53 protein-coding genes (1 of these 53 running past the window's edge) are annotated in these 57,671 nt (G+C 55.2%); 35 read left to right on the top strand and 18 right to left on the bottom strand.

The window, feature by feature from the left end:
- The 5 genes from IM313_RS05500 to fhuB form a co-directional block, all read left to right on the top strand.
- Positions 1–616, top strand: the 3' portion of a protein-coding gene (locus IM313_RS05500; RefSeq protein ID WP_192971620.1) for a fimbrial protein. Its footprint begins 389 nt before the window's first position; 616 of the gene's 1,005 nt are visible here — the last part of the coding sequence; its start codon lies off the left edge, out of view; it ends in the stop codon at positions 614–616.
- Positions 617–817: 201 nt separating this feature from the next.
- A complete protein-coding gene (gene fhuA, locus IM313_RS05495) occupies positions 818–3,073 on the top strand; it encodes a ferrichrome porin FhuA (RefSeq protein WP_045259489.1) in 2,256 nt (751 codons plus the stop codon).
- A 50-nt stretch (positions 3,074–3,123) separates the two neighbouring features.
- Entirely contained in the window at positions 3,124–3,921 is a 798-nt protein-coding gene (gene fhuC / locus IM313_RS05490) for a Fe3+-hydroxamate ABC transporter ATP-binding protein FhuC (RefSeq protein ID WP_048961424.1), read from the top strand.
- Positions 3,921–4,811, top strand: a complete 891-nt coding sequence (gene fhuD, locus IM313_RS05485; RefSeq protein ID WP_126326324.1) for a Fe(3+)-hydroxamate ABC transporter substrate-binding protein FhuD — start codon at positions 3,921–3,923, stop codon at positions 4,809–4,811. Before fhuC ends, fhuD begins: the two co-directional genes overlap by 1 nt.
- Positions 4,808–6,790: a Fe(3+)-hydroxamate ABC transporter permease FhuB gene (fhuB, locus tag IM313_RS05480; RefSeq protein ID WP_192971621.1), complete on the top strand. Its 1,983-nt coding sequence runs from the start codon at positions 4,808–4,810 to the stop codon at positions 6,788–6,790. Before fhuD ends, fhuB begins: the two co-directional genes overlap by 4 nt.
- Positions 6,791–6,874: 84 nt before the next feature.
- On the opposite strand, the gene hemL is transcribed toward fhuB, so the two are convergent.
- Positions 6,875–8,155: a glutamate-1-semialdehyde 2,1-aminomutase gene (gene hemL, locus IM313_RS05475; RefSeq protein ID WP_041911201.1), complete on the bottom strand. Its 1,281-nt coding sequence runs from the start codon at positions 8,153–8,155 to the stop codon at positions 6,875–6,877.
- A 177-nt stretch (positions 8,156–8,332) separates the two neighbouring features.
- On the opposite strand from hemL, the gene clcA reads away from it, so the two are divergent.
- Together clcA and erpA are read left to right on the top strand one after the other, a co-directional pair.
- Entirely contained in the window at positions 8,333–9,733 is a 1,401-nt protein-coding gene (gene clcA, locus IM313_RS05470; protein ID WP_192971622.1) for a H(+)/Cl(-) exchange transporter ClcA, read from the top strand.
- Between the two features lie 79 nt (positions 9,734–9,812).
- Positions 9,813–10,157 (top strand): iron-sulfur cluster insertion protein ErpA, encoded by a 345-nt coding sequence (gene erpA / locus IM313_RS05465; RefSeq protein WP_008501923.1) that lies wholly within the window; start codon positions 9,813–9,815, stop codon positions 10,155–10,157.
- A gap of 58 nt (positions 10,158–10,215) precedes the next feature.
- On the opposite strand, the gene IM313_RS05460 is transcribed toward erpA, so the two are convergent.
- The 3 genes from IM313_RS05460 to mtnN are packed head-to-tail and all read right to left on the bottom strand — an operon-like array spanning position 10,216 to position 12,352.
- The gene (locus tag IM313_RS05460) at positions 10,216–10,839 is read right to left on the bottom strand and encodes a TRIC cation channel family protein (RefSeq protein ID WP_028015568.1); all 624 of its coding nucleotides are present in this window, start codon (positions 10,837–10,839) and stop codon (positions 10,216–10,218) included.
- 21 nt (positions 10,840–10,860) lie between these two features.
- A complete protein-coding gene (gene btuF / locus IM313_RS05455; RefSeq protein ID WP_192971623.1) occupies positions 10,861–11,661 on the bottom strand; it encodes a vitamin B12 ABC transporter substrate-binding protein BtuF in 801 nt (266 codons plus the stop codon).
- The gene (mtnN, locus tag IM313_RS05450) at positions 11,654–12,352 is read right to left on the bottom strand and encodes a 5'-methylthioadenosine/S-adenosylhomocysteine nucleosidase (RefSeq protein WP_028015570.1); all 699 of its coding nucleotides are present in this window, start codon (positions 12,350–12,352) and stop codon (positions 11,654–11,656) included. Before mtnN ends, btuF begins: the two co-directional genes overlap by 8 nt.
- A gap of 82 nt (positions 12,353–12,434) precedes the next feature.
- On the opposite strand from mtnN, the gene dgt reads away from it, so the two are divergent.
- The 3 genes from dgt to cdaR all read left to right on the top strand — a co-directional run bounded on the left by dgt (position 12,435) and on the right by cdaR (position 16,821).
- Entirely contained in the window at positions 12,435–13,949 is a 1,515-nt protein-coding gene (gene dgt / locus IM313_RS05445; RefSeq protein WP_028015571.1) for a dGTPase, read from the top strand.
- A gap of 131 nt (positions 13,950–14,080) precedes the next feature.
- A complete protein-coding gene (degP, locus tag IM313_RS05440) occupies positions 14,081–15,517 on the top strand; it encodes a serine endoprotease DegP (RefSeq protein WP_028015572.1) in 1,437 nt (478 codons plus the stop codon).
- 146 nt (positions 15,518–15,663) lie between these two features.
- On the top strand, positions 15,664–16,821 hold the full coding sequence (gene cdaR, locus IM313_RS05435; RefSeq protein WP_032644978.1) for a DNA-binding transcriptional regulator CdaR: 1,158 nt from the start codon (positions 15,664–15,666) through the stop codon (positions 16,819–16,821).
- Positions 16,822–16,913: 92 nt separating this feature from the next.
- Here the strand turns inward: cdaR and IM313_RS05430 are convergent, their stop codons facing one another.
- The 3 genes from IM313_RS05430 to IM313_RS05420 all read right to left on the bottom strand — a co-directional run bounded on the left by IM313_RS05430 (position 16,914) and on the right by IM313_RS05420 (position 19,742).
- The gene (locus IM313_RS05430; protein ID WP_014168696.1) at positions 16,914–17,300 is read right to left on the bottom strand and encodes a DUF3461 family protein; all 387 of its coding nucleotides are present in this window, start codon (positions 17,298–17,300) and stop codon (positions 16,914–16,916) included.
- Between the two features lie 213 nt (positions 17,301–17,513).
- The gene (locus IM313_RS05425) at positions 17,514–19,196 is read right to left on the bottom strand and encodes a hypothetical protein (RefSeq protein WP_192971624.1); all 1,683 of its coding nucleotides are present in this window, start codon (positions 19,194–19,196) and stop codon (positions 17,514–17,516) included.
- Positions 19,197–19,205: 9 nt separating this feature from the next.
- Positions 19,206–19,742, bottom strand: coding sequence for a hypothetical protein (locus tag IM313_RS05420; RefSeq protein ID WP_192971625.1), 537 nt, complete (start codon positions 19,740–19,742; stop codon positions 19,206–19,208).
- Positions 19,743–19,993: 251 nt separating this feature from the next.
- Here IM313_RS05420 and IM313_RS05415 point away from each other — a divergent pair, with 251 nt between their 5' ends.
- Positions 19,994–20,626, top strand: a complete 633-nt coding sequence (locus IM313_RS05415) for a DNA-binding protein (protein ID WP_041911197.1) — start codon at positions 19,994–19,996, stop codon at positions 20,624–20,626.
- On the opposite strand, the gene dapD is transcribed toward IM313_RS05415, so the two are convergent.
- The 3 genes from dapD to map all read right to left on the bottom strand — a co-directional run bounded on the left by dapD (position 20,623) and on the right by map (position 25,012).
- Entirely contained in the window at positions 20,623–21,447 is an 825-nt protein-coding gene (gene dapD / locus IM313_RS05410; RefSeq protein WP_008501915.1) for a 2,3,4,5-tetrahydropyridine-2,6-dicarboxylate N-succinyltransferase, read from the bottom strand. The genes IM313_RS05415 and dapD overlap by 4 nt on opposite strands.
- A 32-nt stretch (positions 21,448–21,479) precedes the next feature.
- A complete protein-coding gene (glnD, locus tag IM313_RS05405; RefSeq protein ID WP_008501914.1) occupies positions 21,480–24,155 on the bottom strand; it encodes a bifunctional uridylyltransferase/uridylyl-removing protein GlnD in 2,676 nt (891 codons plus the stop codon).
- A 62-nt stretch (positions 24,156–24,217) separates the two neighbouring features.
- Positions 24,218–25,012, bottom strand: a complete 795-nt coding sequence (gene map / locus IM313_RS05400; protein WP_028015578.1) for a type I methionyl aminopeptidase — start codon at positions 25,010–25,012, stop codon at positions 24,218–24,220.
- 322 nt (positions 25,013–25,334) lie between these two features.
- Here map and rpsB point away from each other — a divergent pair, with 322 nt between their 5' ends.
- The 20 genes from rpsB (at position 25,335) to tilS (ending at position 48,833) form a co-directional block, all read left to right on the top strand.
- Entirely contained in the window at positions 25,335–26,060 is a 726-nt protein-coding gene (gene rpsB / locus IM313_RS05395) for a 30S ribosomal protein S2 (RefSeq protein WP_003856207.1), read from the top strand.
- A gap of 117 nt (positions 26,061–26,177) precedes the next feature.
- A complete protein-coding gene (tsf, locus tag IM313_RS05390; protein WP_028015579.1) occupies positions 26,178–27,029 on the top strand; it encodes a translation elongation factor Ts in 852 nt (283 codons plus the stop codon).
- 150 nt (positions 27,030–27,179) lie between these two features.
- Entirely contained in the window at positions 27,180–27,905 is a 726-nt protein-coding gene (gene pyrH, locus IM313_RS05385; RefSeq protein WP_008501910.1) for a UMP kinase, read from the top strand.
- Positions 27,906–28,072: 167 nt separating this feature from the next.
- A complete protein-coding gene (frr, locus tag IM313_RS05380; RefSeq protein ID WP_003856180.1) occupies positions 28,073–28,630 on the top strand; it encodes a ribosome recycling factor in 558 nt (185 codons plus the stop codon).
- A 95-nt stretch (positions 28,631–28,725) separates the two neighbouring features.
- Positions 28,726–29,925: a 1-deoxy-D-xylulose-5-phosphate reductoisomerase gene (ispC, locus tag IM313_RS05375; protein ID WP_150144885.1), complete on the top strand. Its 1,200-nt coding sequence runs from the start codon at positions 28,726–28,728 to the stop codon at positions 29,923–29,925.
- Between the two features lie 185 nt (positions 29,926–30,110).
- Positions 30,111–30,869, top strand: coding sequence for a (2E,6E)-farnesyl-diphosphate-specific ditrans,polycis-undecaprenyl-diphosphate synthase (ispU, locus tag IM313_RS05370; RefSeq protein ID WP_028015581.1), 759 nt, complete (start codon positions 30,111–30,113; stop codon positions 30,867–30,869).
- Positions 30,870–30,881: 12 nt separating this feature from the next.
- On the top strand, positions 30,882–31,739 hold the full coding sequence (cdsA, locus tag IM313_RS05365) for a phosphatidate cytidylyltransferase (RefSeq protein ID WP_192971626.1): 858 nt from the start codon (positions 30,882–30,884) through the stop codon (positions 31,737–31,739).
- An 11-nt stretch (positions 31,740–31,750) separates the two neighbouring features.
- Entirely contained in the window at positions 31,751–33,103 is a 1,353-nt protein-coding gene (gene rseP / locus IM313_RS05360; protein ID WP_192971627.1) for a sigma E protease regulator RseP, read from the top strand.
- Positions 33,104–33,134: 31 nt separating this feature from the next.
- Positions 33,135–35,567: an outer membrane protein assembly factor BamA gene (gene bamA / locus IM313_RS05355; RefSeq protein WP_126300286.1), complete on the top strand. Its 2,433-nt coding sequence runs from the start codon at positions 33,135–33,137 to the stop codon at positions 35,565–35,567.
- Positions 35,568–35,689: 122 nt separating this feature from the next.
- A complete protein-coding gene (skp, locus tag IM313_RS05350; RefSeq protein ID WP_014882635.1) occupies positions 35,690–36,184 on the top strand; it encodes a molecular chaperone Skp in 495 nt (164 codons plus the stop codon).
- Between the two features lie 3 nt (positions 36,185–36,187).
- Positions 36,188–37,213: a UDP-3-O-(3-hydroxymyristoyl)glucosamine N-acyltransferase gene (gene lpxD, locus IM313_RS05345; protein ID WP_028015585.1), complete on the top strand. Its 1,026-nt coding sequence runs from the start codon at positions 36,188–36,190 to the stop codon at positions 37,211–37,213.
- A gap of 102 nt (positions 37,214–37,315) precedes the next feature.
- Complete coding sequence (gene fabZ, locus IM313_RS05340; RefSeq protein ID WP_010426706.1) at positions 37,316–37,771, top strand: 3-hydroxyacyl-ACP dehydratase FabZ; 456 nt, start codon at positions 37,316–37,318, stop codon at positions 37,769–37,771.
- A gap of 3 nt (positions 37,772–37,774) precedes the next feature.
- Positions 37,775–38,563: an acyl-ACP--UDP-N-acetylglucosamine O-acyltransferase gene (gene lpxA, locus IM313_RS05335; RefSeq protein ID WP_192971628.1), complete on the top strand. Its 789-nt coding sequence runs from the start codon at positions 37,775–37,777 to the stop codon at positions 38,561–38,563.
- On the top strand, positions 38,563–39,711 hold the full coding sequence (gene lpxB, locus IM313_RS05330; RefSeq protein ID WP_041911188.1) for a lipid-A-disaccharide synthase: 1,149 nt from the start codon (positions 38,563–38,565) through the stop codon (positions 39,709–39,711). The genes lpxA and lpxB overlap by 1 nt, the downstream gene beginning before the upstream one ends.
- Entirely contained in the window at positions 39,708–40,304 is a 597-nt protein-coding gene (gene rnhB, locus IM313_RS05325; protein WP_028015588.1) for a ribonuclease HII, read from the top strand. Before lpxB ends, rnhB begins: the two co-directional genes overlap by 4 nt.
- A 38-nt stretch (positions 40,305–40,342) precedes the next feature.
- Positions 40,343–43,825, top strand: coding sequence for a DNA polymerase III subunit alpha (gene dnaE, locus IM313_RS05320; RefSeq protein ID WP_041911187.1), 3,483 nt, complete (start codon positions 40,343–40,345; stop codon positions 43,823–43,825).
- Positions 43,826–43,837: 12 nt separating this feature from the next.
- Complete coding sequence (gene accA / locus IM313_RS05315) at positions 43,838–44,797, top strand: acetyl-CoA carboxylase carboxyl transferase subunit alpha (protein WP_013095666.1); 960 nt, start codon at positions 43,838–43,840, stop codon at positions 44,795–44,797.
- Positions 44,798–44,897: 100 nt separating this feature from the next.
- The gene (locus tag IM313_RS05310) at positions 44,898–47,030 is read left to right on the top strand and encodes a lysine decarboxylase LdcC (RefSeq protein WP_192971629.1); all 2,133 of its coding nucleotides are present in this window, start codon (positions 44,898–44,900) and stop codon (positions 47,028–47,030) included.
- A 65-nt stretch (positions 47,031–47,095) separates the two neighbouring features.
- The gene (locus IM313_RS05305) at positions 47,096–47,485 is read left to right on the top strand and encodes a VOC family protein (protein WP_028015591.1); all 390 of its coding nucleotides are present in this window, start codon (positions 47,096–47,098) and stop codon (positions 47,483–47,485) included.
- Positions 47,486–47,543: 58 nt separating this feature from the next.
- A complete protein-coding gene (gene tilS, locus IM313_RS05300; RefSeq protein ID WP_192971630.1) occupies positions 47,544–48,833 on the top strand; it encodes a tRNA lysidine(34) synthetase TilS in 1,290 nt (429 codons plus the stop codon).
- Between the two features lie 28 nt (positions 48,834–48,861).
- Here the strand turns inward: tilS and rof are convergent, their stop codons facing one another.
- Together rof and IM313_RS05290 are read right to left on the bottom strand one after the other, a co-directional pair.
- Positions 48,862–49,122, bottom strand: coding sequence for a Rho-binding antiterminator (gene rof / locus IM313_RS05295; RefSeq protein WP_028015593.1), 261 nt, complete (start codon positions 49,120–49,122; stop codon positions 48,862–48,864).
- Positions 49,109–49,309 carry a YaeP family protein gene (locus IM313_RS05290; RefSeq protein ID WP_008501889.1) on the bottom strand — a complete coding sequence of 67 codons (201 nt, stop codon included), beginning with the start codon at positions 49,307–49,309 and terminating at the stop codon, positions 49,109–49,111. Before IM313_RS05290 ends, rof begins: the two co-directional genes overlap by 14 nt.
- A gap of 196 nt (positions 49,310–49,505) precedes the next feature.
- Here IM313_RS05290 and IM313_RS05285 point away from each other — a divergent pair, with 196 nt between their 5' ends.
- Genes IM313_RS05285 through nlpE form a run of 3 tightly spaced genes read left to right on the top strand, consistent with a single transcriptional unit; the run spans position 49,506 to position 51,203 of the window.
- Positions 49,506–50,051, top strand: a complete 546-nt coding sequence (locus tag IM313_RS05285; protein WP_028015594.1) for a YaeQ family protein — start codon at positions 49,506–49,508, stop codon at positions 50,049–50,051.
- On the top strand, positions 50,048–50,470 hold the full coding sequence (arfB, locus tag IM313_RS05280) for an alternative ribosome rescue aminoacyl-tRNA hydrolase ArfB (protein ID WP_028015595.1): 423 nt from the start codon (positions 50,048–50,050) through the stop codon (positions 50,468–50,470). The genes IM313_RS05285 and arfB overlap by 4 nt, the downstream gene beginning before the upstream one ends.
- Positions 50,471–50,504: 34 nt before the next feature.
- Positions 50,505–51,203: an envelope stress response activation lipoprotein NlpE gene (gene nlpE / locus IM313_RS05275; protein WP_048960338.1), complete on the top strand. Its 699-nt coding sequence runs from the start codon at positions 50,505–50,507 to the stop codon at positions 51,201–51,203.
- A gap of 47 nt (positions 51,204–51,250) precedes the next feature.
- On the opposite strand, the gene proS is transcribed toward nlpE, so the two are convergent.
- From proS to metN, 6 genes are all read right to left on the bottom strand, one after another.
- Positions 51,251–52,969, bottom strand: a complete 1,719-nt coding sequence (gene proS, locus IM313_RS05270; protein WP_049000574.1) for a proline--tRNA ligase — start codon at positions 52,967–52,969, stop codon at positions 51,251–51,253.
- Between the two features lie 112 nt (positions 52,970–53,081).
- A complete protein-coding gene (tsaA, locus tag IM313_RS05265; protein WP_136343985.1) occupies positions 53,082–53,789 on the bottom strand; it encodes a tRNA (N6-threonylcarbamoyladenosine(37)-N6)-methyltransferase TrmO in 708 nt (235 codons plus the stop codon).
- Positions 53,786–54,190, bottom strand: a complete 405-nt coding sequence (gene rcsF / locus IM313_RS05260; RefSeq protein ID WP_008501883.1) for an Rcs stress response system protein RcsF — start codon at positions 54,188–54,190, stop codon at positions 53,786–53,788. The genes tsaA and rcsF overlap by 4 nt, the downstream gene beginning before the upstream one ends.
- A gap of 106 nt (positions 54,191–54,296) precedes the next feature.
- On the bottom strand, positions 54,297–55,112 hold the full coding sequence (gene metQ, locus IM313_RS05255) for a methionine ABC transporter substrate-binding lipoprotein MetQ (RefSeq protein WP_014168729.1): 816 nt from the start codon (positions 55,110–55,112) through the stop codon (positions 54,297–54,299).
- Positions 55,113–55,152: 40 nt separating this feature from the next.
- Positions 55,153–55,806 carry a methionine ABC transporter permease MetI gene (locus tag IM313_RS05250; RefSeq protein ID WP_003856130.1) on the bottom strand — a complete coding sequence of 218 codons (654 nt, stop codon included), beginning with the start codon at positions 55,804–55,806 and terminating at the stop codon, positions 55,153–55,155.
- Positions 55,799–56,830, bottom strand: coding sequence for a methionine ABC transporter ATP-binding protein MetN (metN, locus tag IM313_RS05245; RefSeq protein WP_028015600.1), 1,032 nt, complete (start codon positions 56,828–56,830; stop codon positions 55,799–55,801). Before metN ends, IM313_RS05250 begins: the two co-directional genes overlap by 8 nt.
- Positions 56,831–57,018: 188 nt before the next feature.
- On the opposite strand from metN, the gene gmhB reads away from it, so the two are divergent.
- The gene (gene gmhB / locus IM313_RS05240) at positions 57,019–57,585 is read left to right on the top strand and encodes a D-glycero-beta-D-manno-heptose 1,7-bisphosphate 7-phosphatase (protein ID WP_028015601.1); all 567 of its coding nucleotides are present in this window, start codon (positions 57,019–57,021) and stop codon (positions 57,583–57,585) included.
- Positions 57,586–57,671 lie beyond the last annotated feature (86 nt).

The raw sequence follows: 57,671 nt of genomic DNA, 5'->3' as shown, positions 1-57,671 counted from the left end.
CCGGCCCATGCAATTTCTGGGATCGATCCACGGTTATTCGCAAAGTACATCTGTATTTCGCGCCGCTGCCCAGCTGGTCGTCACGGGCGCTATCCAGGAGGGCGATCTTGATACCTCACGGTTAACCTCAATGGATATCCTGGGCAACGCGCCGATCGGTGAAATGCGCTTCTCTCCCACCACTATTCGCATCACCACAAATACCTGTAACCTGGTCGATCGCAACATCTATGTGCCGCTGAAAACGGTCAATACCCAGGACTTTAGCGGCCAATACTCTGACATCCTCACGGACGACAGCTTTAAGATTGAGATCACCGACTGCGCGGCAGGCACAAAGGTGGATTATCAGTTTACCAGCGCGGGCTCAACGGGCGTCACGAACGGCAATATTTTGGGGATCGCCTCCGGAGATTCCGCCGCTGAAGGCGTCGGCATTCAGATCCTTGACCAGAATGATACGGTGCTGCAGTTCGATCGGAACTATACGGCGATAACTGGCGCGCAGGACAACGTTCCTGTCGAGATCCCACTCAAGGCTCGCTACGTCAGGACGGGGGAGATAAAAGCCGGCAAAGTCGATTCTGTCGCGACGTTCGAGCTCTTTTACCGTTGATTCATCCTGCCCGCTCTGGCGGGCTAAGGATCATTTCACTAACTTCGTTAACCCTCTCTTTTCATCTGGTTAATTCTTAAACCCTTAAATCTTGTAGGGCCGCTTACTGCTTGCTATGCATCCAGCGTTTCGCATATTATTCTGCGGTCATAATAATAATTCTCGTTTACGTTATCATTCACTTTTCCATCAGAGATAAACATGGCGCTTTCCAATACTGCTCAGCCAATTAACACGTCGCTGCGTAAAGTCGCGGTTGTCGTAGCCACAGCGGTTGCTGGCATGTCTGCATTTGCTCACGCTGCCGAAACCCCGAAAAAAGAAGATACTATTACCGTTACCGCTGCACCTGCTGCACAGGAAAGTGCCTGGGGACCTGCTGCGACTATCGCCGCCCGCCAATCTGCGACCGGTACCAAAACAGACACCCCAATTCAAAAGGTTCCACAGTCTATTTCTGTGGTGACGGCCGAAGAGATGGCGCTGCACCAGCCGCGTTCGGTTAAAGAAGCCCTGAGCTACACGCCGGGCGTTGCGGTGGGCACGCGTGGTGCGTCCAACACCTATGATTATCTGGTTATTCGCGGTTTCGCGGCCGATGGCCAGAGCCAGAACAACTACCTCGACGGCATGAAGATGCAGGGCAACTTCTATAACGACGCGGTGATAGACCCGTACATGCTGGAGCGCGCCGAAATCATGCGCGGTCCGGTTTCCGTTCTGTACGGTAAAAGCAGCCCAGGCGGCCTGCTGAACATGGTAAGTAAGCGCCCAACAACCGAGCCGCTGAAAGAGATCCAGTTTAAAGTGGGTACCGACAGCCTGTTCCAGACAGGCTTTGACTTCAGCGATGCGATCGACGATGACGGTGTCTATTCATACCGCCTGACGGGCGTTGCGCGCTCGAACAATTCGCAGCAGGAAGATAAGGGCGAGCAGCGTTATGCCATCGCGCCATCCTTCTCCTGGCGTCCGGATGATAAAACCACCTTCACGTTCCTCTCCTACTTCCAGAACGAGCCTGAAACGGGCTACTACGGCTGGCTGCCAAAAGAGGGGACGGTTGACCCGCTGCCAAACGGCGATCGTCTGCCGACTAACTTCAATGAAGGCGCGAAGAACAACACCTATTCCCGTAACCAGAAAATGGTGGGATACAGCTTCGACCACGAATTCAACGATACTTTCACCGTGCGTCAGAATCTGCGCTTTGCCGAGAACAAAACCTCGCAAAACAGCGTTTACGGCTACGGCATGTGTTCCGATCCGCTCTATTCGAGTAATCCGGCATCCAGCCCTTGCGCGAGCATTCCTCAGTCACAATGGGGGCATACGCTGACTCGCCAGTATGTGATCGATGACGAGAAGCTGCAAAACTTCACCGTTGATACGCAGCTTCAGAGCAAGTTCGCGACGGGGGCTCTCGACCATACTCTGCTGACAGGCGTTGATTTCATGCGCATGCGTAATGACATTAACTCCTGGTTCGGCTACGCCGGCTCCGTTGCGCCATCCGATATTTACGATCTCGATCGTGGCGATTTCGATTTCGGTTCACACCCTGGACCATCTGGTGCTTACCAGGTGCTGAACAAGCAGAAGCAGACCGGCGTTTACGCTCAGGATCAGATCGAATGGGATAAAGTGCTGGTGACACTGGGCGGCCGTTACGATTGGGCCGATCAGGAGTCCTACAACCGCGTATTAAATACCACCGCCAAGCGTGATGATACTCAGTTCACCTGGCGTGGCGGCGTTAACTACCTGTTCGACAACGGGGTAACTCCTTATTTCAGCTACAGCGAATCCTTTGAACCGGCTTCCCTGACCGACGCTCAAGGTAAACCATTCTCACCGTCTAAAGGCAAACAGTACGAAGCGGGCGTGAAATACGTGCCTAACGATCGTCCGATCGTGATCACCGGTGCAGTGTATCAGCTGACCAAAACCAACAACCTGATGGCTGACCCAACTGGCTCACCCTTCTCCGTTGAAGGCGGCGAGATCCGCGCCCGTGGCGTAGAGCTGGAAGCCAAAGCGGCGTTATCTGCCAGCGTGAACGTTGTCGGTTCTTATACCTATACCGATGCGGAATACACCACCGACACCAACTACAAAGGCAACACGCCTGCGCAGGTGCCAAAACATATGGCATCCCTGTGGGGTGATTACACGATGTTTGACGGCCCACTGTCTGGCCTGACGCTGGGTACCGGCGTGCGTTATACCGGCTCCAGCAAAGGTGACCCGGCGAATAGCTTCACTGTTGGAAGCTATACACTGGTTGATGCACTGGTCAGATACGATCTGGCGCGTGTAGGCATGGCCGGATCAAACGTCGCGCTTCACGTGAACAACCTGTTCGATCGTGAGTACGTTGCCAGCTGCTTCAACACCTACGGTTGCTTCTGGGGTGCTGAACGCCAGGTTGTCGCCACCGCGACCTTCCGCTTCTAACCTCTTTATGGGCACGGTTCGCCGTGCCCTTTTTATTTAAGTTGGCTGACATGCAGGATAATAAAACGCAATCCGACACCACCTTTACGCTCAATAATCTCTCCTTTCGCGTACCCGGGCGCACCCTGCTGCATCCGCTCTCTCTGTCGTTCCCTGCCGGTAAAGTGACGGGCCTGATTGGCCACAACGGTTCCGGTAAATCCACGCTGCTCAAGATGCTGGGACGCCACCAGCCACCTTCTGAAGGGGATATTCTGCTGGACGATCGGCCGCTGGAGGGCTGGAGCAGTAAAGCCTTTGCCCGCAAGGTGGCCTACTTGCCGCAGCAGCTGCCGCAGGCGGAAGGGATGACGGTGCGTGAGCTGGTAGCGATTGGCCGCTATCCGTGGCACGGGGCGCTTGGCCGCTTCGGCGTCGCCGACCGGGAGAAAGTAGAAGAGGCGATTGCGCTGGTAGGGCTAAAACCGCTGGCGCATCGCCTGGTGGATAGTCTGTCCGGCGGTGAACGTCAGCGGGCGTGGATTGCGATGCTGGTGGCGCAGGACAGCCGCTGCCTGCTGCTGGATGAACCGACCTCTGCGCTGGATATCGCCCATCAGGTCGACGTGCTGGCGCTGGTGCATCGCTTAAGCCAGCAGCGCGGCCTGACGGTGATCGCTGTCCTGCACGATATCAACATGGCGGCGCGCTACTGTGACTACCTCGTCGCGCTGCGCGGCGGTGAAATGATCGCTCAGGGCACGCCGTCTGAGCTGATGCGCAGCGAAACGCTGGAACATATTTACGGTATTCCGATGGGTATTTTGCCTCACCCGGCCGGGGCTGCTCCCGTGAGCTTTGTCTACTGATGCTGGATTCAACATACATTAGCCGCCGTCGCCTGCTGACGGCCATGGCGCTCTCGCCGCTGCTGTTGAAGATGGCCCCGGCCCGCGCCGCCGCTATCGATCCGCACCGCATCGTGGCGCTGGAGTGGTTACCCGTCGAGCTGATGATGGCCCTGGGTATCACGCCCTACGGCGTGGCCGACATTCCCAACTACACCCTGTGGGTGAATGAGCCAAAACTGCCGGAATCGGTCATCGACATCGGTCTGCGCACGGAGCCAAACCTTGAGCTTCTCACGCAGATGAAACCGTCTTATTTATTCTGGTCTGCGGGGTATGGCCCGTCGGAAGAGATCATGGCGAAGATTGCGCCGGGACGAGGCTTTTCCTTTAGCGACGGTAAAAAGCCGCTGACCATGGCAAAAAATTCCATCCACGAGATGGCCCAGTTCCTCAACCGGGAAGCGGAAGCAAAACAGCATCTCGATGAGTTTGACGCGCTGATTGAGTCTCTTAAGCCGCGCTTTGCCCGCCGTGGCGATCGGCCATTGCTGATGGTGACGCTGCTGGATGCCCGCCATATGCTGGTCTTTGGAAAGAACTGCCTGTTCCAGGAAGTGCTCGACAACTTCGGCATTCGCAACGCCTGGGAAGGCGAGATGACGTTCTGGGGAAGCACCGCCGTGGGCATCGACCGCCTGGCGGCGTTTCGCGACGTCGACGTGCTGTGCTTTGACCACGGCAACGAGCGTGAAATGCAAACCCTGATGGCGACCCCGCTCTGGCAGGCGATGCCGTTCGTGCGCGAGCAGCGCTTCCTGCGCGCCCCTGCGGTATGGTTTTACGGCGCGACGCTGTCGGCAATGCACTTTGCCCGCGTGCTGGACAACGTGATGGGGGGCAAAGCATGAGTACGCGTATTGCCCGTTTCCCGGCGCTGCTGCTGGGGCTGATTTTTCTGGCGGCGCTGGCGCTAACCGGGTTCAACCTCTCCACGGCACTGCCGCGCGAGCAGTGGGCGGCCGCGTTTGCCGCTCCGGATATCGACAATATTCAGCAGATGTTGTTCCACTACGGCCTGCTGCCGCGTCTTAGCATCTCCCTGCTGGTCGGGGCGGGGCTGGGGCTGGTGGGCGTGCTGTTCCAGCAGGTGCTGCGTAACCCGCTGGCGGAGCCAACCACGCTGGGCGTGGCGACGGGTGCACAGCTGGGGATCACTATCACCACCCTCTGGACGCTGCCGGGGGCATTAACCTCGCAGTTTGCCGCGCTGGCAGGTGCCTGCGTCGTGGGCGCGCTGGTCTTTGGCGTGGCCTGGGGAAAACGTCTCTCGCCGGTCACGCTGATCCTCGCCGGGCTGGTCGTCAGCCTCTACTGCGGTGCGATCAACCAGCTGCTGGTGCTGTTTCACCACGACCAGCTGCAAAGCATGTTTATGTGGAGCACCGGCACGCTCACCCAGACCGACTGGAGTATCGTCCAGCGCCTGTGGCCACAATTGTTTGGCGGCGTGGTGCTCACGCTGCTGCTGCTTCGCCCGCTCACTCTGATGGGGCTGGATGATGGCGTGGCGCGCAACCTGGGGCTGGCGCTGTCGCTGGCTCGTCTGGCGGCGCTCACGCTGGCGATTGTGTTAAGCGCTCTGCTGGTTAACGCGGTTGGCATCATCGGGTTTATCGGCCTCTTTGCGCCGCTGCTGGCAAAAATGCTCGGGGCGCGTCGCCTTCTGGCACGTCTGCTGCTGGCGCCGCTGATCGGGGCGCTGATCCTCTGGCTTTCCGATCAGATCATTCTCTGGCTGGCGCGCGTCTGGATGGAAGTGTCTACCGGGTCGGCAACGGCGCTTATCGGTGCACCGCTACTGCTGTGGCTGCTCCCGCGCCTGCGCAGCATCAGCGCCCCAGCGATGGACGCGGGCGATAAGGTCTACGCTGAACGTCAGTCGGTGCTGTGGTTCAGCCTTGCCGGTCTGGCGGTGTTGCTTATCGCCTCGTTTGCCGCCCTCGCGTTTGGGCGCGATGCCGCAGGCTGGCACTGGGCAACGGGTGACTTACTCAACGAACTGCTGCAGTGGCGCTGGCCGCGTATTCTCTCCGCGCTGATTGCCGGGGTGATGCTGGCGGTGGCGGGCTGTATTATTCAGCGTCTGACCGGTAACCCGATGGCAAGCCCTGAAGTGCTGGGGATCAGTTCCGGCGCGGCCTTTGGCGTGGTGCTGATGCTCTTCCTGGTGCCGGGCAATGCGTTTGGCTGGCTGATGCCTGCCGGGAGTATCGGTGCGGCGGCCACGCTGATGATTATTCTGGTTGCCTCTGGCCGCGGTGGATTTTCTCCGCACCGCATGCTGCTGGCCGGTATGGCGCTCAGCACCGCCTTTACTATGCTGCTGATGATGCTGCAGGCGAGCGGCGATCCGCGCATGGCGAAGATCCTGACCTGGATTTCCGGCTCAACGTACAACGCCACCGCCAGCCAGGTTGCCTGGTCAGGAAGCGTTATGATCGTGCTGCTGGCGATGGTACCGCTGTGCCGTCGATGGATGACCATTCTGCCGCTGGGGGGCGAAACCGCGCGTGCGGTTGGCTTAGCGCTGACGCCAACGCGCGTCGCGCTTCTTCTGCTGGCGGCGTGTCTGACGGCAACCGCCACCATGACCATCGGTCCACTAAGCTTTGTAGGGTTGATGGCGCCGCATATCGCCAGAATGATGGGTTTCCGACGGACGATGCCACATATTGTGATGTCGGCCCTGACGGGCGGGGTCATTCTGGTGTTTGCCGACTGGTGTGGAAGGATGGTGCTGTTCCCGTATCAGATCCCGGCGGGCCTGCTGTCGACCTTTATCGGTGCGCCTTACTTTATCTATCTGTTGAGAAAGCAGAGTCGGTAGTCAGGTGCGGCCTGATACCCTCTCCCACGGGGAGAGGGAGAACATCGTAGGCCGGGTAAGCGTTAGCGCCACCCGGCAAGGCCCTTAAAGCTTCGCAAACACCTTACGCGCCGCGTCGATGGTGTTATTGATATCTTCTTCGCTGTGCGCCACGGACATAAAGCCCGCTTCGAACGCGGACGGTGCCAGGTACACGCCTTCTTCCAGCATCAGGTGGAAGAAGCGCTTGAAACGCTCAACGTCGCACTTCACCACGTCCTGATAGCGGGTCACGGTTTTCGCATCGGTGAAGAAAATCCCGAACATGCCGCCCACGTGGTTAACAACCAGCGGAATTCCCGCTTCTTCTGCGGCTTCCAGCAGACCGTTTGCCAACTGCGTGGTACGGTCCGTCAGGGTTTCATGAATACCCGGCTGCGCCACTTCGGTCAGACAGGCGAAGCCTGCAGCCATGGCAATTGGGTTACCGGATAGCGTGCCCGCCTGGTAAACCGGGCCGGTTGGCGCCAGGGCTTCCATCACGTCCTTACGACCGCCGAAAGCACCGACCGGCATGCCGCCGCCGATGATTTTGCCGAGGCAGGTCAGGTCCGGCTCAACCTCATAATAAGACTGGGCGCCCGCCAGTGCCACGCGGAAGCCGGTCATCACTTCATCGATGATCAGCAGCGCGCCGAACTCATCGCACAGCGCGCGCAGGCCCGGCAGGAAGTCAGGCTGCGGCGGGATGCAGTTCATGTTGCCCGCAACCGGTTCAACGATAATGCAGGCGATCTCCTGCGGATACTGCTCGAACGCCGCGCGAACGGTGTTCAGATCGTTGTAGGTGCAGGTCAGGGTGTGCTTCGCGAAATCAGCAGGTACGCCAGGCGAGTTTGGCTGGCCGAGGGTCAGCGCGCCGGAGCCCGCTTTCACCAGCAGGCAGTCCGCATGGCCGTGGTAGCAGCCTTCGAATTTGATGATTTTGTCGCGACCGGTAAAGCCGCGCGCCAGACGGATGGCACTCATGGTGGCTTCGGTACCGGAGTTCACCATACGCACCATGTCCATGGTCGGCACCAGTTCGGTAACCAGCTCCGCCATTTTCACTTCCATCTCGGTCGGCGCACCGAAGCTCAGGCCGCGCTGCGCGGCTTCGATGACCGCGTTACGAATGGCGGGATGGTTATGTCCGAGAACCATCGGCCCCCAGGAACCGACGTAATCGATATAGGCTTTGCCATCGACATCATACAGATACGCGCCGTCAGCACGTTCAATAAACAGCGGCGTGCCGCCCACGCCGGTAAAGGCGCGTACTGGCGAGTTCACGCCACCGGGGATTAGCTCGCGGGCTGCACTGTAGAGGTTTTCAGACTTGCTCATGGCGTCGTTCCTGGTTCGTATAAAATGATTAAGCACACTATTCTAAGTGATCCGCAGAAGGTTATGAAATTTTTAGCCTGTTAATGCTTTAAGATTTGTTAAGTATTTTTCAGGCGTCGCAGGGAAGGTCTCTGGTAAAATCTTCGCGGCTTTTTGTATGATGAATAAGAACAGGACATGAAATCAGATTCCCCGTCTTTTGAAGAACAACAGTTTACGCGCGTCCAGCACCGAATCAGCATTCGGCGGCTGCTCAATCGCGATAAAACGCCGCTGGCGATCCTGCTGGCCGCTGCGGTGGTGGGTACCCTTGCAGGGCTGGTTGGCGTGGCGTTTGAAAAAGTGGTTAACGCCGTACTCAACTGGCGAGTGGGTACCGTAGCCGGTTTTGCCGATCGTGAATGGCTGGTCTGGGTAGCGGCATTCGGCCTGTCTGCGCTGTTTGCCATGGTGGGGTATTTTCTGGTGCGTAAATTCGCCCCGGAGGCGGGCGGGTCTGGCATCCCGGAAATTGAAGGCGCGCTGGAGGAGCTGCGCCCGGTGCGCTGGTGGCGGGTGATCCCGGTTAAGTTTATTGGCGGCATGGGGACGCTGGGCGCAGGGATGGTGCTCGGCCGGGAAGGGCCAACGGTGCAGCTGGGGGGGAACGTCGGCCGCATGGTGGGCGATCTGTTCCGCATGCGCAGCGCCGAGGCGCGCCATACGCTGCTGGCCACCGGTGCAGCGGCGGGGCTTTCTGCGGCGTTTAACGCGCCGCTGGCCGGTATTTTGTTCATCATCGAAGAGATGCGCGCGCAGTTCCGCTACAACCTGATCTCCATTAAAGCGGTGTTTACCGGCGTCATTATGTCGAGCATCGTCTTTCGCATCTTTAATGGCGAAGGGGCGGTGATTGAAGTCGGTAAACTGACCAACGCACCGGTTAACACCCTGTGGCTATACCTGATCCTCGGCATGATTTTTGGTGTGGTGGGCCCGCTGTTTAACACCTTTATCTTACGCGCTCAGGATATGTTCCAGCGCGTTCACGGCGGCAATACCACGAAATGGGTGCTGATGGGCGGCCTGCTGGGCGGCATTTGTGGCGTGCTCGGCTTTATCGAACCGAATGCCGCGGGCGGCGGTTTCGGGCTGATTCCCATTGCCGCAGCCGGGAATTTCAGCGTGGGTTTGCTGCTGTTTATGTTTTTCTCCAGGGTCATTACGACGGTACTGTGCTTCTCCTCCGGCGCGCCCGGCGGGATTTTTGCCCCGATGCTGGCGCTGGGAACGCTGCTCGGCACCGCGTTTGGTATGGCGGCTGAGGCAGGTTTCCCCGCTTACCATCTGGACGCCGGCACCTTTGCAGTGGCCGGGATGGGGGCGCTGCTGGCCGCCTCCCTGCGCGCGCCGTTAACCGGCATCGTGCTGGTGCTGGAGATGACGGATAATTACCAGCTCATTTTGCCAATGATCATTACCTGTCTCGGCGCGACACTATTAGCCCAATTCCTGGGTGGAAAACCGCTATACTCCACCATCCTCGCGCGTACCCTGGCAAAACAAGAGGCGGAGCGGGCCGCCACGCAGAATACTTGAATGAATTACCAGGGTATTAGATAATGACGAAAAGAATTGGGTGAATTTTACCCAATAGCAGTATTCATGGGAGCATAAGATGAGTGATGACGTAGCTGTGCCGCTGGAGTTTACCGAAGCAGCAGCCAACAAAGTGAAAACCCTGATTGCCGACGAAGACAATCCGGATCTGAAACTGCGTGTCTATATTACTGGTGGTGGCTGCAGCGGCTTCCAGTACGGTTTTACCTTTGACGATCAGGTGAACGACGGCGATATGACCATCGAGAAGCAGGGCGTCGCGCTGGTGGTTGACCCGATGAGCCTGCAGTATCTGGTGGGCGGTTCGGTGGATTACACCGAAGGTCTGGAAGGTTCGCGTTTTGTGGTGACCAACCCGAACGCAACAAGCACCTGCGGGTGTGGTTCTTCGTTCAGCATTTAAGCCTGAATGCGGATTGTAGGCCCGGTAAGCGAAGCGCCACCGGGCTTATAAACGACGCCTATCTTGAAGTTTCATCCAGCGCAAACGTCGGCAGCTTCAGGTGCCAGCGTATCGCCGCTAAACGTATCACCAGCGTCACGACCATCCCCAGCATCGCGGCGTTTTCCAGCGGAAGTGCAAACGTGTAGTACGCGGTCGCGTGGACAATGCCGCCCGCAATACAGGCCGTTGCGTAAATTTCAGTACGCAGGATCATCGGCACCTCACGCGCCAGAATGTCGCGAATGATGCCGCCGCCCACGCCGGTTAACACGCCCATGCAGATCGCCACCATCGGGCCGGTGCCCGCATTAAACGCCTTATTGACGCCAATACCGACAAACACGGCCAGACCGACGGCATCCAGTACCGGCAATATCCATTTGGGTAATCGGCGGGGCTGGCGAACCAGCACAATGGTTAACAGACAGGTGACCATTGCGACCACAAGATCGGTAGGATCTTTCACCCAAAACACCGGGCCATTCGCCAGCGCCATATCGCGGATTGTCCCGCCGCCAACGGCGGTCACCACGCCAAGCACCAGCACGCCAAACGGATCCATGCGTAGTTTTCCGGCGAGCAGGACGCCGGAGATAGCAAAAACGGCTGTACCAAGAATATCCAGCCAATAAACGAGCATCGTTAAATCCTCGAACAAATGTTAATGACCCTCTGCCAGGGCGGCACAGAGCTGTTTTGCGGCGAGGATAATACGCGGGCTGGCGCGTTCAAACCAGTTACCGTTGAGTGGGATCACCGGAATTTTTAGCTGGCTCTGCCAGAATTGTTTAATTTTAGGAATCTCGCCCGCATTTCCGACCACGACGATGGCCTGCGGCTGGCGCGCCAGCACCTGCTCACGGCTCACCTGAGGCCACGGTACCCGGCTGGCAGCAAAGATATTTTCACCGCCGCACACTTCCAGCACCTGGTTCTGAATCGAGCCTTTTCCGGTAGTAAACAGCGGCTGGCTGCCGAACTGCAGGAAGATGCGCTTTTTAACAGGCGTATCGTATTGGGCTTTCAGCGCGGCATAGTCGCTGAGCATCTGGTTCGCCGCACTCTCGGCTTTTTGAGGCGCAGGACTATAAGGGGCCAGGGCGCGCAGAGCCTGAGCGACCTGCTCAATACTTACCGCGTCAACCCACATGACCTTGATGCCAAGCGAGGTGAGCTGGTTAACCTGCCGCTCGGCGTTACCGCCGCGCCAGGCCAGCACGAGATCCGGCTTAAGCGCCACAATGCGCTCAAGGTTCATCCCTTGCCAGGTGGCCACTTGCTCAATGCCGGCCGCCTGTGGGGGGTAATCTGAAAAGCTGCTGACGCCAACGGGGGTGATCCCGGCGGCAAACGCCAGTTCGGTATTAGCGGGAGAAAGGGTAATCACACGCGGCGCGGCTAACAGCCACGCCGGTGCAAGCAGCAGCAGGGCGGCCAGCGCCCTGATAGACCGTTTAGCCACGCGCCAGGTTCTGCACCAGGCGTTCCACCATCACGGTGGACTGTTTTGCCGCAACGGCCAGGAACTCGTCGAAGCTGATGTGAGACTGCTGGTCTGCCACGTCAGAGATGGCGCGAACCACCACGAACGGTACGCTGAAATTGTGGCAAACGTGCGCAATCGCGGTCGCTTCCATCTCTACGGCAACCGCCTGCGGGAAGTTATGACGGATTTTCGCCAGACCGACGGAGCCATTGATGAACGCATCACCGCTGACAATCAGGCCGCGTACCGCGTTGAGGTTGAGCTCAGCTATGCAGGCTTCAGCCGCCGCAATCAGTTTATCGTCAGCTTTAAACCCTGCCGGGCACCCCGGAAGCTGGCCGTATTCGTAGCCGAACGCGGTGACGTCGGCATCGTGGTAACGCGCTTCGTCGGAGACAACGATATCGCCCACTTTCAGCGTCGGTGCCAGACCGCCCGCCGAGCCCGTGTTAATGATGACGTCCGGCTTGCAGCGCTCAAGCAGCAGGGTCGCACCCAGCGCAGCAGCCACTTTACCGATGCCTGATTTCAGCAGAGCCACCTCAACACCGTTCAGCTGTCCGGTGTAGATCTCACAACCCCCGAGAGAGAGGGTCTGACGGTTCTCAATTTTGTCACGCAGGAGCGTAACTTCTTCTTCCATTGCACCAATAATGCCGATTTTCATAGATTTACTCGCGATGTGCCTTGTTAAGAGGCATAGTCTATCATGCGGTTAAGGGGAAACGCATTCTCACGCGGGGGAGCACATGTCACCAATCGATTTTCGTACCAAAATTAACTGGCACCGTCGTTTCCGTTCGCCACAGGGCGAAAAGAGCGAACATGAGATCCTGCGCATCTTCGAAAGCGATCGCGGCAGGATTATTAACTCGCCCGCCATCCGGCGTCTGCAGCAAAAGACCCAGGTATTCCCGCTGGAGCGTAACGCCGCGGTGCGCACGCGCTTAACCCACTCCATGGAAGTGCAGCAGGTCGGGCGTTATATTGCCAAAGAGATTTTAAGCCGCCTCAAAGAGCAGCGTTTACTGGAAACCTATGGCCTGGATGAGCTGACGGGGCCTTTCGAGAGCATCGTTGAGATGGCCTGCCTGATGCATGACATCGGCAACCCGCCTTTTGGCCATTTTGGCGAGGCGGCTATTAATGACTGGTTTAAACAACGGCTTTATCCGTCGGATGCGGCAAGTCAGCCGCTCAGCGATGACCGCTGCATCGTGCGCGATTTACGCCTGCGCGAAGGCGAAGAAGGGCTGAACGATCTGCGGCGCAAAGTGCGCCAGGATCTCTGTCACTTTGAGGGCAACGCGCAGGGGATCCGGCTGGTGCACTCCCTGATGCGCATGAACCTGACCTGGGCGCAGGTTGGCTGCATTTTGAAATACACGCGTCCCGCATGGTGGATGGGGGAGACGCCCGCATCCCACAGCTATTTAATGAAAAAACCGGGCTATTACCTTTCCGAAGAGGCCTATATAGAACGGCTGCGTAAAGAACTTTCCCTGACGCCAAACGGCCGATTCCCATTGACGTGGATTATGGAAGCCGCCGACGATATTTCCTATTGCGTGGCTGACCTGGAAGATGCCGTTGAGAAAAGAATATTCAGCGTCGAGGAGCTTTATCAGCATCTTTATGCGGCATGGGGAACCCATGAAAAAGGATCGCTGTTTGCCCAGGTTGTCGAAAATGCCTGGGAAAAATCGCGCTCAAATACGTTGAGCCGCAGTACGGAAGATCAGTTCTTTATGTATTTGCGGGTCAATACATTAAATAAACTGGTGCCGTATGCCGCCTCGCGCTTTATTGATAATTTGCCGCAAATCTTTAGCGGGGAATTCAATCATGCGCTGCTGGAAGATGACAGCAGTTTCAGCCAACTCCTTGAGCTTTATAAACATGTGGCGATGCGGCATGTGTTCAGCCATCCTGATGTCGAACAGCTGGAACTGCAGGGATACCGTGTAATCAGTGGATTACTGGAAATTTATTCCCCGTTGCTTCAGCTCTCCGTCGAGGAGTTTAGCGAGCTGGTGGAAAAAGAACGCGTGCGACGCATTCCTATCGAATCCCGGCTTTATCAGAAACTTTCTACCCGCCATCGGCTGGCGTATGTCGAAGCGATGGGTAAGCTGGATCGCCACGCTCTGGAATGGCCGGTGATGGAATATTATTATCGCTGCCGTCTAATCCAGGACTATATCAGCGGCATGACCGATTTGTATGCCTGGGATGAATACCGCAAGCTCATGGCCGTGGAATAATTCCGGAGTTTTGTAAAGAAGGCCAATAAATTTTTACCTTTTCCATAAACTTATGGCCGGAACTAAGCGGTATAAAATGAATCTGAGTTACACAGCAATTTTGCGTTACCTGTAAATCGAGATTGAGAAACATGAAAAAAACCACATTAGCAATGAGTGCACTGGCTCTGAGTTTAGGTTTAGCGCTGTCTCCTCTGACTGCTACTGCAGCCGAGACCGCGTCGTCGGCAGCAACCGCGCAGCAGATGCCAAGCCTGGCACCGATGCTCGAAAAAGTGATGCCATCGGTGGTGAGTATTAACGTTGAGGGCAGCACGACCGTCAATACGCCGCGCATGCCGCGTAACTTCCAGCAGTTCTTCGGTGACAATTCACCGTTCTGCCAGGACGGTTCGCCATTCCAGAGTTCTCCGTTCTGTCAGGGCGGTGGCGCAGGGGATGACGGCCAGGGCGGCGGCCAGCAACAGAAATTCATGGCGCTTGGTTCCGGTGTGATTATTGATGCCGCAAAAGGCTACGTGGTCACCAACAACCACGTTGTGGATAACGCCAGCACCATTAAAGTACAGCTGAGCGATGGTCGTAAATTCGACGCTAAAGTGGTGGGTAAAGATCCGCGCTCCGACATCGCGCTGATCCAGATTCAGGATCCGAAGAACCTGACGGCGATTAAAATTGCCGACTCCGATGCGCTGCGCGTGGGCGATTACACCGTCGCTATCGGTAACCCGTTCGGTCTGGGTGAAACCGTGACCTCCGGTATTGTCTCTGCGCTGGGCCGTAGCGGCCTGAATGCGGAAAACTATGAAAACTTCATCCAGACGGATGCGGCCATTAACCGTGGTAACTCCGGCGGTGCGCTGGTGAACCTGAACGGCGAGCTGATCGGTATCAACACCGCTATTCTGGCACCGGACGGCGGCAACATCGGTATCGGCTTTGCTATTCCGAGCAACATGGTGAAAAACCTGACTGCTCAGATGGTGCAGTATGGCCAGGTGAAACGCGGTGAGCTGGGTATTATGGGTACCGAGCTGAACTCCGAGCTGGCGAAAGCGATGAAGGTGGATGCGCAGCGCGGTGCGTTCGTCAGCCAGGTTATGCCGAACTCCTCTGCAGCGAAGGCGGGCATTAAAGCGGGTGATGTGATCACCTCTCTGAACGGTAAACCGATCAGCAGCTTTGCCGCCCTGCGTGCGGAAGTGGGCTCGATGCCAATTGGCAGCAAAGTGACCCTTGGCCTGCTGCGTGACGGCAAACCGGTTAACGTAAGCCTGGAGCTGCAGCAGAGCAGCCAGAATCAGGTGGACTCCAGCACCATCTTCAGCGGAATTGAAGGCGCAGAGATGAGTAACAAGGGCCAGGACAAAGGCGTGGTGGTGAACAACGTGAAAGCAAATTCACCTGCTGCCCGTATCGGCCTGAAAAAAGGCGATGTGATCATGGGGGCTAACCAGCAACCGGTGAAAAACATCGCTGAACTGCGCAAAATTCTCGACAGCAAACCGTCCGTGCTGGCGCTGAATATCCAGCGCGGTGACACCTCAATTTACCTGCTGATGCAGTAATTCTCTTAAGCCCCTGTACGCAGGGGCTTTCTTGTTTCTGTGACGCCTACCGCAACTCCATACTTCCCCCTCTCACTTTGTGCATTCGCACAATGCAGTCGCTGCTGAACTTCCCTATGCTTGAGCTCTGCTCACAGGAGGGTTACATGGCTGGCTGGCATCTTGATACCAAAATGGCGCAGGATATTGTGGCGCGCACCATGCGCATCATTGATACCAATATCAACGTAATGGATGCCCGCGGGCGCATTATTGGCAGCGGCGATCGCGAGCGTATTGGGGAATTGCACGAAGGAGCCCTGCTGGTGCTCTCTCAGGGTCGCGTGGTTGATATCGATGATGCGGTAGCGAAACACCTGCACGGCGTGCGTCAGGGGATCAACCTGCCGCTGCGTCTGGAAGGGGAAATTGTTGGCGTCATCGGCCTGACGGGCGAACCGGAATCCCTGCGTAAATACGGCGAGCTGGTCTGCATGACGGCGGAAATGATGCTGGAGCAGTCTCGCCTGATGCATCTGCTTGCTCAGGACAGCCGTTTACGCGAGGAGCTGGTGATGAACCTGATTCAGGCGGAAGAACATACGCCTGCACTCAGCGAATGGGCGCAGCGTCTGGGGATCGATCTGAACCAGCCGCGCGTGGTGGCGGTGATTGAGGTCGATAGCGGACAGCTTGGCGTAGACAGCGCGATGGCCGAGCTGCAGCAGCTGCAAAATGCGCTGGCGACGCCGGAGCGCGACAACCTGGTGGCGATCGTCTCGCTGACGGAAATGGTGGTACTCAAACCCGCGCTCAATGCGTTCGGCCGCTGGGATGCGGAAGATCATCGTCGTCGCGTGGAACTGCTGATTTCCCGTATGCAGGAGAACGGCCAGTTGCGTTTTCGCGTTGCCCTGGGCAATTACTTTACCGGGCCGGGCAGCATCGCCCGGTCCTGGCGTACCGCGCGCACCACCATGATGGTGGGCAAGCAGCGGATGCCGGAGAGCCGCAGTTATTTCTATCAGGATCTGATGCTGCCGGTGCTGCTCGACAGCCTGCGCGGCGGCTGGCAGGCCAATGAGCTGGCCCGGCCATTAGCGCGCCTGAAGGCGATGGACAACAATGGGTTGCTGCGCCGGACGCTGCAGGCGTGGTTTCGCCATAACGTGCAACCGCTGGCGACCTCAAAAGCGCTGTTTATTCACCGCAATACGCTTGAGTATCGGCTAAACCGGATCTCGGAGCTGACGGGGCTGGATTTGGGGAACTTTGACGACAGGCTGCTGCTCTATGTCGCGTTGCAGCTGGACGAACAGAGATGACTGAGTGCGGTCTGGTGCCCTCACCCCATCCCTCTCCCACGGGGAGAGGGCGCAAACACTAAAAACGGCAATCAGGGATTGCCGTTTTGCTTTTATTTCCGCGTTAATTTCTCAAGATCTGCTTCAATCTCGCTGATCTTGTTGGTGACAACGCTTTCAAGGTGACGCAGATCGTCGAGGATCTTACGCTTGAGATCGACTTCGGTGCGATCGCGCTGGCAAATCTGATCGAGTTCATCGATCACATAGCGCAGGTTAGGGCTGATTTCCTGCACCTCTTTGTACCCTTGTCCTACGCCGTCAGCGACGACGGTCTTACGCTGGCGTGGATATTTAAACTTCACGCTCTTGGCGAAAAACTCTCCTTTATCCTTGTGAAAATAGATTTTTAAAATGTCGTTGTTGGCTTCCTGGCGAAGGCTGTAACGATCGATTTCATCAGGATTGGTAATGCCCAGACTTTTCAGATTATCGTACATAGCGGTACCCTTATCTCAACATAACCTTTGAATAATTAATGAAAAAATTCCTTTTTGCCACCCTCATATATAAAAAAAGCGGGGTCGATCCTGATTACATTTCACTGAAATTACCGGGCAGGGAAGGTGCATTGCCCCCACTCGTTTATTGTTGTTTTTAACGACTACGTCAAGTGGAAATCATTTTAATACCAAAACCTGACGATCTGAGCGCTAGCGCAGTAAGGCGATGGAGGCCAGCATTTCGCTTTCCGTGGTGGTAATTTCCTGTTCCAACAGTTCGTCGATCCGCTGTTTTTTGATTGCCTGATTGACGCCGAACAGATCGAGCTTATCCAGCAGGAACATCACCAGCGCCGTAATCACGGCGGTCAGGACCGATGAGAGTAAAATGGGAAGCGGTCCTGGTAGACCAAGGCCGCTGAGCCATGACTCAAGGCCAATAGCCGCAAAGACGGAAAGAGAACCTGCTACAAGCTTAAGAATGGCATCGCCTTTTTGGGCCATACTGCTGTGTTTATCCCTGAGGATCGGTACCGTCTGCATCAGGACCTTAAAGCCTTCTTTTACCATCCGCATGATGTTTTTGAACACGCCAACGAAGCAGTTAACCATCCCTTCCAGCAGCATCGACACGAAATTTTTAATAAAACCGACGGCAACATCTTTTAATAAAACGACAGCGTTTTTGAGAATGTAATCTTTCATGCGACCAAGACGAATCGACAGAGCCTGCGAAAAATCGCTCGCACCTACGCCAGCTTCAATACCGTGCGTTAAACAGCTGCGCAGCTCATAGTAAAGAGGCTTGATAATGAAGAGAATGAGATCGCCCAGCGACTGATGACCTGATGCCTGGGCCGCATCTTTCGCCAGAACTTTTTGGACGTCGCGATCCTTGCGGATATTATCAAATACGGTTTCATTGGTTTTGGTATCCATCGTTTGCTGCGCGATGTCCATTTTCTCGACCATCACCTGCCGCGTTTTGATTTCCTCTTCTGTCAGCGGATGCGCGACATCTTTTTTCCCTTTTTTGACAACTACAAAGCCCTGATCGATCTCCTGCTGGATTTCTTCGCGGGTTTTAGCGAACTTACCGGTTTTCTCGCCACGGTTGTTTTGCATGCTGGTAACAGCATAATTTTCGTCAATATTGAGAATATTTTTGATGTCATCAAGCTTCAGAGCCTTGTTGCTTTTGAGGTTGTTGCATACTTCGGCGCACGAGACGACATGATCGACTTCGGCAGCCTGCTTCTGCTCTCCCTCGCTTTTCGCATGTTTTTTGTACTGGTAGATCGTGCCGTTACCATATTCATCCTCAGCGCGCAGATTACCGGAGAAATGGTTCTCTTTACGGGCCTTCATTTTTGCACCATCGCGCATGTTCAGAGAGTCGTTGTTGCGCGCCATTTCGCCGCCGTTAAACGACGATTGTTCAGAAAAACGGTCAATGTTTTGACGCTCGTTCAAGTGCTCGCTGTAGCTATCCAGCATAAAGGCATTTCTTTCGGGCGCTTCGTAACTGAACGCCCGGCACTCCTGGTACAGGCGGGACGGGGTAACACCTTGTCGGGTGCCGATATTGCAGGCGCGCATTGTGCCGTCGAGCAGGCTGAGAAACACGGGTTCGAGGATATTGTCGATGGCGCTGCCCGTTGAGATTACCTCCAGGCGGGCCATAACGTCGTCGTTGCTGACCGTCAGGTTGGCCCCCATGATCGCTTCGCGGTAAATGCTGCCGGTATCGCACCCCTTTATAAATGCAGCATCGACTTCTCCGGTCAGATGAGCTTCGATGGCGGACGCCGTCGCCACGGATTTTAGCGCAGGGGCATTCCGCACCTGTTGCAGCTTTTTCATTCTGGCGAGATGTGCATTAAGATTTGTCATCCGTCGTCCTCAGGCCGCAACCAGTAAGTTCCAGGAGGCCATAAAATCACTTTCGCTTTGTGTTCTTAGCTCATCCTGACTTGCCATCATGCCAACAATGAGGCTAAACCTCTCCAGACTTTTCGCATCGTTAAGCTGATATTCATTTATAAGTGACCAAACCGTTGGTAGATTGGGCGGTGTTTCGACCATCTCGACGATCTTCTGCTGAACGGCTTGAGGTAACTTTTCACGCGGAACAAGACCAGACACTGCATCATCCAGCAGGGCGATATTTTCCGCCGGGGGCTTGCCATTAGCCTTGATGCAGCATGTCCCCAGCGCATACGCCGCGAGGATAAAGTCATCCCGCTTACTGATATCGCGCGTCATGTCCGCCAGTTCAGTCTGGAGTTTTTTGATCTTTTCGGCGTATTCAGCTTTTGCGATCTGCTGCCCTTCAGCAATCCCTTCGTCTTTGCCGTTATTTTTTCCCAATAAATACGTCCCGGCCAGAGTGACCAGACCTGCGATCCCCGCACCAATTATTTTGCCGTAACTACTCATTGCACGATTCCCGTTTATCGCCCGCAAGGCCAGATTATTATTTGCTGTTCACGAATAATATCGTTAATCCTGTTTTTCAACAAACCTATGTTTTAAAAGAAAAAATTTGCATTAAGTAACGAGGCAAACTTGCTTGTAAAGAGATTCATCATTGTTACTTCAGCTGAGAAAAGGCGAGCGAGACGGGTATTCAAAAGCGGGGAAATGAGGCAAAGTTATCGCACGAAAGCGTAGCCCGCGGGGATAATGACATGTCAGGACGCATTGATTATCAGATCGAAAAATACAGCTTTGGCGCCGCAGATGAGAGCCCAAGGCTCACGCACCAGTGGGCAGAAGTTGCCGCAGAGTGCCGCCAGCTAAAGGCGGGTGCGGAAGAGCGTTTACGTATTGCCTTACTGAACGTGGATTATGTCACCAGCTTCGAACTGCCGTTCCGACTGGTGCTGACCCGCGCCCCTCAGCTTATCGCCGGGCTGCGCGATGAGTTTCAGCTAAGCCAGAAGAACGTCATCTTTAACGGCAAGCGCTTTGGCTGCGTCTACAGCCTGAAAGCCGATCTCAATGCGATTCCTGAGGCTTTTCAGTACCGCATGAGCACCCGCATTCGGCGGATCGATCCCACCGGGCTTACTGCAGAGCCCTTCCGGCAGATCGCCAAAGAGGTAAAAGCGCCGCGTGAGCGACTGAAGCTGGCGCTGGAGTCGGGTCTGGCCGTGACGGCTCTCGACGGGCTTTTCTGGCTGGGGAGCCAGCGTATGGCGGCGGATATCGCAGGGTTGAGAAAAAAGGGAATGGCAATCGCCACTGCGGAAACGGACGTTTTTGATGATTATACCGGGACGCACAGGCGCGTCCCGGTTTATCAACGCGTCGGGGATTAGTCGATGGTGCGCAGCAGTTCGTTGATGCCCACTTTACCGCGGGTTTTCGCATCCACTTTCTTCACGATAACGGCACAGTACAGGCTGTATTTACCGTCTTTTGACGGTAGGTTACCGGAAACGACCACGGAGCCCGCCGGAACGCGACCGTAGTGCACTTCGCCGGTTTCGCGATCGTAAATGCGGGTGCTCTGGCCGATGTAAACGCCCATGGAGATCACGGAGCCTTCTTCCACGATCACGCCTTCAACCACTTCTGAACGCGCGCCGATGAAGCAGTTGTCTTCGATGATGGTCGGGTTAGCCTGCAGTGGCTCCAGAACGCCACCGATGCCGACGCCGCCGGACAGGTGAACGTTTTTACCGATCTGCGCGCAGGAACCGACGGTTGCCCAGGTATCGACCATGGTGCCTTCGTCAACGTACGCACCGATGTTCACATAGGATGGCATCAGCACGGTGTTACGTGCGATGAATGCGCCCTGACGAACTGCCGCTGGTGGGACTACGCGGAAGCCTTCTTTCTGGAAACGCGCTTCGTCGTAATCCGCGAATTTCATTGGCACTTTATCGAAGTAGCGGCTTTCTGCTCCGTCGATAACCTGGTTATCGTTGATGCGGAAAGAGAGCAGCACGGCCTTCTTCAGCCATTGATGAGTGACCCACTGACCGTCGATTTTTTCTGCCACGCGCAGGGCGCCGGAATCCAGCAGGGAAATAACCTGGTTTACCGCTTCACGGGTCACGGTATCCACATTTGCCGGAGTGATCTCGGCGCGACGCTCAAAAGCGGACTCAATAACGTTCTGTAACTGCTGCATTGTTTACTCTTTCCATTTTACTAAAAAACACGTCACCCTTTATCGTTTGGATTGAGGGCTGCTGTCAACCGTTGTTGCACTTCAAGCTGCAGGTCATTATTAAGGGCACGCCGGTCGGCGGTGGCGATTATAAATAAATCTTCTACTCGCTCGCCAATGGTTGTAATTCGGGCCCCATGAAGCGAAATTCCCAGATCGGCAAAAACCTGGCCGACGCGGGCAAGCAGCCCTGGCTGGTCGAGCGCGATCAGCTCCAGGAACGATTTACGGTCGGTGTGGGTCGGCAGGAAGTTGACCTCGGTATCGACAGTAAAATGACGCAGTTTCGCCGGCTGACGGCGCGGCTGCGGTGGCTGCCAGCTGCGCTGCGTGATCGCCTGCTCCAGACCGAAGCGTATCCCTTCATGCCTGTCCGAGGACAGCGGGCTGCCGTCCGGCTCCAGCACGATAAAAGTATCCATCGCCATGCCGTCGCGGGTGGTAAAAATCTGCGCGTCGTGAACGCTCAGGTTACGCCTGTCCAGCTCGGCGCAGACGGCAGCAAACAGATAAGGCCGGTCCGGGCTCCAGATGAATATCTCCGTTCCGCCTCGCGTGGCCTGCGGGCTCAGCAGGATCATCGGTTGAGACAGATCGTGCTTCAGCAGGTGCCGCGCGTGCCAGGCAAGCTGGTTTGGGCTGTGGCGCACAAAATAGTTGGCACGGCAGCGGGCCCAAATCTGATGCAGCGCTTCTTCATCAATGTTATCCATCCGCAGCAGCGCCAGCGCCTGCAGCTGGTGATGACGCACGCGCTCGCGCATGTCCGGGGTGTTTTGCATCCCGCGTCGCAGCTGTTTTTCGGTGGCGAAGTACAGCTCGCGCAGCAGGCTCTGCTTCCAGCTGTTCCACAGGGTCTCGTTGGTGGCGCAAATATCGGCCACCGTCAGGCAGACCAGATAGCGCAGACGGTTTTCCGTTTGAACTTCTTCGGCGAACTGCTTAATAACCTCAGGGTCCTGAATATCGCGACGCTGTGCGGTAACCGACATCAGCAGGTGATGGCGCACCAGCCAGGCGACCAGCTGCGTTTCGCGCGAGTTGAGACCGTGCAGTTCGGCAAATTTCAGCACGTCCTGCGCGCCCAGCACCGAGTGATCGCCGCCGCGGCCCTTGGCGATGTCGTGGAACAGGGCGGCAATCAGGATCAGTTCCGGATGGGTCAGGCGCGGCCACAGCTCCACGCACAGCGGGTGGCGGGAGCGCGTCTCTTCTTTGGCAAAGCTTTCCAGCTTGAGCATCACGCGGATGGTGTGTTCATCCACCGTGTAGGCGTGGAACAGATCGAACTGCATCTGCCCGACGATGTGCGACCACTGCGGCATATAGGCCCACAGCACGCTGTGACGGTGCATCGGCAGCAGCCCGCGGCTGACGGCACCCGGATGGCGGAGCATGCTCAGGAACAGCGAGCGCGCTTCCGGGATGTAACACAAAGGCTGCGTCAGATGGCGGCGCGCGTGGCGCAGATGGCGCAGGGTGGTGGAGTAGATCCCGGTGATGGTGCTGTTGCGCACCATGGTATAGAACATCCGCAGGATCGCTTCCGGCTCGCGGATAAACAGCGTTTCGTCGCGCAGATCGATCAGCGTGCCGCGCAGCTGGAATTCATCGTCAATCGGGCGCGGCTTTTCGTCGGCAGTCAGGGCCAGAATGGCCTCGTCGAACAGCTGCAACAGCATCTGGTTCAGCTCGGTGACCCGGCGGGTGACGCGGAAGAAATCCTTCATCATCTGCTCAACCGGCTCGTTGCCTTCGCCCTGATAGTTCAGCCGCTGCGCTACGCTGAGCTGACGGTCAAACAGCAGGCGGTTATCGTAGCGGGTAACTTCCAGATGCAGGGCAAAACGGATGCGCCACAGCAGGTGCAGACACTCGTTTAGCTCGTTACGCTCGGCCTCGGTCAGGAAGCCAAAGCCGACCATCTCGTCCATCGAGGTGGCGCCAAAGTGACGACGGGCGACCCACTGTAACGTGTGGATGTCGCGCAGGCCGCCGGGGCTGCTTTTAATATCGGGTTCAAGATTATAGCTGGTGCCGTGGTAGCGCTGGTGGCGCTGGTTTTGCTCCTCGACCTTGGCGGCGAAGAATTTCTCGGATGGCCAGAAGCCGTCGCTGAAAATATGCTTTTGCAGCTCCAGGAACAGCGCGACGTCGCCAATCAGCAGGCGGGTTTCAATCAGGTTGGTGGCGACGGTCAGGTCCGAGAGCCCCTCCAGCAGACACTCTTCCAGGGTGCGCACGCTGTGGCCCACTTCAAGCTTGACGTCCCACAGCAGAGTCAGCAGCTCGCCTATTTTCTGCGCCTGTTCGTCCGGAAGCTTTTTGCGGCTTAGGATCAGCAGGTCGATATCGGAAAGCGGATGCAGCTCCCCGCGGCCATAGCCCCCGACGGCAACCAGCGCGACGTCGCTCACCTGCCCGAAACCGTAGTCGATCCACAGACGCTGCAGGAGCTGATCGATAAATTCGGTGCGCGCTTCGATGAGCTGCTCGGCAGAGACGCCCGCGTCGAACGCGCTGCCCAGCCAGCGGTGGAAAACATCCATATGGGCTTTTATGTGCGCGCAGGTCAGCTCGTGCGGCGGCCAGACGCCCGGGTTATCGGGCTGGTCGGGGAGGGTGGGAAGTGCTGTGTTAGCATACTGTTCGGGTAATAGATTGCTCATCGTGCGCCACCCATAAGAAAAAGCTATCGCCATTAAAAAAGCCGGCATTTGCCGGCTTCTTATCACTCAATGTTCGTCAGTATCGCCGGGATGGTGTCATCCTTGCGCAACGTCATAATTTCGCAGCCGTTGTCCGTTACCACAATAGTATGCTCGTACTGGGCAGACAAGCTTCTGTCTTTGGTTTTCACCGTCCAGCCGTCTTTCATAGTGCGAATGCGGTAGTCACCGGCGTTGACCATCGGTTCGATGGTGAAGGTCATCCCTTTTTGCAGCACCACGCCGCCGTCATCGGCATCATAGTGCAGAACCTGCGGCTCTTCATGGAAGACGCGGCCAATGCCGTGACCGCAGTATTCGCGCACCACGGAGAAACCTTCCGCTTCCACGAATTTCTGAATTGCGGCACCGAGGGTGCGCAGGCGGATGCCCGGCTTAACCATTTTCAGCGCCAGGTACAGGCTCTCTTGCGTCACTTTGCACAGACGCTCGCCCAGAATCGTTGGTTTGCCAACGATGAACATCTTCGAGGTGTCACCGTGGTACTCGTCTTTAATAACGGTCACGTCGATGTTGACGATGTCGCCATCTTTCAACAGTTTTTCGTCGTCCGGAATACCGTGGCAAACCACTTCATTAATAGAGATGCAGACGGATTTCGGGAAACCGTGGTAGCCGAGACAGGCGGAAACCGCGTGCTGCTCGTTAACAATATAGTCATTACAGATGCGATCCAGTTCGCCGGTGCTGACGCCCGGCTTCACGAACGGCTCGATCATTTCCAGCACTTCCGCGGCCAGACGACCGGCGACGCGCATCTTTTCAATTTCTTCAGGTGTCTTAATAGAGATAGCCATGTAATCTGTCCATCGGTGTCGATTTTTTCGACAATACTAGTCTAAGTGTCGTCAATGGTATCAGGCAGGCACGCCCCGTGCCAAATTGAGAATCATTAACAGCACACTCCGCCAACAACTGTTGGTTTCTGGTCGTGTTTTGTGGTATAAAGCGCGCCGGACTTCCGATCCATCTCAGATACACAGGCTGGACGGAAGCGACAAATCTCACTTTGTGTAACAACACACACGTATCGGCACATATTCCGGGGTGCCCTTCGGGGTCGGTAATATGGGATACGTGGAGGCATAACCCCAACTTTCAATATAGAGGTTTTAAAACATGGCAACTGTTTCCATGCGCGACATGCTCAAGGCTGGTGTTCACTTTGGTCACCAGACCCGTTACTGGAACCCGAAAATGAAGCCTTTCATCTTCGGCGCGCGTAACAAAGTTCACATCATCAACCTTGAGAAAACTGTACCAATGTTCAACGAAGCCCTGGCTGAGCTGAACAAGATCTCTTCCCGTAAAGGTAAGATTCTGTTCGTTGGTACTAAGCGCGCTGCAAGCGAAGCTGTGAAAGATGCTGCTAACAGCTGCGACCAGTTCTTCGTGAACCATCGCTGGTTGGGCGGCATGCTGACCAACTGGAAAACTGTTCGTCAGTCCATCAAGCGCCTGAAAGATCTGGAAACCCAGTCTCAGGACGGTACTTTCGACAAGCTGACTAAGAAAGAAGCGCTGATGCGCACTCGTGAACTGGACAAGCTGGAAAACAGCCTGGGCGGTATCAAAGATATGGGCGGCCTGCCAGACGCGCTGTTCGTAATCGATGCAGACCACGAGCACATCGCTATCAAAGAAGCTAACAACCTGGGTATCCCGGTATTCGCTATCGTTGATACCAACTCCGATCCGGACGGTGTTGACTTCGTTATCCCGGGTAACGACGACGCAATCCGTGCTGTTAGCCTGTACCTGAGCGCTGTAGCTGCTACCGTTCGTGAAGGCCGTTCCCAGGATCTGGCTTCTCAGGCGGAAGAAAGCTTCGTAGAAGCTGAATAATAAGGTTTTACCCCTTATTAGTACCGTGTATGAATAGGGGCCCATTATCGGCCCCTTTTTTCAATTTACACTGTTTGGCCTCCGGCCGGGCAGTTCACATCTCCCGAGGATTTAAGAATGGCTGAAATTACCGCATCCCTGGTAAAAGAGCTGCGCGAGCGTACTGGCGCAGGCATGATGGATTGCAAAAAAGCGCTGACTGAAGCGAACGGCGACATCGAGCTGGCAATCGAAAACATGCGTAAATCCGGTGCGATCAAAGCAGCTAAGAAAGCAGGCAACGTTGCTGCTGACGGCGTGATCATCACTAAAATCGACGGCACCTACGGCATCATTCTGGAAGTTAACTGCCAGACTGACTTCGTTGCTAAAGATGGCGGTTTCCAGGCATTTGCGAACAAAGTTCTGGACGCAGCTGTTGCTGGCAAAATCACTGACGTTGAAGTTCTGAAAGCACAGTTCGAAGAAGAACGTGTTGCGCTGGTTGCTAAAATCGGTGAGAACATCAACATCCGTCGCGTATCTTCCCTGGAAGGCGAAGTACTGGGTTCTTACCAGCACGGCGCACGTATCGGTGTTCTGGTTGCGGCTAAAGGCGCTGACGAAGAGCTGGTTAAACAGCTGGCAATGCACATCGCTGCAAGCAAACCAGAATTCGTTAAGCCAGAAGACGTGTCTGCTGAAGTGGTAGAGAAAGAGTACCAGGTTCAGCTGGACATCGCGATGCAGTCTGGTAAGCCAAAAGAAATCGCAGAGAAAATGGTTGAAGGCCGCATGAAGAAATTCACCGGCGAAGTTTCTCTGACTGGCCAGCCTTTCGTTATGGATCCAAGCAAGTCTGTTGCTCAGCTGCTGAAAGAGCACAACGCTGACGTAACTGGCTTCATCCGCTTCGAAGTGGGCGAAGGCATCGAGAAAGTTGAGACTGACTTCGCAGCAGAAGTTGCTGCAATGTCCAAGCAGTCTTAATGATTGAAAAGGAGCCGCCTGAGGGCGGCTTCTTTTTGTCACCCGTCACAGGAAATCAGACAGGCTCCAGTATCGCCGTGCTGATTTGCGGCATATTATGTCGCCAGAATTAACTCCCATCTTAATCGTTGACAGTCTCAGGAAAGAAACATGGCTACCAATGCAAAACCCGTGTACAAACGCATTCTGCTTAAGCTGAGTGGCGAAGCGCTGCAGGGATCGGAAGGCTTCGGTATTGACGCAAGCATCCTTGATCGCATGGCACAGGAAATCAAAGAACTGGTCGAACTGGGTATCCAGGTTGGCGTGGTCATTGGCGGTGGCAACCTTTTCCGTGGTGCTGGTCTGGCGAAAGCGGGGATGAACCGCGTTGTGGGCGACCACATGGGTATGCTGGCAACCGTGATGAATGGCCTGGCAATGCGTGATGCGCTCCATCGCGCCTACGTGAATGCCCGCCTGATGTCCGCGATTCCCCTGAATGGCGTATGCGATAATTACAGCTGGGCAGAGGCCATCAGCCTGCTGCGCAACAACCGCGTGGTGATCCTCTCCGCCGGTACGGGTAACCCGTTCTTTACCACCGATTCCGCTGCCTGCCTGCGCGGTATCGAAATTGAAGCCGATGTGGTGCTGAAAGCGACCAAAGTAGACGGCGTGTTTACTGCCGACCCGGCAAAAGATCCTTCTGCGACCATGTACGATCAGCTGAGCTACAGCGAAGTGCTGGATAAAGAGCTGAAAGTGATGGATCTTGCTGCCTTCACGCTGGCTCGCGACCACAAACTGCCGATCCGTGTCTTCAACATGAACAAGCCTGGCGCACTGCGTCGCGTGGTCATGGGCGAAAAAGAAGGCACTTTGATCACGGAATAATTTCCGTCGACGATAAATACAGGTAAGATTCCGCTTTACTTTGTAGTGGTATCTTACCTGGACGCGCCTTTGGCGTTGTCATGAATTAAACGCGACTATACTTAGCACACCTGTAGCGCTGTGCTGGCGGATAGTCTGCCTGAGACAAGTTTTCAAGGATTCGTAACGTGATTAACGACATCAGAAAAGATGCTGAAGTACGCATGGACAAATGCGTAGAAGCGTTCAAAAACCAAATCAGCAAAATCCGTACTGGCCGTGCTTCCCCAAGCCTGCTGGATGGCATCATCGTAGAATACTACGGTACGCCAACCCCTCTGCGTCAGCTTGCGAGCGTGACGGTTGAAGATACCCGTACGCTGAAAATCAACGTCTTCGATCGCTCTATGAGCCCGGCCGTTGAGAAAGCGATCATGGCTTCTGACCTGGGTTTGAACCCTAGCTCAGCGGGTGCTGACATCCGCGTTCCGCTGCCTCCGCTGACGGAAGAGCGTCGTAAAGATCTCATCAAAGTGGTTCGCGGTGAAGCTGAGCAGGGTCGTGTCTCCGTGCGTAACGTGCGTCGCGATGCGAACGATAAAGTGAAAGCACTGCTGAAAGAAAAAGAGATCAGCGAAGATGACGATCGTCGTTCTCAGGACGACATTCAGAAAATGACCGACGCTGCCATCAAGAAAATTGATGCGGCGCTGGCAGAAAAAGAAGCGGAACTGATGCAGTTCTGATTTCTGTCGTACACTGATAAACGCCGTTCAGAGGGACTTCGGGTCTTGCTGGCGGCGTTTTGCTTTTATCTGGTCTAACTTTTTTCGGGCATCTCATGAAGCATTTAACACTCCTCGGCTCAACCGGTTCCATTGGTTGCAGTACCCTCGACGTCGTCCGCCATAATCCTGAACTTTACACCGTGACGGCGCTGGTGGCCGGTAAGAATGTGCAGCGTATGGTCGAGCAGTGCCTGGAGTTTATGCCCCGCTATGCGGTGATGGATGACGAAGAGAGCGCGCGCCTGCTAAAAGCCCAACTGCGTGAGAAGGGCAGCCGAACCGAGGTGCTGAGTGGCCAGCAGGCGGCCTGCGAGATGGCGGCGCTGGATGAGGTTGACCAGGTTATGGCGGCCATTGTCGGCGCGGCCGGGCTGCTGCCGACTCTTGCTGCGATCGATGCCGGTAAAGATGTTTTGCTCGCCAATAAAGAGTCGCTGGTGACCTGCGGACGTCTGTTTATGGACGCGGTAAAACAGCGCGGGGCGCGTCTTTTACCGGTCGACAGCGAGCATAACGCCATTTTTCAGAGTTTACCGCAACCTTTTCAACAGAACCTGGGGTACGCTGACCTGGAGCAGAATGGCGTTGTGTCGATTCTGCTTACCGGGTCTGGTGGCCCGTTCCGTGAAACGCCACTGTCTGAACTGCGCGTAATGACGCCGGATCAGGCGTGCCGTCATCCGAACTGGTCAATGGGGCGTAAAATCTCCGTGGATTCTGCCACCATGATGAACAAAGGTCTGGAATACATTGAAGCGCGCTGGCTGTTTAATGCGTCGGCGAAACAGATGGAAGTACTGATCCACCCGCAGTCGGTGATTCACTCGATGGTGCGCTATCAGGATGGCAGCGTGTTGGCACAGCTCGGCGAGCCGGATATGCGTACGCCTATTGCCCATTCAATGGCATGGCCGAACCGGGTGAAATCCGGCGTGAAGCCGCTTGATTTCTGTAAGCTCAGTTCTCTGACGTTCAGTGAACCAGACTACGATCGTTATCCTTGTCTGAAGCTTGCAATGAACGCCTTTGACCAGGGGCAGGCGGCGACGACGGCACTGAATGCAGCCAATGAAATTACCGTTGACGCATTTCTGAATCAGCAGATCCGTTTTACCGATATCGCGACCTTAAATTTATCGGTACTGGAAATGATGGATTTGCGCGAGCCACAAAGCGTGGAAGAGGTACTGGCGGTGGATACAGCTGCTCGTGATATTGCGCGTAAACAGGTGACACGTCTCGCAAGCTGGTGATAAAGCAAGCACTAGTGGTCGTGCTATTTGTTAGCGTTGGGCTTCAGTGATATAGTCTGCGCCACCTGATCGCAGGAATTTGACTTTATGTGGTCAGGTAAGCCGTGGTTTGACACGGCTTTTTTATGTACAGGCTTAAGTATTCCTGAGTACCGTTAAATCCTTTCAGGGACAAAAAACGCGTTATGTTGTCTGCGAATCAACCAATAAGCGAAAACTTGCCAGCTCATGGCTGCCGTCATGTAGCAATCATTATGGATGGCAACGGGCGCTGGGCGAAAAGACAAGGGAAAATACGAGCCTTTGGGCATAAAGCGGGAGCGAAATCTGTTCGCCGCGCCGTCTCTTTTGCCGCCAATAACGGCATTGATGCGTTAACGCTCTATGCTTTTAGCAGTGAAAACTGGAATCGACCTCCGCAGGAAGTGACTGCGTTGATGGAATTGTTCGTGTGGGCGCTAGACAGCGAAGTAAAAAGCCTGCACCGCCACAACGTTCGCCTGCGCATCATTGGCGATACCAGTCGTTTTAACTCACGTTTGCAGGAGCGGATTCGTAAAGCAGAAGCGCTGACGGAAAATAATACCGGTCTGACGCTCAACGTTGCGGCGAATTACGGTGGACGCTGGGATATTATCCAGGGCGTTCGGCATCTGGCCGAACAGGTTCAGGAAGGGCTGTTGAGACCCGACCAGATTGATGAAGAGGCGCTGAGCAAGCAAATCTGCATGAATGAACTGGCACCTGTGGATTTGGTAATTAGGACAGGGGGGGAACATCGCATAAGTAACTTTCTGATATGGCAAATTGCCTATGCTGAACTTTACTTTACAGATGTTCTCTGGCCCGATTTTGATGAACAAGACTTTGAAGGTGCGCTGCATGCCTTTGCCAATCGAGAGCGTCGTTTCGGCGGCACCGAGCCAGGTGGCGACAAAGCCTGATGGGGGTAGCTTTTGCTGAAGTATCGCCTGATTTCCGCTTTTGTTTTAATACCCATTGTCATTGCGGCGCTGTTTTTACTGCCCCCGGTGGGATTCGCCATTGTCACGCTGGTAGTGTGCATGCTTGCCGCGTGGGAATGGGGACAGTTTAGCGGCTTTACCTCGCGCAGCCAGCGAGTATGGCTTGCGGTACTCTGTGGCTTTATCCTGGCCATAATGCTGTTTACGTTGCCTGAATATCACCATGATATTCATCAACCGCTGGTTGCCGGCTTCTTGTGGATGTCGTTGGCCTGGTGGGTTGTTGCGCTATTACTGGTGCTTTTTTATCCAGGCTCGGCCGCAATCTGGCGTCATTCAAAAGTGCTGCGACTGATTTTTGGTTTGCTCACCATTGTTCCGTTTTTCTGGGGCATGGTCGCGCTGCGCGCCTGGCACTATGACGAAAACCACTACAGCGGTGCGATCTGGCTGCTTTATGTGATGATTCTCGTCTGGGGGGCTGACTCCGGGGCCTATATGTTTGGTAAACTGTTTGGCAAACATAAGCTGGCACCAAAAGTTTCGCCGGGGAAAACCTGGCAAGGCTTCATCGGCGGCTTGTTTACGGCAGCGATCATCTCCTGGGGCTATGGCGTCTGGGCAGATCTGGCCGTGGCACCGTCAATACTGCTTGTGTGCTCGATTTTTGCTGCACTTGCCTCAGTGCTCGGTGATTTAACCGAAAGTATGTTTAAGCGTGAAGCAGGGATTAAGGACAGCGGACATCTTATTCCAGGGCATGGCGGTATACTGGATCGCATTGACAGCCTTACAGCGGCTGTTCCAGTATTTGCTTGCCTGCTTTTACTGGTATTCGGGACGATTTAACGGAAGGTTTTATGCTGAGCATTCTCTGGAATCTGGCGGCGTTCATTGTTGCACTGGGTGTACTGATTACCGTGCATGAATTTGGCCATTTCTGGGTTGCTCGCCGTTGTGGTGTGCGGGTAGAGCGATTCTCCATTGGTTTTGGCAAATCACTCTGGACGCGCACCGATCGTCACGGCACGGAATTTGTCATCGCCCTTATCCCGCTTGGCGGCTACGTCAAAATGCTCGACGAACGTGTTGAGCCTGTCGCTCCCGAACTGCGACACAGTGCGTTTAACAACAAAACCGTTGGACAACGCGCCGCTATCATCGCTGCCGGACCGGTAGCCAACTTCATCTTTGCGATTTTCGCTTACTGGCTGGTGTTTATCATCGGCGTCCCTGGCGTGCGTCCGGTAGTGGGGGATATTGCCCCTGACTCCATCGCGGCGAGTGCGCAAATTACCTCCGGGATGGAACTTAAAGCGATTGATGGCATCGAAACCCCTGATTGGGATGCCGTGCGACTGCAGCTGGTAGCCAAAATTGGCGATCCGCAGACAACTATCAGCGTATCGCCGTTTGGGTCAGACGCGCGTCAGGACAAAGTACTGGATTTACGCCACTGGCGTTTCGAGCCAGACAAAGAGGATCCCGTCGCTGCGCTGGGCATTCGTCCCCGCGGCGCGCAGATTGAGCCGGTATTAGCCGAAGTACAGGCAAATTCGGCGGCGAGCAAAGCGGGTTTGCAAGCTGGCGACAGGATCGTTAAAGTCGATGGTCAACCATTAACAGAGTGGATGACCTTTGTTACTCTGGTGCGCGATAATCCGGGGACGTCCCTCGCGCTGGACGTTGAAAGGCAAGGCAGTCCGCTTTCGCTGACGCTGATCCCGGATACGAAGTCGGTCGGCAAAAAGGCAGAAGGGTTTGCAGGCGTTGTGCCAAAAGTGATCCCGCTGCCAGATGAGTACAAGACAATACGCCAGTATGGGCCGTTCAGCGCCATTCTTGAAGCCACGGATAAAACATGGCAACTGATGAAGCTGACGGTCAACATGTTGGGGAAATTGATAACCGGTGATGTGAAACTGAACAACCTCAGTGGGCCAATCTCGATTGCTCAGGGGGCTGGGATGTCAGCGGAGTTCGGGGTGATTTACTATCTCATGTTCCTCGCGCTTATTAGCGTGAACCTTGGGATTATCAACCTGTTCCCCCTTCCCGTTTTAGACGGGGGTCATCTGCTGTTTTTAGCGATTGAAAAGCTAAAAGGCGGGCCGGTATCCGAGCGAGTTCAAGACTTTAGTTATCGCATTGGCTCGATTTTGCTGGTGCTGTTAATGGGGCTTGCACTTTTCAATGATTTCTCTCGGTTGTAAGAGAGTTAGTTAGGAAGAACGCATAATAACGATGGCGATGAAAAAGTTGCTCATAGCGTCGCTGCTGTTTAGCAGCGCCACCGTATACGGTGCTGACGGGTTCGTAGTGAAAGATATTCATTTCGAAGGCCTTCAGCGTGTCGCCGTTGGTGCGGCCCTCCTCAGTATGCCTGTGCGCCCCGGCGATACGGTTAATGATGAAGATATCAGTAACACCATCCGTGCTCTGTTTGCCACCGGCAACTTCGAGGACGTCCGCGTCCTGCGCGATGGTGATACGCTGCTGGTACAGGTAAAAGAACGTCCAACGATCGCCAGTATCACTTTCTCCGGCAACAAGTCGGTGAAAGATGACATGCTCAAGCAAAACCTTGAAGCATCGGGTGTTCGTGTGGGTGAATCTCTGGACCGCACAACCCTTTCAGACATTGAAAAAGGTCTGGAAGACTTCTACTACAGCGTCGGTAAATACAGCGCCAGCGTGAAAGCGGTTGTCACTCCGCTCCCGCGTAACCGTGTTGACCTGAAGCTGGTCTTCCAGGAAGGTGTTTCTGCGAAGATCCAGCAGATCAACATCGTGGGTAACCACGCGTTCAGCACCGACGAACTGATCTCGACCTTCCAGCTGCGCGATGAAGTGCCGTGGTGGAACGTGGTTGGCGATCGTAAATACCAGAAACAGAAGCTGGCGGGCGACCTTGAAACCCTGCGCAGCTACTATCTGGATCGCGGTTATGCCCGCTTCAACATCGACTCGACTCAGGTCAGTCTGACTCCGGACAAGAAAGGTATCTACATTACGGTTAACATCACTGAAGGCGATCAGTACAAGCTTTCTGGTGTTGAAGTGAGTGGTAACCTGGCGGGGCATTCTGCTGAGATCGAATCGCTGACCAAAATTCAGCCGGGCGATCTGTACAGCGGATCCAAAGTCACCAAAATGGAAGACAGCATTAAGAAGCTGCTCGGCCGCTATGGTTATGCCTATCCGCGCGTACAAACTCAGCCGGAAATCAACGATGCGGATAAAACCGTTAAGCTGCACGTTAACGTTGATGCGGGTAACCGTTTCTACGTGCGTAAGATCCGCTTCGTCGGTAATGACACCTCTAAAGACTCCGTTCTGCGTCGTGAAATGCGTCAGATGGAAGGGGCGTGGCTGGGCAGCGACCTGGTCGACCAGGGTAAAGAGCGTCTGAACCGTCTGGGCTATTTTGAAACCGTAGATACTGAAACTCAGCGTGTACCGGGCAGCCCGGATCAGGTTGATGTCGTTTATAAAGTGAAAGAGCGTAACACCGGTAGCTTTAACTTCGGCGTGGGCTACGGCACGGAAAGCGGCGTGAGTTTCCAGGTAGGCGTCCAGCAGGATAACTGGCTGGGTACGGGTTACTCTGTTGGTATTAACGGTACCAAAAACGACTACCAGACCTACTCTGAGTTCTCCGTTACCAACCCATACTTCACCGTTGACGGTGTGAGCCTGGGCGGTCGTATCTTCTATAACGACTTTAAAGCGGATGATGCAGATCTGTCTTCCTACACCAACAAAAGTTACGGTGTGGACGGAACGCTTGGCTTCCCGGTTAACGAATACAACACCCTGCGAGCGGGCTTAGGTTACGTGCATAACGACCTGTCCAACATGCAGCCGCAGGTGGCGATGTGGCGTTATCTGGATTCTATCGGCCAGTCGGCGAGTACCTCCAGCGATGACAACGGTTTCGCTGCAGATGACTTCACCTTCAACTATGGCTGGACCTACAACCGTCTTGACCGCGGTTTCTTCCCAACGGAAGGCTCTCGCGTTAACCTGAACGGTAAGGTGACCATTCCTGGTTCCGATAACGAGTTCTACAAGGTGACGCTGGATACCGCGTCCTACTTCCCGATTGATGACGATCACAAGTGGGTGGTGCTGGGTCGTACCCGTTGGGGCTATGGTGACGGTATCGGCAGTAAAGAGTTGCCGTTCTATGAGAACTTCTACGCGGGTGGTTCAAGCACCGTGCGTGGCTTCCAGTCTAACAACATTGGTCCGAAAGCGGTTTATTACGGCGGGAACGATAAAGATAATTGTGATAAGCCAGCTACTGATGGCTCGGGTAACAAAAACGTCTGTGGATCTGATGATGCGGTAGGCGGTAACGCCATGGCCGTGGCCAGCTTAGAGTTCATCACCCCAACGCCATTTATCAGTGATAAATACGCGAACTCCGTACGTACGTCCTTCTTCTGGGATGCGGGTACGGTGTGGGATACCAACTGGGAGAATACTGCCCAGATGCGCGCGGCTGGCGTTCCAGACTATAGCGATCCGGGCAATATTCGCATGTCTGCCGGTATCGCATTACAATGGATGTCACCGCTGGGGCCGTTGGTCTTCTCCTACGCCCAGCCGTTTAAGAAATACGATGGAGACAAAGCGGAGCAATTCCAGTTTAACATTGGTAAAACCTGGTAATAATCCGCTGCAATGGAATGCGTTGGCAGTGTAGCGCTGACAACCGGCGATCGGTAAAACGGTCGCCTTGCCACGCAAAGAACGGTACCTTCTGGTGCCAATGGGATGGTAAGGAGTTAATTGTGAAAAAGTGGTTATTAGCTGCAGGTCTCGGTTTAGCGATGGCAACTTCTGCTCAGGCAGCAGACAAAATCGCAATCGTCAACATGGGTAATTTGTTCCAGCAAGTCGCTCAGAAAACAGGTGTTTCTGCGACTCTGGAAAACGAATTCAAAGGCCGTGCGAGCGAACTGCAGCGTATGGAAGGCGATCTTCAGTCCAAAATGCAGCGTCTGCAGCGTGATGGTTCTACCATGAAAGCAAGCGATCGCAGCAAACTGGAAAAAGACGTTATGGCTCAGCGCCAGACCTTCTCCCAGAAAGCGCAGGCTTTCGAGCAGGATCGTCAGCGTCGTTCTAACGAAGAGCGCGGCAAGCTGGTGACTCGCATTCAGACTGCTGTTAAAGCAGTTGCTGCCGATCAGAGCATCGATCTGGTTGTTGATGCGAACGCCGTTGCTTTCAACAGCAGCGATGTTAAAGACATCACCGCTGATGTTCTGAAACAGGTTAAATAAGTAATGCCTTCAATTCGACTGGCTGATTTAGCTCAGCAGTTGGATGCAGAATTACACGGTGATGGCGATATCGTCATCACCGCTGTTGCGTCCATGCAATCTGCTAAAGCTGGCACGATTACCTTCATGGTAAGCCCTAAGTACCGTGAACAACTGGCTCAATGCCAGGCGTCAGCTGTTGTTCTGACGCAGGACGATCTTCCTTTTGCCACTGGAAGCGCGCTGGTAGTGAAAAATCCCTACCTGACGTATGCTCGCATGGCTCAAATTCTTGATACCACGCCGCAGCCGGCGCAGAACATTGCTGCCAGTGCAGCGATTGATCCGACGGCTAAGCTGGGTAACAACGTGGCCGTTGGCGCGAATGCGGTTATTGAATCTGGCGTTGAGCTGGGCGATAACGTCATCATTGGCCCTGGATGCTTCGTTGGGAAAAATACGAAAATCGGCGCTGGCACCCGTTTATGGGCCAATGTGTCCGTTTATCATGAAGTTGAAATCGGCGAAAATTGCCTCGTCCAGTCCAGTACCGTGATTGGTTCTGATGGCTTTGGTTACGCGAACGATCGCGGTAACTGGGTAAAGATCCCGCAGCTTGGTCGCGTTATTATTGGCGATCGCGTGGAGATCGGAGCCTGTACCACGATCGATCGTGGTGCACTCGACGACACGATCATTGGCAATGGTGTTATCATCGATAACCAGTGCCAGATTGCGCATAACGTTGTGATTGGCGACAATACCGCGGTTGCGGGGGGCGTCATCATGGCGGGCAGCCTGAAAATTGGTCGTTACTGCATGATTGGCGGCGCGAGCGTGATTAATGGCCATATGGAAATATGCGACAAGGTGACGGTGACGGGCATGGGCATGGTAATGCGTCCTATCACTGAACCTGGCGTCTATTCCTCCGGTATTCCGCTGCAACCCAACAAGGTATGGCGTAAAACAGCAGCTCTGGTGATGAACATTGATGATATGAGCAAGCGACTCAAGTCTCTTGAGCGTAAGATCGATCAACAAGACTAAACGTCACCCGTTTAACGCTATCTTTCCCGGCCTGTCGGCTTTCTAATAAACCGGCAGGCCGTGTTATTATTGTTATCAGTACATTTTGACAGGAAGAGTATTTTGACTACTGACACTCATACTCTGCATATTGAAGAGATTTTAGAACTTCTGCCGCACCGCTACCCGTTTTTACTGGTAGACCGTGTGCTGGATTTTGAAGAAGGTCGTTTTCTGCGCGCAGTGAAAAATGTTTCCGTGAACGAGCCATTCTTCCAGGGACACTTCCCGGGTAAGCCTATCTTCCCGGGTGTGTTGATTCTGGAAGCGATGGCTCAGGCTACCGGTATTCTGGCGTTTAAAAGCGTCGGTAAGCTGGAGCCGGGTGAACTGTATTACTTCGCAGGTATTGATGAAGCGCGCTTCAAGCGTCCTGTCGTGCCTGGTGATCAGATGATCATGGAAGTCACTTTTGAAAAAACGCGTCGTGGCCTGACTCGCTTCAAAGGCGTAGCGCTGGTTGACGGCAAAGTTGTTTGCGAAGCGACGATGATGTGTGCTCGTAGCCGGGAGTCCTGATACGTGATTGATAAATCCGCCTTTATTCATCCTACCGCTATTGTGGAAACCGGCGCCATTATTGGCGCAAACGTCCACATTGGCCCGTTCTGTATTGTTGGACCCCATGTCGAAATTGGTGAGGGTACAGTACTGAAATCTCACGTTGTCGTGAATGGTCACACGACCATTGGCAGCAATAACGAGATCTATCAGTTCGCTTCCATCGGCGAAGTTAACCAGGATCTGAAATATGCTGGTGAGTCGACCCGTCTGGAAATTGGCGATCGTAACCGTATTCGCGAAAGCGTCACCATTCATCGTGGAACAGTGCAGGGTGGTGGGTTGACGAAGGTGGGCAGCGACAACCTGTTTATGGTGAATGCGCACATTGCGCACGACTGTAACGTGGGTGACCGCTGTATTCTTGCCAACAACGCAACGCTGGCAGGACACGTATCGGTTGATGACTTCGCCATTATTGGCGGCATGACCGCAGTCCATCAGTTCTGCATCGTTGGTGCACACGTGATGGTCGGCGGATGCTCCGGTGTGGCGCAGGACGTCCCGCCGTATGTGATTGCGCAGGGCAACCATGCCACGCCGTTTGGCGTGAACATCGAAGGCCTCAAGCGTCGTGGCTTTAGCCGCGAAGCGATTACTGCTATCCGCAACGCGTACAAGCTGCTGTACCGTAGCGGTAAAACGCTGGAAGAGGCGAAGCCGGAAATTGCCGAGCTGGCGAATAAGCATCCTGAAGTGAACGCGTTCATGGAGTTCTTTGACCGTTCCACGAGGGGTCTGATTCGTTAATGGTCGACAGTCGTCCGCTTACGATAGCCCTGGTCGCCGGAGAAACCTCCGGCGATATTCTTGGTGCAGGTCTCATCCGGGCGCTTAAGGCGCGCGTACCCAATGCTCGCTTTGTTGGCGTGGCTGGCCCGCTAATGCAGGCCGAAGGCTGTGAAGCCTGGTATGAAATGGAAGAGCTGGCCGTGATGGGCATCGTCGAGGTGCTGGGGCGCCTGCGACGCCTGCTGCATATTCGTGCCGATCTCACCCGCCGCTTTACCGAACTCAAACCCGATGTGTTTGTCGGTATCGATGCACCTGATTTCAACATTACCCTCGAAGGTAATCTGAAAAAGCAAGGCATCAAAACCATTCACTATGTCAGTCCGTCCGTGTGGGCGTGGCGACAGAAACGCGTTTTCAAAATCGGACGGTCCACCAACCTGGTGCTGGCTTTCCTGCCTTTCGAAAAAGCGTTTTATGACAGATTTAATGTTCCGTGCCGTTTTATCGGTCATACCATGGCGGATGCGATGCCGCTGGATCCGGATAAAAACGCGGCGCGCGACGTGCTGGGTATCCCGCATGATGTGCACTGTCTGGCGCTGCTGCCGGGCAGCCGTGGCGCAGAGGTCGAGATGCTGAGCGCTGATTTCCTGAAGACCGCGCAGATTCTTCGCCAGACCTGGCCCGATCTTGAAGTGGTTGTGCCGCTGGTGAATGCCAAACGCCGCGAGCAGTTCGAGCGTATCAAAGCCGACGTTGCCCCGGATCTTCACGTTCGTCTTCTCGACGGGAAAGGGCGGGAAGCCATGTATGCAAGCGATGCCGCACTGCTGGCTTCCGGCACGGCAGCGCTGGAGTGTATGCTGGCGAAATGCCCGATGGTGGTCGGTTATCGCATGAAGCCGTTTACCTTCTGGCTGGCAAAACGTCTGGTGAAAACGGATTATGTCTCCCTGCCAAACCTGCTTGCCGGGCGCGAGCTGGTTAAAGAGCTGTTGCAGGATGAGTGCCAGCCGCAGGCGCTTGCGGATGCCCTGCTGCCGCTGCTGGCCAACGGCAAGACCAGCCACCAGATGCACGATACTTTCCGTGAACTGCATCAGCAGATCCGCTGTAATGCTGATGAGCAGGCGGCTGATGCAGTGCTGGAGTTAGCAAAATGATGGAATTTACTTATCCCCACACGCACCTCGTTGCCGGAGTGGATGAAGTCGGGCGCGGCCCGTTGGTCGGTGCCGTGGTGACCGCGGCGGTGATCCTCGATCCAACGCGCCCGATTATGGGTCTGAACGACTCAAAAAAACTCAGTGAGAAGCGCCGTCTGGCGCTGTTCGATGAAATTAAAGAGAAGGCGCTGGCCTGGAGCGTCGGGCGCGCAGAGCCGAATGAAATCGACGATCTGAATATTCTGCACGCCACGATGCTGGCAATGCAGCGAGCCGTTGCTGGCCTGAAGGTTGTGCCAGAATATGTGCTGATCGACGGTAACCGTTGCCCGGCGCTGCCGATGCCTTCGATGGCCGTCGTTAAAGGCGACAGCCGCGTCGCAGAGATCAGTGCAGCGTCTATTATTGCCAAAGTGACGCGCGACGCCGAAATGGCCGCGCTGGACCTCACTTATCCCGCGTATGGTTTCGCCCAGCATAAGGGATATCCAACGGCTTTCCATCTGGAAAAGCTGGCTGAACATGGCGCAACTGAACATCATCGGCGCAGCTTTGGCCCGGTGAAGCGCGCGCTGGGACTGGTGTCCTGAATCAAGACGCAAGCAATTAAGTAACGCGGGATCTGAAGATGGCTGAACCACGTTTCGTACACCTGCGGGTGCATAGCGACTACTCCATGATCGATGGGCTGGCAAAGACCGGGCCGCTGGTAAAAAAGGCGGCCTCGCTTGGCATGCCTGCGCTGGCGATCACCGATTTTACCAACCTGTGCGGCCTGGTTAAGTTCTACGGGACGGCGCATGGCGCGGGGATGAAGCCTATCGTCGGTGCGGATTTCCATGTGCAGAGCGATCTCATCGGCGATGAACTGACGCAAATCTCCGTGTTGGCGATGAACAATACGGGTTACCAAAACCTCACTCTGCTTATCTCAAAAGCCTATCAGCGCGGTTATGGGGCGCTGGGTCCGTGGATTGACAGGGAATGGCTGGCTGAGCTGAACGAAGGGCTGCTGCTGATCTCCGGCGGCCGCATGGGCGATGTCGGTAAATCCCTGCTGCGCGGTAACAGCGCGCTGGTGGATCAGTGCGTCTCGTTCTATGAAGAGTACTTCCCGAATCGTTACTATCTGGAGCTGATTCGCACCGGCCGCCAGGATGAAGAGAACTATCTGCACGCTGCTGTCGCGCTGGCAGAAGAGCGCGGCTTGCCCGTGGTGGCAACGAATGACGTGCGTTTCCTGGAGTCCGGCGATTTTGACGCGCATGAAATTCGCGTCGCTATCCACGATGGCTTCACTCTCGACGATCCAAAGCGTCCGCGGAACTACTCATCGCAGCAGTATATGCGCAGCGAAGAGGAGATGTGCGAGCTCTTCTCCGACATTCCGGAAGCGCTGGAAAACAGCGTAGAGATTGCCAAGCGCTGTAACGTGACCGTGCGCCTCGGCGAATACTTCCTGCCGCAGTTCCCGACCGGGGACATGACCACGGAAGATTTCCTGGTCATGAAATCGAAAGAAGGTCTGGAAGAGCGTCTCGAATTCCTGTTCCCGGATGAAGAAGAGCGTAAAAAACGTCGTCCGGAGTATGACGAACGCCTGGATATTGAACTCCAGGTGATTAACCAGATGGGCTTCCCGGGCTACTTCCTCATTGTAATGGAGTTTATCCAGTGGTCGAAGGATAACGGCGTGCCGGTAGGTCCGGGCCGTGGCTCGGGTGCGGGCTCACTGGTGGCGTATGCGCTGAAAATTACCGACCTCGATCCGCTGGAATTTGACCTGCTGTTCGAACGTTTCCTTAACCCGGAACGTGTCTCCATGCCCGACTTCGACGTCGACTTCTGCATGGAAAAACGCGACCAGGTGATTGAGCACGTGGCCGATATGTACGGTCGTGACGCGGTTTCGCAGATCATTACCTTCGGTACCATGGCGGCGAAAGCGGTTATCCGCGACGTGGGCCGCGTGCTGGGTCATCCGTACGGTTTTGTCGATCGTATTTCAAAGCTGGTGCCGCCCGATCCGGGCATGACGCTGGCAAAAGCCTTTGAAGCTGAACCTCAGCTGCCGGAAATCTACGAAGCTGATGAAGAGGTAAAAGCGCTGATCGACATGGCGCGTAAGCTTGAAGGCGTGACGCGTAACGCCGGTAAGCATGCGGGGGGCGTGGTTATCGCCCCGACCAAAATCACCGACTTTGCGCCGCTCTACTGCGACGAAGCGGGCCAGCACCCGGTCACCCAGTTCGATAAAAACGACGTGGAATACGCCGGGCTGGTGAAGTTCGACTTCCTCGGCCTGCGTACGCTGACCATCATCAACTGGGCGCTGGAGATGATCAACGCCCGCCGCGAGAAGAACGGCGAGCCGCCGCTGGATATTGCGGCCATCCCGCTTGATGACAAGAAAAGTTTCGACATGCTGCAGCGCTCGGAGACGACAGCCGTCTTCCAGCTTGAATCCCGCGGCATGAAAGATCTGATTAAACGCCTGCAGCCCGACTGCTTCGAAGATATGATCGCGCTGGTGGCCCTGTTCCGTCCGGGCCCGCTGCAGTCAGGGATGGTGGATAACTTTATCGACCGTAAACACGGGCGCGAAGAGATTTCCTACCCGGACGTGCAGTGGCAGCATGAAAGCCTGAAACCGGTGCTGGAGCCGACCTACGGCATCATCCTGTATCAGGAACAGGTCATGCAGATCGCCCAGGTGCTTTCCGGCTATACCCTTGGCGGCGCGGACATGCTGCGTCGTGCGATGGGTAAGAAAAAGCCGGAAGAGATGGCCAAGCAGCGCTCCATCTTTGAAGATGGGGCGAAGAAAAACGGCGTCGATGGCGAACTGGCGATGAAAATCTTCGACCTGGTGGAGAAATTCGCCGGGTACGGATTTAACAAATCTCACTCCGCCGCCTATGCTTTGGTTTCTTATCAAACGCTGTGGCTCAAGGCCCACTATCCCGCTGAGTTTATGGCGGCGGTAATGACCGCCGATATGGACAACACTGAGAAGGTGGTTGGCCTGGTGGACGAGTGCTGGCGCATGGGGCTGAAGATCCTGCCGCCGGATATTAACTCGGGTCTGTACCATTTCCACGTTAACGATGACGGGGAGATCGTCTACGGGATCGGCGCGATCAAAGGCGTGGGTGAGGGGCCGATCGAGGCGATCATCGAAGCGCGTAATAACGGCGGCTACTTCCGTGAGCTGTTCGATCTGTGCGCCCGTACCGATACCAAAAAACTGAACCGCCGCGTGCTGGAAAAACTGATCATGTCCGGCGCGTTTGACAGGCTGGGGCCGCATCGTGCCGCGCTGATGAACTCGCTCGGCGATGCGTTGAAGGCGGCCGATCAGCATGCAAAAGCGGAAGCCATTGGCCAGGCGGATATGTTCGGCGTGCTGGCGGAAGAGCCAGAGCAGATCGAGCAGTCCTATTCCAACTGCCAGCCGTGGCCAGAACAGGTGGTACTGGATGGAGAGCGGGAAACGTTAGGTCTGTACCTGACGGGGCACCCGATCAACCAGTATCTTAAAGAAATTGAGCGCTATGTCGGCGGCCACAGGCTTAAAGACATGCATCCGACAGAACGTGGTAAGATCACCACGGCTGCGGGGCTCGTGATTGCTGCAAGGGTAATGGTCACCAAGCGCGGCAATCGTATCGGCATCTGTACGTTAGATGACCGTTCCGGGCGTCTGGAGGTGATGCTGTTCACCGACGCGCTGGATAAATACCAGCAATTGCTGGAAAAAGACCGCATACTTATCGTCAGCGGACAGGTCAGCTTTGATGACTTCAGCGGGGGGCTTAAAATGACCGCCCGCGAAGTGATGGACATTGACGAAGCCCGGGAAAAATATGCTCGCGGGCTTGCTATCTCGCTGACGGACAGGCAAATTGATGACCAGCTTTTAAACCGACTCCGTCAGTCTCTGGAACCCCACCGCTCGGGGACCATTCCAGTACATCTCTACTATCAGAGGGCGGATGCACGTGCGCGGTTGCGCTTTGGTGCAACGTGGCGTGTCTCTCCGAGCGATCGTTTACTGAACGATCTCCGTGGCCTCATTGGTTCGGAGCAGGTGGAACTGGAGTTTGACTAATACAGGAATACTATGAGTCTGAATTTCCTTGATTTCGAACAGCCGATTGCTGAGCTGGAAGCGAAAATCGATTCTCTGACAGCGGTAAGCCGTCAGGATGAAAAACTGGATATTAACATCGACGAAGAAGTGCATCGTCTGCGCGAAAAAAGCGTAGAGCTGACGCGCAAAATCTTTGCCGATCTCGGCGCATGGCAGATCGCGCAGCTGGCGCGTCATCCACAGCGTCCGTACACCCTGGATTATGTCCGCCTGGCGTTTGACGAATTTGACGAACTGGCAGGCGACCGCGCATACGCTGACGATAAAGCTATCGTTGGCGGTATCGCGCGTCTGGACGGACGTCCGGTGATGATCATTGGTCACCAGAAAGGCCGTGAAACCAAAGAGAAGATCCGTCGTAACTTCGGTATGCCAGCACCAGAAGGCTATCGTAAGGCCCTGCGTCTGATGGAGATGGCCGAGCGTTTCAACATGCCAATCATCACCTTCATCGACACCCCGGGTGCATACCCAGGCGTAGGCGCGGAAGAGCGCGGCCAGTCTGAAGCTATCGCACGCAACCTGCGCGAGATGTCTCGCCTGAAGGTTCCGGTCATCTGTACCGTTATCGGTGAGGGTGGTTCCGGCGGTGCGCTGGCGATTGGCGTGGGCGATAAAGTGAATATGCTGCAGTACAGCACCTATTCCGTTATCTCCCCGGAAGGTTGTGCGTCCATTCTGTGGAAAAGCGCCGACAAAGCGCCGCTGGCCGCGGAAGCGATGGGCATCATTGCGCCGCGTCTGAAAGAGCTGAAGCTGATCGACACCGTTATCCCGGAACCGCTGGGCGGCGCGCATCGTAAGCCGGAAGTGATGGCTGCTTCCCTGAAAGCACAGCTGCTGGCCGACCTGGCCGATCTGGACGTCCTGAGCAAAGAAGACCTGCTCAACCGTCGTTACCAGCGTCTGATGACCTACGGTTACGCGTAAGCTTCACAATTATCTGAAAAGCCGCACATTGTTGCGGCTTTTTTTATACCTGCCGTTTACCTTAACTATGCTTATCTGATGTTTTTCAAGGAGGTAAACCATGAACATCATCGCCATCATGGGGCCACACGGCGTCTTTTATAAAGACGAGCCCATCAAGGAGCTGGAGCAAGCCCTTAAAGCACGCGGTTATCAGCTGATCTGGCCGCAAAACAGCGTCGATCTGCTGAAATTCATCGAACATAATCCGCGCATCTGTGGCGTGATATTCGACTGGGACGAATACGACATGGAGCTGTGCAGCGAGATCAACAGGCTGAATGAATACCTTCCGCTCTACGCCTTTATCAACACTCACTCGACTATGGACGTCAGCGCGCACGATATGCGCATGGCGCTGTGGTTCTTCGAATACGCGCTCGGCGTGGCCGAGGACATTGCGACCCGCATTCAGCAGTACACCGGTGAATACCTGGATAACATCACGCCGCCGTTTACGCGCGCGCTGTTCACCTATGTGAAAGAGGGAAAATACACCTTCTGTACGCCGGGACACATGGCCGGCACGGCCTATCAAAAAAGCCCGGTGGGGTGCCTGTTCTACGATTTCTTCGGCGGCAACACCCTGAAAGCAGACGTGTCGATTTCAGTGACCGAGTTAGGCTCTCTTCTGGATCACACCGGCCCACATCTTGAAGCTGAAGAGTATATCGCCCGCACCTTTGGCGCCGAGCAGAGCTATATGGTGACCAACGGCACCTCGACCTCGAACAAAATCGTCGGGATGTACGCCGCGCCAACCGGAAGCACGTTGCTGATTGACCGTAACTGCCATAAATCGCTGGCGCACCTGCTGATGATGAGCGACGTCGTCCCGATCTGGCTGTCACCCACGCGTAACGCGCTCGGTATCCTCGGCGGCATTCCGCGCCGGGAGTTCACGCACCAGGCCATCGAAAGTAAGGTTGCGGCGATCCCCGATGCAAGCTGGCCTGTCCATGCGGTAATCACCAACTCCACCTATGACGGTCTGCTGTATAACACGAACTGGATCAAGCAGACGCTGGACGTACCGTCGATCCACTTCGATTCCGCGTGGGTGCCCTATACCAACTTCCACCCGATTTACTCGGGCAAAAGCGGGATGAGCGGCGAGCGCGTGCCGGGCAAGGTCTTTTTCGAAACGCAGTCGACGCACAAAATGCTGGCCGCGTTTTCGCAGGCTTCGTTAATCCATATTAAAGGCGAGTACGACGAGGATACGTTTAATGAAGCCTTTATGATGCACACCACCACCTCACCGAGCTATCCGCTGGTGGCCTCTATCGAGACGGCGGCGGCGATGCTGCGCGGCAATCCGGGTAAACGTCTGATTAACCGCTCGGTGGAACGGGCGCTGCATTTCCGTAAAGAGGTCCAGCGGCTGAAGGATGAGGCCGACGGTTGGTTCTTCGATATCTGGCAGCCGGAAGAGATCGACGAGGCGGAGTGCTGGCCCGTCGCGCCGGGAGAGAGCTGGCACGGCTTCCGGGATGCTGATGCGGACCATATGTTTCTCGATCCGGTTAAGGTGACGATCCTGACGCCGGGGATGGACGAACAGGGCGTGATGGGCGAGGAGGGGATCCCCGCCGCGCTGGTGGCGAAGTTCCTTGACGAACGCGGCGTGGTGGTGGAGAAGACCGGTCCTTACAATCTGCTGTTCCTGTTCAGCATCGGGATCGATAAAACACGGGCGATGGGGTTGCTCCGCGGGCTGATGGAGTTCAAGCGCGCCTACGATCTCAACCTGCGGGTGAAGAACATGCTGCCGGATCTCTACGCGGAAGATCCTGACTTTTACCGCAACATGCGCATTCAGGATCTGGCTCAGGGGATCCACCGGCTGATTCGCCAGCACGATCTGCCGCGCCTGATGCTCCAGGCGTTTGACGTCCTGCCTGATATGAAGCTGACGCCGCACAAGGCCTGGCAGCGGCAGGTGAAAGGCGAAGTCGAAACCGTTGAGCTGGAAAATCTGGTCGGGCGGGTATCGGCCAACATGATCCTGCCGTATCCGCCGGGCGTGCCGCTGCTGATGCCGGGTGAGATGATCACCGAGGAAAGCCGGGCGGTGCTCGATTTTCTGCTGATGCTCTGTTCGGTAGGACGTCACTATCCAGGCTTTGAAACGGATATCCACGGCGCGAAACGCGATGAAAACGGCGTGTACTGGGTGCGAGTCCTAAAATAAAGGTGACCGCTTGCCAGGTGTGGGTTTTCGGTTGTAACGTTCAGGCATCATAAAAAGGAGAAGCTATGCTGGGTTTAAAAGCGGTTCACCATATTGCGATCATCGCCACCGATTATGCGAAAAGTAAGGCCTTCTACTGCGACATTCTTGGCTTTACACTCATGAGCGAGGCCTACCGCGAGGAGCGTGACTCCTGGAAGGGCGATCTCGCGCTAAACGGGCAGTATGTGATTGAGCTGTTCTCTTTTCCTTTCCCGCCTTCGCGTCCGTCCCGCCCGGAAGCCTGCGGCCTGCGTCATCTGGCTTTCAGCGTTGATGACCTTGATAGCGCAGTAAAACACCTGGAAGCGCACGGCGTGACGTGCGAGGCGATTCGCGTCGATCCGTTTACCGACAAGCGGTTTACCTTTTTTAACGACCCGGACGGCCTGCCGCTGGAGCTTTACCAGCAGTAATGTTTGACCTGTGTGATAATGCCCGCTCAGTTCGGGCATTTTTTATGTGTAATTTCCTATGACCTTACCCGCTATCGCACAAGCCGTTTCACCGTACCGCCAGCTGCTGGTGGGGTTTAGCGGTGGCCTGGATTCCACCGTGTTGCTGCATCGCCTTAAGCTCTGGCGTGACCGGGACCCTGGCGTCCAGCTTCGGGCTATACATATCCACCACGGACTAAGCCGCCATGCAGAGGATTGGGTGGCGCACTGTGAAGCCTTGTGTGAGGCGTGGGCTATCCCGCTCATCGTTGAGCGCGTCACGCTTGCTGATGAAGGATTGGGTATTGAGGCGCAGGCGCGTAAAGCCCGCTATACCGCTTTTGCAGGCGTATTGCTGCCCGGCGAAGCGCTGGTCACGGCGCAGCATCTGGACGATCAGTGCGAAACCTTTTTGCTGGCGCTTAAGCGGGGCAGCGGACCCGCGGGGCTTTCCGCCATGCCGGCGCGTTCAGAGTTTGCCGGAACGCAATTATTACGGCCGCTGCTTGGCGAGACACGCGCGTCGCTGGAAGCCTGGGCGCGGGAACATCAGCTGAGCTGGATCGAAGATGAGAGCAACCAGGACGATAGCTACGATCGTAACTTCCTGCGTCTGCGCGTCCTCCCGCTTTTAAGCGAGCGCTGGCCGCATTTTGCCGACGCGACGGCAAGAAGCGCTATGCTGTGTGCCGAACAGGAAAGCCTGCTGGATGAGTTACTCAGCGAGGAACTGTCTGACCTGATTTCAGAAGACGGTGCGCTGGCAATTGCGCCTCTGGAGGCGATAAGCCCGGCGCGTCGGGCCGCGCTGTTACGTCGCTGGCTCGCCACTCATCATGCTGCGATGCCGTCGCGGGCAATGCTGAGCCGTATCTGGGACGAAGTCGCGCAGGCGCGGGAAGATGCTTCCCCCTGCGTACACCTGAGTGGATATGAGGTCAGACGCTATAAAGGCAAACTCTGGTGGGTAAAATACTCCCCGTCGCTGACCGATGTGGTGCTCCACTGGACCTCACCAGAGGCACCGCTGATATTGCCCCAGGACACGGGGAGTGTCTCTCTGATGCCGACTGGCCATGTGCGTCTGCCAAAGCCCGGAGAATCCGTCAGCGTGCGCTTTAAGACTGGCGGCTTGCTGCATATCGTCGGACGCAACGGGGGACGGAAGCTGAAAAAGATATGGCAAGAGTACAACGTGCCGCCGTGGCTGCGCGACACCACGCCGCTGCTGTTCTACGGTGAAACGCTGATTGCTGCTGCAGGGGTGTTCATCACGGAAGAGGGGTGGACAGAAGAGGGGGCCAGCTTCGAGTGGCGGAAAGCGTAACGGGCAGCCCGGCTGCCCGTTAATGTCATCAGGATTCGCTCACCACGACGGTGCCGATTTGCGGGTGGCTGAAGCTGGCTATTTTGTCCAGACGCAGCTCGCGCGTCGCACCGGCATCTTCCACGACCAGGTATTCCACATTCTTGCGTGAAAGCAGATCGCTGGCCTTCGCCTTCAACACTTCGCCATCTTTTAGCTCCAGCGTCAGTATTAAATGATGCTGGCAGGCGAGTTCGAGGTTGTCATAGTCATCACAATTGATGGGTTGATAAGTATCATTCATCGACATAATCGCTCACCAGTAAATTCGCCGCAGCATACGCTGCTTTTTCCCTGACCGACTCTGAAAGGCTCTCATCAGAGGCCACTTCATTAAGCACCTTCAATACACAGCCCAACGCGTCCGGGACATACCCCAGATCTCCGCTGGCGATTTCCGCATACCGTTTGCGAATTAACTCACAATAATTATTCACATCCCCTCCCGCCAGCGCACTGACTTACTGTGAGATATCATTAAGCCTACGAAGATAAACTCGGTTTAGCAAGGTGACTATACCATACTCATTTAAGCAATATCAGCGCCTTGATAGCGGTGTATTTATTACTCAGTAACAGCCTTTTGCCTCCGTTTTCGCTACAATGTGCGGCTGATTCGAATGGAGTTCTCTCATGGCGCTGAAAGCGACAATTTATAAAGCAGTGGTCAACGTGGCCGATCTTGATCGCAACCAGTTTCTGGACGCGTCGCTTACGCTGGCACGCCACCCCTCCGAAACACAGGAGCGTATGATGCTGCGCCTGCTGGCGTGGATTAAGTATGCTGATGAACGTCTGCAGTTTACCCGTGGGTTGAGCGCGGAAGACGAGCCTGAAGCCTGGCTGCGCAACGACCATCTGGGGATCGATTTATGGATTGAACTCGGTCTGCCGGACGAGCGCAGAATTAAAAAGGCGTGTACTCAGTCTGCGGAAGTGGCGTTATTCGCCTATAACCAGCGCGCGGCGGAGATTTGGTGGCAGCAAAATAAGAATAAATGCGCGCAGTTTAAAAATCTCGCCGTCTGGTATCTGGATGATGAACAGCTGGCGCAGCTGAGCGAGTTCGCCAGCCGGACGATGGCGCTGCAGGCAACGATCCAGGACGGAGCCATCTGGCTTTCTGATTCTCAGAATAATCTGGAAATTCATCTGACAGCCTGGCAGCCTGCGCCATGATCGTCTTGTCCCGAAGCGTCAGTATCCCTGATAGCGAGCTGGAGATCGCCGCCATCCGTGCTCAGGGCGCGGGCGGGCAGCACGTCAACAAGGCGTCGACGGCTATCCATTTGCGTTTTGACATTCGGGCCTCAAGCCTGCCAGAGTATTATAAAGAAAGCCTGCTTGCCGCCAGCCATCACTTGATCACCAGCGATGGCGTGATTGTGATCAAAGCCCAGGAGTACCGCAGCCAGGAATTAAACCGGGAAGCGGCGCTAGCCAGGCTGGTGGCGGTCATCAAAGAGTTAACGGCAGTACAAAAAAGCCGCCGGGCAACGCGGCCAACCCGCGCATCGAAAGAGCGTCGGCTGTCCTCGAAAGCCCAAAAATCCACAGTGAAAGCATTACGCGGTAAAGTTCGTCGCCCGATGGAGTGACGAAAGGGAACACAATTTTCATAAGGAATTCATTGTGAAAAAAGCATTATTTTCAGCGCTGGCAGTGAGTACATTGTTTGCGCTTTTCGGGTGTAACAACCGTTCTGAAACGCAGGTTTTGCAGCCAGCGCAGAATGAAGAGTTAAAGCCAATGCAACAGAGCTGGCGCGGCGTATTGCCTTGCGCGGACTGCGAAGGCATTGAAACGTCACTGTTCCTGCAAAAAGACGGTACCTGGGTGATGAACCAGCGCTACCAGGGCGCGAAAGAACCCTCTTCATTTGCCACCTACGGGACATGGGCGCGTACGGCGGAGAAGCTGGTCCTGACGGATACCTCCGGTGACAAAACCTGGTTCCGCCCAAAAGGTGAGAACATGGAAATGCTCGACCGGGAAGGCAATCCGATTGAATCCCAGCTCAACTACACGCTGACGCCGGTGAAAGCGGCGCTGCCAGCCACGCCAATGGCGATGCGGGGGATGTATTTCTACATGGCGGATGCGGCGATCTTTACCGACTGCGCTACCGGTAAGAAAGTCAGTGTGGCAAACAATGCGCAGCTTGAACGTGATTACGCCGTGGCGCGCGGCAATGACAGCAAGCCGGTATTGCTGACGGTTGACGGCCACTTTACGCTGGAGCCAAACCCGGATAGCGGGGAGATGGTGAAAACGCTGGTGGCAGATAAAGACGCGAAGTTTGTCGCGGGTAAAGACTGTAACAGTAAATAAATTGACGTTGAGCCATTAAAAAACCCCGCCAGAGCGGGGTTTTTTGTTTAGCCTTTGATGGCTTTCACCAGGTAATCAAGAATATCGCTGGTCTTGATCATCTGTTTTTCGCCGCTGCGACGGTATTTGTATTCAATCTCATCGCTGTCGAGGTTACGGTCGCCGATGACGACGGTGTGCGGGATACCGATCAGTTCCATATCGGCAAACATCACGCCCGGACGCTCTTTACGGTCATCCATCAGCACTTCGATACCCTGAGCGCGCAGCTCGGCGTACAGCTTCTCGGCCAGCTCCTGCACGCGGTAAGACTTGTGCATGTTCATTGGCAGAATGGCCACCTGGAACGGCGCGATATTGTCCGGCCAGACGATGCCGCGCTCGTCGTAGTTCTGCTCGATGGCCGCAGCCACCACGCGCGTTACCCCGATACCGTAGCAGCCCATGGTCAGGATCTGGTTACGGCCATCTTCACCCTGAACGGCGGCGTTCAGCGCGCGCGAGTATTTATCACCCAGCTGGAAGATGTGGCCCACTTCGATACCGCGCTTGATCATCAGCGTACCCTGGCCGTCCGGGCTTGGGTCGCCTGCAACCACGTTACGGATGTCTGCCACTTCTGGCGTCGCTACGTCGCGATCCCAGTTGATGCCGAAGTAATGTTTACCGTCGATGTTAGCACCCGCGGAGAAGTCGCTCATTGCAGCAACCGTGCGGTCAATAACGACAGGAACCGGCATATTCACCGGACCGAGAGAGCCTGGGCCAGCATTCACGACGGCGCGGATTTCCGCTTCCGTGGCGAACGTCAGCGGGCTGGCGACCTGCGGCAGCTTTTCGGCTTTCACTTCGTTCAGTTCATGATCGCCACGCACCAGCAGGGCAACCAGCGGGTAAGCGCTGCCTTCGGTGGATTTCACCAGCAGCGTTTTCACGGTTTTTTCGACTGGCAGACTGAACTGCTCAACCAGCTCGGCGATGGTTTTCGCATTTGGCGTATCAACCAGCGTCATCTCTTGCGTTGCCGCGCCGCGAGGTTCTTTTGGTGCCAGCGCTTCTGCAAATTCGATGTTTGCCGCGTAGTCTGAAGAGTCAGAGAAGATCACATCGTCTTCACCGCTCTGCGCCAGAACCTGGAACTCATGGGACGCGCTACCGCCGATGGAGCCGGTATCAGCCTGCACAGCGCGGAAATCCAGACCCATGCGGGAGAAGATTTTGCTGTAAGCCTCGTACATTTTGTCGTAGGTCTCTTGCAGCGATTCCTGTGACGTATGGAAAGAGTAGGCATCTTTCATCAGGAATTCGCGAGAGCGCATCACGCCGAAACGTGGGCGCACTTCGTCACGGAACTTGGTCTGGATCTGGAAGAAGTTCAGCGGCAGCTGTTTGTAAGAGCTCAGCTCGTTACGAATCAGATCGGTAATGACTTCTTCATGCGTTGGACCGAGAACGAACGGACGCTCGCCGCGATCGACGAAGCGCAGCAGTTCTGGGCCATATTGCTCCCAACGACCGCTCTCCTGCCACAGGTCAGCGGGCTGAACCACGGGCATGGACACCTCGATAGCACCGGCGTTGTTCATCTCTTCACGCACGATGTTTTCGACTTTTTTCAGGACGCGCACGCCGGTCGGCAGCCAGGTGTATAACCCGGAGGCCAGCTTGCGGATCATCCCGGCGCGCAGCATCAGCTGATGGCTGATTACTTCGGCGTCGGCAGGTGTCTCCTTCAGAGTGGAGAGCAGATATTGGCTAGTACGCATGTTGTTACGGTTCCATTTCGACGATTGGAACAGGCTGAAACGCCAGCCTGACACAAAAAAAGTGGTTTAGTTTACCAGTGTGGCAAAGATGCCAAAAGAGAGGAGAACAAAATTACCTGGGTTCAAGGGCAAACACTTCGAAACCTGCCCCAGTGACGCGCCAGCGCACGTTAAAATCCAGCAGCCAGACGGCGTACGTCTTTCCTGCTTCCTCTTCTTTACGGTAGGCCGGACGGGGGTCCTGTGCCAGAACTTCAGTGATGAAATGCCGTAAGCGAGGATAGCGTTTCTCCAGCTGACTCAGCTGTAAGGCTATCTCAGGCGTAAACGAGACTGGCATATCCGCCTGCGGTGCGTCCTGAGCGTAGCTTGCGCGCGCATCCGGGAGGGATTCGGCGAAAGGCAAATAGGGTTTAATGTCGATAACCGGCGTGCCGTCAACCAGGTCCAGGCTGCCCAGCTCAAGGATGACCTGATCCTTCTGGCAACGTATGCCTTTCAGTTCAACCAGCGACATCCCGATCGGATTGGGGCGGAAGGTCGAACGAGTCGCAAACACGCCCATTCTCGCATTTCCGCCCAGGCGCGGGGGACGCACGGTGGGACGCCAGCCGCCTTCCATTGTCTGGTGAAAAACAAATACCACCCATAAGTGACTGAAAGACTCGAGCCCGCGTACCGCATCGGCCTGGTTATAAGGTGCCTGAAGATGAAGCTCGCCGCTGCCGCTGGTGACCAGACCGGGCTGGCGGGGCACGGCGAACTTCTCTTTATACGGAGAGTGGATAACGCCTATTTGCTCAAACTGAAATGCACTCATTTCGCCGTAATGTTCAGCGCAGAACCGATGCAAACCGCCTGACGGTAGCAGCCCGGCGTGCCGCTGGTGACTTCGCAGCTGTGCAGCAGCACCGCGTTAGCTTTCATTTTTGCGGCGTTAATCTGCATGCGTTTACGCGCAGTCGGGATATTCGGTGGAGAGTCCTGATTGGTTGCCTGACAGGATTCACCGCTCACTTCACCCAGTTCACGGAACGGTTTGCCGACCAGTTCGTCAGCCTTGGTGATAATGCGAACCGGCGCAGGGCGAACCACTTTCGGTTTTGCAGGCTCTGTTTTTGGCGGGGTTGCCGTGCTTTGAACGGGTTCAACAGGAGATCTGCTTAGCATTGAACAGCCGCTCAGCATGAGTGCTAAAAGACAGATCGGTAAAGCACGCATAATAATTCCTCAATGGATAATCAAAACGTCAGATATTGAATCAGGTGACTGCACAAATGACAAGACGGGCATAAGCCCGTCCTGATGATATTACACTGAGGTGAGATTACCAGCCTTTAACAGCGCCGCCGTTAAACACTTTGTTGGCTTCCTGGTAAACTTCGTCTGACTGATAGGCCTGGACGAACTTCTTCACGTTTTCCGCGTCTTTATTATCTTCGCGAGTCACGATCAGGTTAACGTACGGAGAGTCTTTATCTTCAACGAAGATACCGTCTTTCGCTGGCGTCAGGCCAATCTGGCTGGCGTAAGTGGTGTTGATAACGGCCAGGGCAATCTGCGCATCGTCCAGAGAACGCGGCAGCTGCGGTGCTTCCAGTTCAACAATTTTCAGATTTTTCGGGTTCTCGGTGACATCCAGAACGGTTGGCAGCAGGCCAACGCCATCTTTCAGTTTGATCAGGCCCACTTTCTGCAGCAGCAGCAGGGAGCGTCCGAGGTTGGTTGGATCGTTAGGCACGGCTACCTGAGAACCCGGCTGCAGTTCGTCCAGCGATTTAATTTTCTTGGAGTAGCCTGCAATCGGGTAGACGAAGGTGTTACCCACGCCAACCAGCTTATAGCCGCGATCTTTGATCTGCTGATCCAGGTATGGCTTATGCTGGAAGGCGTTGGCGTCGATATCGCCTTTGCTCAGCGCTTCGTTCGGCAGAACGTAATCGTTGAAGGTTACGAGCTCAACGTCCAGACCGTATTTTTCTTTCGCCACTTTCTGAGCAACTTCAGCAACCTGCTGTTCTGCACCTACGATAACGCCCACTTTAATATGGTTTGGATCTTTTTCGTCCTGACCGCAACCCACCAGTGCCAGAGATCCAATCAGCGCGCCTACTGCTGCAAAGGTCTTTAATTTAAACGCCATGTTTTATCCTTAACTCGTCGAGTTTGTGTTGTGTGTAACGTTATTTGTGAGTAACAGCCCGGACGATGCGATCGCCAGAGAACTGGATTAAGTAAACCAGAACAACCAGCAATACCAGAACGGTATTCATCACGGTAGCGTTATATCCAATATAGCCGTACTGATAACCAATCTGTCCTAAACCGCCAGCGCCAACTGCACCGCCCATCGCGGAATACCCTACCAGAGTAATAAGCGTAATCGTTGCCGCGTTCACCAGGCCCGGCAGTGCTTCAGGCAGCAGAACCTTGCGGACGATCTGCATAGGTGTTGCCCCCATTGCACGAGAAGCTTCAATCAAACCGGTTGGGATCTCCAGCAGGGCGTTCTCCACCATACGGGCGATAAACGGCGCAGCGCCTACGGTCAGCGGAACGATAGCCGCCTGCAGACCAATCGATGTGCCGACGATCACGCGGGTAAACGGAATCATCCACACCAGCAGAATAATAAACGGGATGGAACGGAAGATATTCACCAGCGCGGAGAGCGTGCGGTAGAGCTTCGCGTTCTCAATGATTTGACCCGGACGCGTCACGTACAGCAGTACGCCTACCGGCAGGCCAATCACAAAACCAAAGAAACCCGATACAAAGGTCATTGCCAGCGTTTCCCAAACGCCGCGAACCAGTAGCCACATCATCGGCTCAGACATAACCCAGTACCTCTACTTTTACATGATGTTCTTGCAGCCAGGCGATTGCGGCCTGGGTTTCTTCTTGAGTGCCGTGCATTTCCGTCAGCATGATGCCGAACTTCACGCCACCGGCGTAATCCATCTGCGCGCTAATAATGTTGTTGTTCACGTTAAAGCGACGCGCGGTTTCGGAAAGCAGAGGGGCATCAACGGACTGACCGGTGAATTCCATACGCAACATCGGGACGCTGTCCGCCGTTGCCTCGGTTTTCAAACGCTCCAGATAATCTTCTGGAATATCCAGATGCAGCGTGGACTGAATAAACTGCTGCGCCAGCGGCGTTTTCGGATGGGAAAATACTTCGCTTACCGTGTCCTGCTCGATCAGTTCACCGTTGCTAATGACCGCCACGCAGTCGCAGATGCGTTTCACCACGTCCATCTCGTGCGTAATAAGGAGGATCGTCAGGCCCAGGCGACGGTTAATGTCCTTCAGCAGTTCCAGAATAGAACGTGTGGTGGCCGGATCCAGTGCGCTGGTAGCTTCGTCGCACAGCAGTACTTTTGGGTTGCTGGCCAGCGCGCGGGCAATAGCAACACGCTGCTTCTGCCCACCGGACAGATTTGCCGGGTAGCTATCATGCTTATCACCCAGACCCACGAGGTCGAGCAGTTCGGTAACGCGACGCTTCACTTCTTCTTTCGGCGTGTTATCCAGCTCCAGCGGTAAGGCGACGTTGCCGAACACCGTGCGGGAAGCCAGCAGGTTAAAGTGCTGGAAGATCATGCCAATTTGACGGCGCGCTTTGGTGAGTTCTTTTTCTGAAAGGGCGGTAAGTTCCTGACCGCCAACTTCTACGCTGCCCTGGGTTGGGCGCTCAAGCAGGTTAACACAACGGATCAGCGTGCTTTTACCCGCACCCGATGCGCCAATGACGCCATAAATTTGACCAGCAGGAACATGCAGGCTGACGTTGTTCAGCGCCTGAATGGTTCGGTTCCCCTGCTGGAACACTTTGGTGATATTGGAAAGTTTAATCATTAGATTATTTTTATCGTATGTAAGTTAGCCGTGGCATTTTCTTCTGCCAGATACGGGTGATGACCGTAAACAAAACGGATGTTAAGGCATCCAGACGTCTAAATCAATCCAACTCTGTACGATGAGCACTTTATTGCGCTGCGATTCATGAGATACTAGCTCAACAGGCCTTTTTCAGGAGCAAACCGGTGGCAAAATCAGTACCCGCAATTTTTCTCGACCGTGATGGCACTATTAATGTGGATCACGGTTATGTGCATGAGATCGATGAATTCGAATTTATCGACGGCGTTATAGAGGCAATGCGCCAGCTAAAAGAGATGGGCTATGCGCTGGTGGTCGTAACGAACCAGTCCGGCATCGCGCGTGGTAAGTTCACCGAAGCGCAGTTTGAGACGCTGACGGAATGGATGGACTGGTCGCTGGCCGATCGCGGGGTCGATCTTGATGGCATTTACTACTGCCCGCACCACCCGCAGGGAACGGTAGAAGAGTATCGTCAGACCTGCGACTGCCGTAAACCGCATCCGGGCATGTTTAACTCTGCGCAGGAGTTCTTGCACATTGATATGGCTGCTTCTTATATGGTGGGCGATAAGCTGGAAGATATGCAGGCGGCCGCAGCGGCGGGAGTGGGTACCAAAATATTAGTGCGTACCGGTAAGCCCGTAACGCCAGAAGCAGAAAGTGCAGCGGATTGGGTGATTAATAGTCTGGCAGAGCTGCCAAAAGAGATAAAAAAGCATCAGAAATAGCCTTTTTGGCGAAAAGGTGAGCGGTCGAAATAAAAATGCATATTTCCGCTTGTCATTCCTCGGCAGCTCCCTATAATGCGCCTCCA

It is taken from the genome of Enterobacter cloacae complex sp. P2B (genome assembly GCF_014895985.1).
Lineage (GTDB): Bacteria > Pseudomonadota > Gammaproteobacteria > Enterobacterales > Enterobacteriaceae > Enterobacter > Enterobacter bugandensis.
Note: the sequence above shows the minus strand (reverse complement) of the source record. Positions and strands in the feature narration are given on the sequence as shown.

Excerpts from the sequence above, each read along its gene's own strand:
- cdaR (WP_032644978.1), top strand. The coding sequence starts at position 15,664 with ATGGCTGGCTGGCATCTTGATACCAAAATGGCGCAGGATATTGTGGCG.
- rseP (WP_192971627.1), top strand. The coding sequence starts at position 31,751 with ATGCTGAGCATTCTCTGGAATCTGGCGGCGTTCATTGTTGCACTGGGT.
- lpxD (WP_028015585.1), top strand. The coding sequence starts at position 36,188 with ATGCCTTCAATTCGACTGGCTGATTTAGCTCAGCAGTTGGATGCAGAA.
- clcA (WP_192971622.1), top strand. The coding sequence starts at position 8,333 with ATGAAATCAGATTCCCCGTCTTTTGAAGAACAACAGTTTACGCGCGTC.
- glnD (WP_008501914.1), bottom strand. The coding sequence starts at position 24,155 with ATGAGCAATCTATTACCCGAACAGTATGCTAACACAGCACTTCCCACC.
- tsaA (WP_136343985.1), bottom strand. The coding sequence starts at position 53,789 with ATGAGTGCATTTCAGTTTGAGCAAATAGGCGTTATCCACTCTCCGTAT.
- lpxB (WP_041911188.1), top strand. The coding sequence starts at position 38,563 with ATGGTCGACAGTCGTCCGCTTACGATAGCCCTGGTCGCCGGAGAAACC.
- IM313_RS05420 (WP_192971625.1), bottom strand. The coding sequence starts at position 19,742 with ATGAGTAGTTACGGCAAAATAATTGGTGCGGGGATCGCAGGTCTGGTC.
- metQ (WP_014168729.1), bottom strand. The coding sequence starts at position 55,112 with ATGGCGTTTAAATTAAAGACCTTTGCAGCAGTAGGCGCGCTGATTGGA.
- rpsB (WP_003856207.1), top strand. The coding sequence starts at position 25,335 with ATGGCAACTGTTTCCATGCGCGACATGCTCAAGGCTGGTGTTCACTTT.
- dgt (WP_028015571.1), top strand. The coding sequence starts at position 12,435 with ATGTCACCAATCGATTTTCGTACCAAAATTAACTGGCACCGTCGTTTC.
- hemL (WP_041911201.1), bottom strand. The coding sequence starts at position 8,155 with ATGAGCAAGTCTGAAAACCTCTACAGTGCAGCCCGCGAGCTAATCCCC.
- tsf (WP_028015579.1), top strand. The coding sequence starts at position 26,178 with ATGGCTGAAATTACCGCATCCCTGGTAAAAGAGCTGCGCGAGCGTACT.
- bamA (WP_126300286.1), top strand. The coding sequence starts at position 33,135 with ATGGCGATGAAAAAGTTGCTCATAGCGTCGCTGCTGTTTAGCAGCGCC.
- ispC (WP_150144885.1), top strand. The coding sequence starts at position 28,726 with ATGAAGCATTTAACACTCCTCGGCTCAACCGGTTCCATTGGTTGCAGT.
- pyrH (WP_008501910.1), top strand. The coding sequence starts at position 27,180 with ATGGCTACCAATGCAAAACCCGTGTACAAACGCATTCTGCTTAAGCTG.
- fhuD (WP_126326324.1), top strand. The coding sequence starts at position 3,921 with ATGCTGGATTCAACATACATTAGCCGCCGTCGCCTGCTGACGGCCATG.
- tilS (WP_192971630.1), top strand. The coding sequence starts at position 47,544 with ATGACCTTACCCGCTATCGCACAAGCCGTTTCACCGTACCGCCAGCTG.
- fhuC (WP_048961424.1), top strand. The coding sequence starts at position 3,124 with ATGCAGGATAATAAAACGCAATCCGACACCACCTTTACGCTCAATAAT.
- mtnN (WP_028015570.1), bottom strand. The coding sequence starts at position 12,352 with ATGAAAATCGGCATTATTGGTGCAATGGAAGAAGAAGTTACGCTCCTG.
- IM313_RS05250 (WP_003856130.1), bottom strand. The coding sequence starts at position 55,806 with ATGTCTGAGCCGATGATGTGGCTACTGGTTCGCGGCGTTTGGGAAACG.
- fhuA (WP_045259489.1), top strand. The coding sequence starts at position 818 with ATGGCGCTTTCCAATACTGCTCAGCCAATTAACACGTCGCTGCGTAAA.
- metN (WP_028015600.1), bottom strand. The coding sequence starts at position 56,830 with ATGATTAAACTTTCCAATATCACCAAAGTGTTCCAGCAGGGGAACCGA.
- IM313_RS05305 (WP_028015591.1), top strand. The coding sequence starts at position 47,096 with ATGCTGGGTTTAAAAGCGGTTCACCATATTGCGATCATCGCCACCGAT.
- rnhB (WP_028015588.1), top strand. The coding sequence starts at position 39,708 with ATGATGGAATTTACTTATCCCCACACGCACCTCGTTGCCGGAGTGGAT.
- IM313_RS05425 (WP_192971624.1), bottom strand. The coding sequence starts at position 19,196 with ATGACAAATCTTAATGCACATCTCGCCAGAATGAAAAAGCTGCAACAG.
- IM313_RS05430 (WP_014168696.1), bottom strand. The coding sequence starts at position 17,300 with ATGTACGATAATCTGAAAAGTCTGGGCATTACCAATCCTGATGAAATC.
- fhuB (WP_192971621.1), top strand. The coding sequence starts at position 4,808 with ATGAGTACGCGTATTGCCCGTTTCCCGGCGCTGCTGCTGGGGCTGATT.
- erpA (WP_008501923.1), top strand. The coding sequence starts at position 9,813 with ATGAGTGATGACGTAGCTGTGCCGCTGGAGTTTACCGAAGCAGCAGCC.
- IM313_RS05285 (WP_028015594.1), top strand. The coding sequence starts at position 49,506 with ATGGCGCTGAAAGCGACAATTTATAAAGCAGTGGTCAACGTGGCCGAT.
- IM313_RS05310 (WP_192971629.1), top strand. The coding sequence starts at position 44,898 with ATGAACATCATCGCCATCATGGGGCCACACGGCGTCTTTTATAAAGAC.
- dapD (WP_008501915.1), bottom strand. The coding sequence starts at position 21,447 with ATGCAGCAGTTACAGAACGTTATTGAGTCCGCTTTTGAGCGTCGCGCC.
- accA (WP_013095666.1), top strand. The coding sequence starts at position 43,838 with ATGAGTCTGAATTTCCTTGATTTCGAACAGCCGATTGCTGAGCTGGAA.
- rcsF (WP_008501883.1), bottom strand. The coding sequence starts at position 54,190 with ATGCGTGCTTTACCGATCTGTCTTTTAGCACTCATGCTGAGCGGCTGT.
- degP (WP_028015572.1), top strand. The coding sequence starts at position 14,081 with ATGAAAAAAACCACATTAGCAATGAGTGCACTGGCTCTGAGTTTAGGT.
- ispU (WP_028015581.1), top strand. The coding sequence starts at position 30,111 with ATGTTGTCTGCGAATCAACCAATAAGCGAAAACTTGCCAGCTCATGGC.
- rof (WP_028015593.1), bottom strand. The coding sequence starts at position 49,122 with ATGTCGATGAATGATACTTATCAACCCATCAATTGTGATGACTATGAC.
- arfB (WP_028015595.1), top strand. The coding sequence starts at position 50,048 with ATGATCGTCTTGTCCCGAAGCGTCAGTATCCCTGATAGCGAGCTGGAG.
- IM313_RS05415 (WP_041911197.1), top strand. The coding sequence starts at position 19,994 with ATGTCAGGACGCATTGATTATCAGATCGAAAAATACAGCTTTGGCGCC.
- dnaE (WP_041911187.1), top strand. The coding sequence starts at position 40,343 with ATGGCTGAACCACGTTTCGTACACCTGCGGGTGCATAGCGACTACTCC.
- IM313_RS05460 (WP_028015568.1), bottom strand. The coding sequence starts at position 10,839 with ATGCTCGTTTATTGGCTGGATATTCTTGGTACAGCCGTTTTTGCTATC.
- proS (WP_049000574.1), bottom strand. The coding sequence starts at position 52,969 with ATGCGTACTAGCCAATATCTGCTCTCCACTCTGAAGGAGACACCTGCC.
- map (WP_028015578.1), bottom strand. The coding sequence starts at position 25,012 with ATGGCTATCTCTATTAAGACACCTGAAGAAATTGAAAAGATGCGCGTC.